This window comes from Bacteroides cellulosilyticus DSM 14838 (genome assembly GCF_000158035.1).
In the GTDB taxonomy this organism is placed as follows: domain Bacteria; phylum Bacteroidota; class Bacteroidia; order Bacteroidales; family Bacteroidaceae; genus Bacteroides; species Bacteroides cellulosilyticus.
Genome location: NZ_EQ973495.1, coordinates 346,192 through 400,294, shown reverse-complemented (window position 1 = coordinate 400,294; position 54,103 = coordinate 346,192). Strand labels below are relative to the sequence as shown.

Here is a 54,103-nt window from a genome sequence, read left to right as displayed (position 1 = left end):
GGTGATGTAATATTGTTGAATGAGAATGAATATCCTGTTGGTGACAAGGGAGAGACGATTAAGGTAGAGTTACGTAGCAATTGTGAGTATGGTATAACTATGCCGGATGTGAGTTGGATTAAAGAGGCCACAATGAGTCGGGGAATGTCCAGTCACACCATTTATTATACAATCAGTCCCAATGATGCGAATGAGAGTCGCCGCGCCAAAATTATTTTCTATAATAAAGATAATACTGCGATTGCTGACACACTGACTGTGATACAAGCACAGAAAGATGCAGTAGTGATTGATAATAAGAATATCGAACTGAAGACTTCTAATGATACAATTATGGGTATAGACGTAAATGCCAATGTCGATGTAGAAATACATCCGGCGGATACCTGCCAGTGGATTACAGAAAGTACCGCGGCTCGTGGATTGCAACTTCGCAAAATCTATCTGAAAGCTGCCAAGAATGACGGGTTTGCTCCCCGTCGAGGAAGGGTGTTGATAAAGAGTAAGAATGGCCAGGAATGTGATACCTTGAAAATCTGGCAAGCAGGAAAACCTACAGCCGTGAAGTTAGAACAGACAAGCTTGGATATACCTATGGCAGGTGGAACCTATCGTATCAAAGTAGATGCTAATGTACCGGTGAAGATGACGGAGTGGAATCTCTTGTGGCCGGAAGATAAGAAGGAGGATCCTATTTATGGTATGCATGAAGAAACTATTTTCAAGAAGGCTTTGTTTATGTATGAAAACAAACCTCAGATTCCTTATCAGGCAACTTTGTCTAACGATGGACAATATCTGGAAATAAAGGTGGAGCCAGCAGTTAGTGCGGAAGCAAGTTCCGCTACGATTACTATTTATGGAGCGCATGAGAACAAGGAAGCGAAGCTGACAATCAAGCAAGAAACTGATCCGACAAAGGTAGTACGTTTGTGCCTGACCCAATACGGTGAACAAGAATTTGTGAGATTTTTTGAGGGATTCTATCTGGTTTTGCAACAAATGTATACGCAAGAAGAACTCTATTCCCGACAGTCGGAAAAGGAAGAAGGCTATGAGTGGCGTTTTGATTTTATAAATCATACTTTGAATGCAAATAACGGAGAAGTAAGATCTGCATGGAGCTCTTTTTATAATTCTGTAAATATGATTCTATTTATAAAGGATCAGATACCACGTTCATCCGAGGAAGAGTTGGCTTCTTCGGATAGTACGACTGTAATGAAATTGCTGGACATGCAACGTTTTATCTTGTTTTATGAGAAGGTTAATTTGTGGGGAAAAGCAGTGTGCTTGTCTGAGTTCCCATCAGATATAATAACAAGTATGCCCGCTATTTCACAAGCTGAAGTGCTAAAGCTTTTTGTAGAGCCATTACTGTTCTTACGTGAACGCCTGCCGGGAGAGATAAGTGGACAATCGGCGATAAATGATTGTTTCTTTCCTTCCCGTGACTTTCCCGCTTTGTTATTGGCCCGTATATATATGGAACAGGGAAAATTTGCTGAGGCTAAATCTATGTTGACTGGAATTGTAAACAGTGGTAGATATCAATTAGGAGATTTAATCTATCAATTCCCTGTTTCCGATATGTATAGCGATATTCAGCTTATTTGCTTCAGTTATACGGAGGTAGTGCTTAATCTGGCTGAATGTGAATCTCGTTTAGGGAATTCTGCGCAGGCTGAGAATTATTTGAATCAGGTGATGACAGCCAATATAGGATCTCCGGCTTATTCTTCAAATGTATCGCTGTCTTCTTCAGCTTTTACCACTCGTACTTCTGATGAGTTCATTAATCGTTTGGCTAATGTATGGCAATCAGAATTAAGAGGGACAGGTACTTATTTTGCTTTCCTAAAGCGTAATAATATTGCAGTGAGTACTTTGAATATACCGATTTGGAGACAGGTGTTTCCTGTTCCCATGCGCGAGATTCTTGTGAATCCAAGTATGTCGCAAAACGAAGGATATTAGAAGTGTAATATATTATTTCGCGCCACTTTATCCGGTTATAAAACAGATGAAGTGGCGCGAAAGATAATAGGTAACTTGTTATAACTTTTAGTGTTAAAAGTTCAGCCACATCTTGAAAGAGGATACTTTTTCTTCGCTGACAGTAATCTTATCCTTATGAATCGGTTTTACGTGAAGTATTATTCTTCCATTAAAATAAGGTGCAGCATGCACAATGGCATCAATACAAACTATTACCTGGCGATTGGCGCGGAAAAAACGTCTGGGATCCAATTGCTCTTCAAGTCGGGTGAGAGACAGGTCTATAATATGCTCCTGTCCGCTTTTTGTGACGGCAAAGGTGATTTTATTTTCTGAATAGAAATAGGCAATGTCACTGACTTGCAAAGCCCAGAATTTATCCACTCCGGCAATAAGAAAGCGGGTGCGGTAGCTTTTTTCCTGTTTTTGCAGGCTCTGAATTAAATCTCCTATGTAATTTTCTTGTTTATAGTCTTTTCCTTTCAGAGTTTCATACTTTACGATAGCATCCAGCAAACGTTTCTCATCTACCGGTTTAAGTATATAGTCTATGCTGTTCACGGTGAAGGCGCGAATGGCATATTGATCATAGGCTGTTGTGAAAATGATCAATGAAGAAGGTTGTGCGGCAGATAGGAAGTCAAATGAATTACCGTCCGATAACTGAATATCCAGAAACAGAATATCCGGATGAGAATGTGTCCTGAACCAAACAATGGCTTCTTCCACACTTCCGGGTAGTACGGTAACCTCCCAGTCGGGACGCAGACGTGTGATGATGGAAGATAGGAGACGGGCAGCGGGTACTTCGTCTTCTATAATGGCAGCAGTTAGTTTACTCATAGATTAAGGGAACTTTTACGGTGAATATCTGATTTTCATTATTGATAATAATGTCAGTACCTATCATTAGCTTGCAACGGTTCGATAAATTCTGTAGCCCTACACCTGAAGTGGTATCGCTCTTTTTGGCATGTATCGGATTACTGACAACCAGAAAGTGGTCGACAATTTGTATCGTGATATCCATCGGTTTATTGCTGTTAATTGAATTGTGTTTAATAACATTCTCCACTAATAGTTGCAGGGTTAGCGGGGGAAGCTGATACTCCATAGCTTCGGTTGGTATTGTGATGTTGCAAGCGATGCAGTTGCCTAATCTGACTTCGTGCAGGAAAAGGTAGGATTGAATGAATTCTAATTCTTCGCCTAATGTGATCAGGGTTTTATCTTGCGATTGAAGTACATAGCGATATACATCAGAGAGATTCCGGGTGAAGCGTACGGCATTTGACGGATTATATTCTATCTCAGCTATCAGCGTGTTCAGACTATTAAAAAGAAAGTGGGGGTTCAGCTGATTTTGAAGGGCAGTATATCGGGCCGCATTATTCTCTTTCTGTAGTTGCGCTGCTTTTTGTTGCAGACGGAGGGCATTCTTTATGGAGCGGTTGGCAAGCAATAATCCCAGGATTACAAGCTCCACCAACCACACTACTAATAGAATACGTATTCCCCCTATCTGGAAAGTGAATGGATTTTCCGCTCTGCCCATCAGTTTGGCAGCCACCAACAGACCGTAGTTCAACAGCAGAAACAATAGCATAACACCTATATATACCGCTATGAATTTCCACTTCCAACGTAAATTGTTGGAGTATAGACGGTTCATCCACGAACTTATGCGGAGGGTACAATATCCCAATATATTGAAAGTGGCAACAACAAAAACAAATGCACCGGGAGTGTGGATGGTATTCGTAACCTGCGGAGTAAGGTTGGTATAATTGGCCAGCAACAGGAATGAGAAAATTCCCAATCCTGAAAAGAGTAGGCTGTATAAAAGAGTGTTCCACTTCATAAAGGCAAAGTTACGAATTTCCACTTATCATTTATATTGGTTTAATGCTTTTATTAATGCCGAATACTGTCCTTGTGCGGAAGCTTTGGCTTGTACATGATTTATTTCAGCATTTTGCCGGTAAGTCTGTGCCTCTATTACTTCTACAATGGATATTTCGCCTTCATTATAGCGTTCCATAGCCTGACGTTCATTCTCATGGGCTTTTTCCAGCGATTGCTGACTTAGTTGTACCTGATCCAGTGCCTGTGACAAAGAGAGGCGTGCCGTCTGTATTTCCAGGTTGACTTTATCCTGAATCTGATTCAGATTATCTTTTGCTATACCGATCTTTTGGTTGGAAGCCCGCTTCTCATTTCGTCGTTTTCCCCATTCGAACAGAGGGACACTGACTTTGGCATATACAGCATAGTTAGGGTCCAGGTCGGCACGCAGGTCATAGCCCGGAGAAGAATAACTTCCGTCTACTCCTACGTATAGTTGAGGCTTGTATTTTGAGTCATTCAACTTTAATGAACTTTCCGCCATTTTAATCTGGTCATGCGCTATCTTGATTTCAGGGCGTGGGATCGCAAGTGTCAGTCGTGAACTGTCCGAAGTGTCCACTTGTGGAATGATCGTATCTATAGGTGTAGGCTCTTCCAGAGGTAATCCGATGAGGGAATTGAAGGCCATAAGTCCGGTATCGAAGTTCTTTTGTGCTTGGAGTAACTGAAATTCGGCATCGTTTAATTTTACCTCGGCCATTAGCAAATCCTGGGGATTGACGAGTGAGACCTCCACCCGTTCACGGATTGTTTGAGTCAGCGCAGCTATCGAATTCCGGTAATCTGCGACGATACTCACAATTTCCTGGCGGGCGACGGTATTCCAGTATTGAATATCCGTCTGAAAACAGACTTCGGATAAAAGTTGTTCTTTCTGGTGCGAAGCAAGAGCGTGTTGATGCTGTGCCATGCGGATACTTTCAAGTAAGCGTCCACCTGTATATATAGGTTGTAATAGGGTAAGGGAAGCACCATATTTGGTATCACGTCCTTGTATCTGTAGCGGGTTATCCATACCGGGGAGGTTCAGATTAATCTCTAAGGGATTTCCGGTATACTGAAAGTTTGCATCACCGGAGAGTTTGGGTTTCAGGTCTGCACGGGCGGATTTCTCCAGTTCAATGCTGGCAGCCAGATTTTTCTCCGCCGCTTTCAGGTCGTGGCTATATTCAAGAGCCATCGACCTATACTTCTCCAGCATCGCACTCTGCTGGCCAAAAGCGAACGGATCACACAACGATAGAATAAAAAGGATATATATTTTCTTCATAATCTATTTCTCTTTTACTTTATAAAACAATGAATAGAGTGCCGGAGTGACGAACAGAGTCAGTAGCGTTGCGAATGTCAATCCGAAGATAATAGTAGCCGCCATACCACCGAAGGCCACATCGAACAATAGGGGAACCATACCCAGAATAGTGGTGGTGGCAGCCATCAGTACAGGTCGGGTACGCGACACGGTAGATTCGATAATGGCAGTATAGACCGGTACTTCCGCCCGGCGTTGTACCTGTATCTCATCCAGCAGTACAATTACATTTTTGATAATCATTCCCAGTAATCCCAGCCAACCGGCAATAGGAAAGAAACCGAATTCGAAACCGGTCATCAGCATACCTACGGCGACACCGATAAGAGATAACGGCAATACACATAGGATGATTAGCGGGTCACGGAAGTTACCGAACAGGGCTACAAGTATGACTATTAATGCCAGAAATGCCAATGGGAAGAATTTTGCTATGGCTTGCATGGCTTCGCGCTGATCCTTATATTGGGCATCCCAGAAGAAGGTGTATCCTTCAGGAAGTTGAATGGATTCTATCTCCTGGCGGATTTCACCATGCACTTCTGCCATAGTGTGTCCGGCTTTTACCCCACACATGGCAGCCATGGACAGTTGTCGGTTATAAGTACGCATCTGTGGCCATTCCCAGCTTACTTCAATATCTTCGGTGACTTGTGATAATGGGGCGGAATTCTGCCCGTTCCATACAGAAAAGTCTCCCAGTCCCTGTGCATCTGTGATATCGGTACCTGCAGATTTCAATTGTACAGGGACCTTTTTCTCATTATCACGATAGACTCCCACTGTAAGTCCGTCATTGATGGATTTAACTGACTCCATCATTGCAGACTTTGTTATTCCCAGCGCACTGGCTTTTACCGGATCATAAACCGGTCGGATAATGGGTGTCATGTTACCCCATTCGTTGCGGGCATCCGCTACTTTCGGGTTGCGGCGCATAATCTCGATAGCCATACCTGCCAGTGAATCGAGTACGGCAGGATCGGGACCCAGGAAGCGTGCTTCGATAACAGCTTCCGTTAGCGGACTCAGCTCGAATTTATTCACTTTGATGAGTGGACCCGGGAAAAGCGTACGGATAGAGTCTTGCAGTCTGGTGCGCAACGCTTTGGTTTCTTTGGAGGAACGTGCCTTTACCAATAACTGAGCATAGTTGGGTTGCGGGCCGAAAGATACATTAGACAGATAATATCTGGGTGGTGTACGTCCTACATAAGTTGAAATCATTTCTGTTTCTTCCTGACTGCGGATATAGTCAGCCATTTCTGAGGCCGTGCGGTCGGTTTCAGCGATGTCGGTTCCTTCGGGTAGCCATACATCCAATGTAAAGTAGGGTTTCTCCAGAGCAGGTACAAAGACTTTCGGGATAAACTTGAAACTCCAGGCGGAAACGACAAGCAATATAACCATCAACCCCACTGTGGCATAACGATGGCGAATGACGAAACGTAATGTGCTCCGGAAGCGGTCGTAAGCCTTGCCGGAAAAGAGGGTTCCACTCAATTCCGAGGGGCGCGGGCGGCGTACAAATTCTTGGATGAAGAACGGGGTTTGTGTCAGTGCAAATACCCAGCTGAACATGAGCGATACACCGATGACAATAACCAGAGAGGATAATAATTCTCCGGTGATATGTGGTGAATAGTAGATAGGCAGGAATGTCAGTATCGCTATGACCGTGGCAGCCAACAAGGGGAGGGCAGTCCCGGAACATGCTTTCATGATGGATACCCGTTTCCGCATTCCCCGTTGCATATTTACCAGTGCAGAGTCGGATACTACAATGGCATTATCTACCAACATTCCCATGGCAATAATAATGGCTGCCAGTGACATGCGTTGCAAAGCAATTCCTCCTGCCAGCATCACAATCAGAGTAGCAAATATGGAGAATACAAGTCCGCTACCTATCAGCAAACCATTTTTGAAACCGATGAAGAAAAGCAGGATAGCCACTACGGTAATTACGGAAACTATCAGATTGATGATAAAGCCTTGGTTGGCTATGGCAGACTCATGCCCCTGATCGTAGATAGAGACGAGGCCGAAACCTTCCGGCATATCAGATTTTAGTTCTTCGATGCGTGCTTCGATAGCTTCAGCCATATCTACCACATTACCGGTAGGTACGGTGGAAATGGCAATACCCACAGCCGGTTTTCCGTCTATGCGCATCAAGTTGCTGGCAGGTGTTTGGTAATTTTCGTTGATGTCGGCAATATCTCCCAGTCGGAAGTGTTCCCCACTACGTGAAACGATGGTGAGTTGCCGTATCTCATCCAAAGAATAGAAGTTACCGGTGGATTCGATTCGGATGCGTCCTGTACCTGCTGTGATTCCACCTGCATCCACTACCTTGTTTTGGGCATTGAATGCATTGGCTATGTCCGCTGTCGTAATGCCGCTGCGAGACATAACGGCGGGACTGACCACTACCTCAATTGTAGGTGTTTGCGTTCCATAGATTTCGATACGTGCGACATCCTTTACCTTTAACAATTCATTTTTGATAAGTTTGGCCTGATCTTCCAGTTCCCGGTAACTGCGTCCTTCGCTTGTTAGTCCGTAGAAGACGCCCAACACATCACCGAAGTCATCATTCACAACCGAAGGTCCGGTCCCTGCGGGAAGTTTGCTCTGCGCATCACCTACCTTACGGCGTAGTTTATCCCAAAGTTGCTGCATCTCATCTGCCCGTGTCTCTTTCTTTACATATACAGTGATTTTGGAAAGCCCGGCACGGTTCTCGGTTTTCAGGTAATAAAGTTCGCCCAATGACTGGATGGCTTCTTCCAATACATCTGTCACCTGGCTTTGTACTTCCGAAGGAGATGCGCCGGGGTAAGAAGTCAGCACCAATGCTTGTTTAATGGTGAAAGGGGCATCCTCCAGCTTTCCCATTTTGACGTACGAGAATAGTCCGCCGGCAAGTACCAGTACCAGCAGTAGAATAGTGACAGAGCGGCGTTGCAGAAAATATTTGATTAGTTTCATGATACTTGCTGTTTCATTGGATTTTTACTTTCATTCCGTCTGATAAGAAACGCAGACTGCTTGTAGCCACTATTTCACTGGGTTGCAGTCCGGCAGTGATGCCTGCATTGCCGTGCGGCAGCAGTTTGCTGACACTAACTTTACGTTGGCTGACTATCCCGCTTTCAGGATGTACCGTCCATACATAACTTCCCACTGTGGGGCGATTGCACAAGGCTGTTTGCGGAATACAAACCAAATGTTCGCCGGTGGCGGTACTATCTGATAATTCCGAAGCACTTTCTTCGAAACGTATCTTTCCGGACATACCTGCCAGTAACCGGGCTTCTTTATTGGGCAACAATGCCGTTACCAGATAAGAGAGATTGTTTTGTGTGGTTCCTTTGGATACTTCTGCAATCTGTGCTTCCAGCTCCGTGTCGGGCTGCACATCCAGCGTCAATAGCACGTTCTGCCTTGGTTGAACACGATAGGCTATATCTTGCGTTACATAAGCTTCTATTTTCAGTTGGTCTATATCGATAAATGTCAATACGGGCTGGCTGGCCTTGACATCCTGGAATTTCTCTACGTAGACTTCCCCTACATATCCGTTGAAGGGGGCTACAAGGCGGGTATCTTCCAGTTCATTGACGGCAGTGTCGAAAGCAGCTTTGGCGGAAGTATATTCCGCACGTGCTTTCTCATAAGTACTGGCAGAAAGGTTGTTTTTCTGATAAAGCGCACTGATACGTTCATACTCTGCCTTTGACTGGCGATAGACGGCTTCAGCACGTTCACGCCGGATGCGGTAGTCTCGTGGATCGATTTCTGCAATAATATCTCCGCGGCGGTAATAGTTTCCGGCATAGACATCCAGCCGGTCGATGGGGCCGCTGACGCGGAAGGACAGTTCTGTGGTGCGGAACGGTTGGGTGATAATGGGGAATTCTTTGGCTGTTTCGTTGCTGTAGGTACTCGCTGTAGCAGTCTTTACAATGATAGTTTCTTCTTGTGAAGACGAATTACCACCACAGGCCCCCAACATTAGTCCGAGGCTGAGAATACTGATAAGTTTTACATTTCGGTTCATACTTTTTTTGTTTAATCCGGGGGCGAAAATAATTTGTTCCAGACAGATATACCGGGACTTTTTTACTGAAACCGGAAAAGTAGAAGATGAAGCCGGAAAAAGTTTTATTAAACAACAGCTCCCCTTTATTTGTTATTATTCCCATAAGCAATTAAAATCGGAGAAATATATGACGACATTAGGAGGGTGGATGAATAAAACCCTTATAGGGTGGGGAGTAGACCCTAAATTTGCGAATACATTTGATGAAACTATCATCGCCATATTAATCATTGCCGTAGCTGTAGGGCTGGACTATCTGTTTCAGGCAATATTGGTAGGGGGAATGAAGCATTATACCAATCGTTCACCCCATCGCTGGAATACTTTGCTGATGAAGCGGAAAGTGGTTCCTCATCTGATACATACCTTACCGGGAATTCTGATTTACTTCCTGTTGCCTCATACTTTTGTACACGGAGTAGAACTGTTGGAGTTGTCGCAGAAAGTTTGTGCCGTGTATATAGTGGCTGCTTTAGCTTTTGCGCTGAATGGGCTACTGCTCGTTTTTCTGGATTTTCATAATCAGAAGGACAACAGTAAGAATCATCCGATGAAAGGCTTTGTTCAGGTATTGCAGGTATTGTTATTCTTTGTGGCGGCTATCATTGCCGTATCTATTCTTATAGATAAGTCTCCCGCAACCCTCTTTGCCGGGCTGGGTGCTTCGGCGGCAGTATTAATGTTGGTATTCAAGGATAGTATTCTGGGCTTTGTGGCCGGAGTACAACTTTCTGCCAACGAGATGTTGCGTATCGGCGACTGGATTGCCTTACCCAATGGCTCCGCCAACGGTATTGTGAAAGAGATAACCCTCAACACCGTAAAGATACAGAACTGGGATAATACGATTTCTACCATTCCGCCTTATACCTTGGTGAACGGCTCTTTCCAGAACTGGCGCGGTATGCAGGAGAGTGGTGGCCGGCGTGTGGATAAGAATATCTATCTGGACATGACGACCCTGAAGTTTTGCACTCCCGAAATGTTGGATACCATCCGTAAGGAAGTTCCTTTGATGGCAGACTATCAGCCGGCAGAAGGCGAGGTACCTACCAATGCACAACTCTACCGTATTTACATCGAACGTTATCTTTGCAGCCTTCCTGTCGTGAACCAGGATTTGGACTTGATTATCAGCCAGAAGGAAATGACCACTTATGGAGTTCCCATTCAAGTTTACTTCTTTTCCCGAAACAAGGTATGGAAGGAATACGAACGTATTCAGTCCGATATATTCGATCATTTGCTGGTGATGGTACAGAAGTTTGATTTGAAATTGTATCAGTATTCGGATTAATAAATGAGCCGGAAATCCGCCCATACTGGGAGGTGATCGCTGTAACCACCTTGATACTTCATTCCGTAGTAAGTGCGGAATGGCTGTACACCGCCATACTTTTTATCTTCCGTCAATAGGAACGAAGAATGAAATACATCAGCCTTATCCTCGCCGGTGCAGAAATCCGCATCCGGTTGAAGAAGAGTGCCGGACACGATGATATGATCCAGTAATCCCCATTCACCCTGATATTTGTAACTGCCGAAGTGCTTTCGAATTGCGCTCTTGCGGGCAAGTAAGTGATAGAGTTTTTGTGGTTGCAGGCTGTCACCGTTCTGGGGTGGTGCTTCTGCTGAGAGTATTTTGTTGACGGATGCATTATCGGGATAATCATTGAAGTCTCCCATGATAAGAATTTGCGGATGATACCGATAGGAGCAGATACTGTCTACTGCGGCTTTCAGCTGTTCGGCAGCAAATAGACGATAGGGTTCACTCTCCTTAACACCTCCTGAACGGGATGGAAGATGTACAACAAAGATGTCCAGGGTATCGCTGTTCAGCAACATTCCGCAGACGTGCAGTATATCCCGTGTAGGGCGAAATTTCTTTTTGCCGGATCTGTGAGGTATGGGAATACCCTGATGGGAAATCAACTTGAATTGATCTCTTTGATAAAGCAGTGCCACATCAATTCCGCGCTGGTCGGGTGAGTTGGTCATTACATAGCGGTATCCGGCTTCCCGAAGAACCGAACGTTGGGTCAAGTCGCGCAATACGCTGTCGTTTTCTACTTCGCAAAGGGCTACGAGTGCAGGAGGAGTCCAACCGCCTACGGCCGTAATGACGCGGGCTATGGCATCCAGTTTCTTTTTATATTTCGTATAATTCCAGTGGCGCATCGCATCGGGCAGAAACTCGTAATCATTCTTTAGCGTATCGTGGCGGCAATCGAATAAGTTTTCAACATTATAGCTGACAACGCGAAAAGAGAGAGTATCTTTCTTCGTTTGTCCGTAGAGGGTAAAAAAAGGGAAGAACAGCAAGAAGAGGAGATGCCATTTTAAGGTATAGCAATTATTATTCATCTTTTGAAGCCGATTTTTCATAGCATCCCGCATCCGGTGCTGTATCCTGTAGTCGGGAGTTCCCATTTCTGTCTGTCGGATAAGCGATAGCATCTTCTTGCTTTCCTAAATTGATAGCTTTAGACTTTTCATTGAGGCTAAAGCTGTATTCTTGCGTACGGCTATCCATCAGCAAGAAGTTATCGTCTTTCTCCCAAATCACATTGACTATCTTGTCATTCTCTTCTTTCACTGAGTTGATGAGGCAGTGTGAGAAGTAATAATTAAAAGCTATATCCTCATTCTTGGAGCGTCCTCCGTTGATTTCATCCGTACCCGAACCTGCAATGATACAGTTGCGGAAGATAGCTGATGAAAGCGGATAGGCCATGTCATCCTGTTCATTCCGGACTTGCAATGCCGTTCCTTTCCGTACGTTCCAACTGAAATAATTAGCCAGCGTACAGTGAGTGAATGTATAATCTCCCCCTAACAAACTGACGCAATTCTCTCCCGCATTACTGATTTCGCTGTTTCCTACCACCACCTGGCACGATGTCAACTCCAGTCCATTACCTGATACCTGCCGTATGATGGAAGACTCCAATGTTAGTTTCCTGCGGTCTGTCATCGAAGAGTCACAGCGAATACCGAAACTTCCTCCATGAATGTCTGCATAAACAAGATGATTCTCGTAACTGGTCTTGTAGAATCGTATGCCGCCCCATTGTCCCGGTAATCGGTCGTAAGGAAGATAAGGGAACATACGGTCGGTGCGATCTCCCCGGAAAACGACCGGGGCGGATAGGCTGCCTGCCACTGATAAGCGTCCGTGTACCTGCATTCCAGCCTTGCCGTGGAAATACAGGCGGGTACCTGCCGTCAGCGTTAAGTGCGCATCCGGGGCTACACTGATACTGTCATAAATCAATATCGGCCGTTGGGAGGCTATCAATGTATCTTTCTCGATCACTTTCCCCCGGAAAATAAAAGCATCCTGTGCATATGCCCGTAGCTTAACTTCTTGCCGGATGCCATTCAGTTGAAAGAGAATAGAGTCTTTTATCAACCTGATGTCGGCATTGTCTTGCTGAGGCAGAGTCGCTTCTACAAAAATGTATAGGCTGTCTTCTCCTGCAATTTCTATGTCGGAGAATTGATCTGCCCTAATACCATCCACATTGATACGGAAACCCGATTTGCCGGCATCGGCAAGAATAATGGAAGATATCAGCAATGCCTTCTTATGTGGATTGTAAACTTTCAGTTGGCGGGTGGAAGTGGGAATACCGGTGAGTACGGTGTCCATACGCAGCGTGTCCTGTGAGAACCAAAGTGTATGCTTTGGATCGGACGAATAATCATCCATGTCGTCGCAGGCGGCAAGGGACAACAGGAAAAGTATCGGGAATATATATATAAGGTATAGTGCTTTCGATTTCATACCGTACGTTCTGTAGGTTTTACTAAATAACGGTATTTCTGTCGCTTTATTATATCTTTCGCTTTTATCTTACTACCTTGATGAGACGATGGTATATTGAAAGGAATTACATCTCTATAGGCTATTATGCAAAAGATGCCATCTTTTGCAGCGAAAGGTGGCATCTTATGTTACGAAAGATGGCATCTTTTACATCAAAAGATGCCATCTTTTACATACTCCCCTTTAACCATCCGTATAAGAGGAATAAGGGATGTGAGTTATTTCTTTACGGGAACATTAGCCAGGATATCCAGCAGGTGTTTCCAGAACTTATCTACCGTAGGAATCAGCATTCGCTCATCGGGAGAGTGCACACCCTGCAAAGTAGGACCAAAGGAAATCATATCCAGTGCCGGGTACTTATCGAGGAACAGACCGCATTCCAGTCCGGCATGGATAGCTTTCACCTTGGCATCTACACCGAATAAGCGTTTGTATGACTCGACAGCGATTTCCAGTATTTCAGAATGTGGATTAGGTTTCCAACCCGGATAGCCGTCACCGAAGGTAACTTTGGCACCGCCCATATCGAATACGGTACGTACCATATTGGCTGTATCTTGCTTGGATGAGGCGGTAGAACTGCGTTGGCTGGTTTCGATGCGGATAATGTTGCCCGGCTTCATCTTGATGGATGCAAGGTTTGTAGACGTTTCTACCAGTCCGGGTATGTCCTGGCTCATAGCATACACCCCGTGAGGACAAGCGTAGAGGCTTTGCAGCAGACGCTTCGTAGTATCTTTGTCGATGGCTTTCGTACGGGTATTTTCCGATTCTAAGATGAGTTGCAGCCCCGGATCGACTACGGCATACTCAGCTTGTACTTCAGCCGCAAAAATATTCAGATCGGCACGCAAGTCATGCTTGTAGTCTTCCGGTATAGCGATAACTGCGTGTGCTTCGCGTGCAATGGCGTTGCGCAGATTACCACCGTCTATTTCACACAAGTACATATCATACTTCTGGAAAGTCTGACTCAGGAAACGGTTCAATATCTTATTGGCATTGCCGAGCCCCAAATGGATATCTCCACCGGAGTGTCCGCCTTTCAATCCTTTCACCTGCACCTTGCAGCAGAAGTATCCGGCAGGTACGTCTACCTCTTTATATGTAAACTCTGCAACGGAGTCTATACCTCCTGCGCAGCCGATAAAGAGTTCTCCTTCATCTTCCGAGTCGAGGTTCAACAGAATATCACCGTTCATGAAACCTTCTTTTAGGGCGAAGGCACCTGTCAGTCCGGTTTCTTCGTCTACCGTAAACAGACATTCCAGAGGTCCGTGCTGAATGCTGTCGTCTGCAAGGATAGCCAGTTCTGTAGCTACACCGATACCGTTGTCAGCTCCCAGCGTTGTACCTTTGGCTTTCAGCCATTCCCCTTCAATTACGGTTTCTATCGGGTCGGTGAGGAAGTCGTGCTGCACATCGTTGTTCTTTTCGCACACCATGTCGATGTGAGATTGCAGCACTACGGTCTTACGGTTCTCCATACCCGGTGTAGCGGGCTTTTTGATGAGGACGTTGCCGGCTTCGTCAACCAGTGTTTCCAACTTATGTTTTTCACCGAATGCTTTCAGATAAGCAATCATTTTCTCTTCCTTCTTCGAAGGACGCGGCACTTGGCAGATTTCATCGAAATAATGAAAAACGCCTGCCGGTTTCAGTTCATTCTTTTCCATATTAATTCCTTTATGAATGTTCGTATTTAACCTCTTATTGCTAAATATGGTTAAATCAATTGGCTATTTTATTACCGTTTCTCTTTTTTTATGGTAAAAAAAGTGGGTTAGTCCATACAAAGCCCTATATTTGCACCCACAAAAATAGAGCAAATTGAATGCAAAAGAAAATTTTATTTTCATTTTGCTGAAATGCAGTCTATTTTCGTATTACAAAAATAGTAGAAATGCTCGATACAGTATTGATAAGTTTGTTAATAGTTGCTATTTGCATTGCATTATTAGGTGTAAAAGTCTTTTTTGTGAAAGGCGGAAAGTTCCCGAACGGGCACGTCAGCGGTAATAAAGCAATGCGGGAGAGAGGTATTGGGTGTGCCCAGTCGCAGGACCGGGAAGCACAGAAGAAACCCCGTTTCTCCATTGACGAATTGGAAAAAGCCTTAAATGATAGTATGAATTAATAATTTTAAAACTATATTTTTTACAAGTTATGAAGAGATTGAACTACCTCGTAAACGGTTTGGCTGCCCTTGCACTTATCGTTTTATTTTCTCAGTGTACAGGTAAAGCTGATAATCAAACGGCAACTACGTCAGGACAAGCTTCAGGTGAACTTACTGGAATGAAGATTGCTTATGTTGAAATAGACACGCTTCTGGCACAATATAATTTCTGCATCGACCTGAATGAAGGTATGGTAAAGAAGAGTGAAAATGTTCGTTTGACAATAAACCAGAAAGCTCGGGAATTAGAAAAACAGAAACAGGATTTCCAGACTAAAGTACAGAACAATGCATATCTTTCTCAGGAAAGAGCACAGCAGGAATACAACCGTATTGCTAAACTGGAACAAGACTTGCAGGCTTTGGGTAATAAATTGCAATCAGAGCTGATGAGCGAAAACGAAAAGAACAGCTTGCAATTGCGTGATTCTATCAATGCTTTCTTGAAAGAGTATAATAAGACAAAGGGATACAGCATGATTATCAGTAATACCGGTTTTGATAACCTGTTGTATGCTGACAGCATTTATAATATTACAAAAGAAATCGTAGACGGATTGAATGCAAGATATTCTTCTCCGGCTAAGAAATAAATAATTTCGATTTAGAATAGGGTCGTCCCCTTACGTTGTATCACAATGTAAGGGGACGATTTTTTGTATATCTGCACTTCTGGTTTATAAAAACGTACCATTCTTTTGAATTATCTTCTCAAACTACTTCCGGAGGGGAGGAGGCTATTTCCGTTCATATTTTAATCATCTATATTTGCTCTGTGATTTTTAATTCTAATCGGAAAACATGATGAAAAAACTTTGTGTTCTTTTGCTTTTAACAGTGTCACTCTTTGCTAATGCCAAAGAGTATACATTTTCACCGAAAGATGTTCCAGCAATGAAACAGTTGCTGGGTAGTGGAAATTTGCAGCCGGGGGATGCCGTCGTACTGAAAGACGGAACGTATCATAATCTGAAAGAAATAAATTTTACCGGTAAGGGTGTTTCCGGTAAACCGATTGTCTGGCGGGCTGAGAATCCCGGAAAGGCTGTTATTTCCGGTAAGTTAAGGCTGAAGATATATGGAGAGTATTTGCAACTGGAAGACTTGCTCTTTTATAAGGCATGGGCCATAGGGCATGATATGATTGATTTTCAAGGAGAAAAAGGTGTGTATGCTTCTTTTTGTCGGATGACTCGTTGTGTGATTGATGAGTGCAACGATCCTCAGAAAGGTGAACGACCGAATGAAGGAGATGAATATTGGGTTGGATTACGGGGAACCAATAACCGGATAGACCATTGTTACTTTGCTAATAAAAGAGTAGGCGGACTGGTGTTGCAGGTGTGGCTGAGTGCTGATAACCACTTGAATAATCATTTGATAGATCATAATTTCTTTGGTGAACGTCAGCCTTACGGTGGCAATGGAGCAGAAATTATTCGTATCGGGCATTCCTGGTCTTCTCAATTGGAATCACGTACGATTGTCGAGGATAATGTCTTTTTCAGATGTAGCGGAGAAAATGAGATTATTTCTGTGAAATCTTGTCATAATGTATTGCGCAGGAACTTGTTTTATGAATCCGCCGGTGGATTGGTTTGTCGTCATGGGCATTATAATGTGATAGAGTCGAATACATTTATAGGACATAATCTGCGTGGAACCGCCGGTATTCGTATTATTAACCAGGGACATACGGTTTACGATAATTATATTAAAGATGTAAGGTCATTCGGATTGTTGGTACGTGTAGGAGTTTATGAACGTCCTACGGCAGAAACGGATGTGAAACTAGAGCCGTTAACTTCATACCATCGGGTGGAGAATGTGGATATCGCTTATAATACCTTTCTGAATAGTTCATTGGAGTTGGGATCAGGCCGTGGAGAAAAGATGCCCCGCAATGTTCGTTTTGCCCATAATCTCTTTGCAGGACAAACTCCTGATTTGAAAATAGTAAGGGCGGATGAAGTACTTCCCGGTTTCTTGTTTCTGGATAATGAGTGGGCATTTTCTGATAAAAAATCACTTTCGAGTGTCTCTTATGAACAGGTGAGAGAAGGTTTTAAGCCGGTTGATATGCCTGACGGTTTGAACCAAGAGGAAAAAGAACGGATAGATGCCTGTATCTTTACTGTCGGTCCGACATGGCATAAGGCGTTGAAAGAAAATGTTAACCATATCGATACGAATCGCTGATTTATGAGAAATACACTATTGGATATGAGGTCTATATTATCAAAAACTTTTCTTTTGTCTCTGTTGCTGGGAGTGGCAGGAGCAAGCATTCAGGCAGGGGAATTGTATCCCTGGCAGCTGACTCGTGACTCTTTATTATTATTCGAAGGCTCTACTTATCGCTATACTGTAGATACTCCTGAGAATGAGGGCTTAAGTTCTACCTTGCCGTCAGTTGAAGCTCTGAAAGAGCAATTGGCTCATTCCGGTTCGGGCATTTATCGTCTTTTTGCTTCTGCCGGACAGGAGAAAACAGAAGGTTTTCCGGCTCATGGAGATTATTTGCAATCAACTTCTAAAAAGCGTTTGCTGGTAGGGGTATGTAAAGGGGCATTGCCGCCTGTGATAAAGTTGGACCGTACTGCATTCACGATAAAGACTGCGGGAAGTCTGACACTTGATTTTTATGCCGGACAACGCAGTCCGATGACTACTGTCACTATCCGTGTGCCGGAAGGGATTGATGTAACATTGGACAATACAACGGTAAATGTAATAGGTCGTGGAGAAGTGATTCTTCGTGATTTGCACAAACAATCTATCGGAAGAACCGGAACTAACTATTCTTATAAAAAGGTTGGAGATGTGGAAATTCGTAAAGATGGGAAGAAAGGTACCCTGTTAATCTTTAAAGATTTGGATTTTCGTCCCTCTAACGGCCCTGATATCCGTCTTTGTTTTCGCGGAGTAGTAATACCGGAAAAAGGTAATTATACATTTGAGGCTGATTATATAACCTCTCAGCCGGAAGTTCTGCATAGTCCGGTTGCTACTGCAACTTTTGAAGGAGTGACGACTGTCTCCGATTTTACCCGTACTCCCTTACAGGCATTTACATATAAAAAGAATTGGGATTTATCTTTCACTTCTTTCTACTGGACAGCTCCTCGTAATGCGGAGTCTGTGACTTTGTTATTGTCTGAGGATAAGGGAAGAACCTGGAAACCTGTAAGAACAGCGATATTGCCGGACGATGATTTCGCTGCTGCCGGTCGGCTGAATCCTAATCAACTGTATGCTTTTAAACTGCTTGTAAAAGGAGGTGATAATCAGGGAGAATCAAATATTGCTTGGTTCTATTCCGGTTTGCAGGATATTAAGACTGCAGGAGTAAAAGGAGATGGAATAGCAGACGATACGGAAACCATAAACCAAGCTATTAAGGAGATGAATGAGTTGGGCGGGGGTATTCTACGATTTACGGCAGGTACCTATAATGTACGGACAGTTCATCTATTAAGCAATGTCTGGCTACATCTGGATGCAGATGCTACCATTCAGGGGCTTCCGGGTGGCGATGCGCCGGAAACAACTTGGTTTAGTGACCGGGCTTACCGTTCGGGACTTTCTCCTACCGATCCTCGCCCTTATGCTGATCCGGAGAACTATCTGACGAAGCAGGATGTGGGACATACATTTTTCCGTAATGCAATGTTCTTTGGAGAACGCATTGATAATGTGAAAATTGTGGGTACGGGCCGTATCACGGGCAATGGTAATCTGGTTACTTCTGATAAAGTAATGAATAATGCTCCCGAGAAACGCTGTGACAAAATGTTTTCTTTGAAACTTTGTACCAATATTGAGATTGGAGGTTGGAACATAGATAAAGATATGTGGTATGATCCGCAAAAGGATGAACCTTACTATATAGATGCGGATGGGCAGAAGAATTATGACGTCAGCAATATGCTGCATATAGATCAGGGAGGCCATTTTGTTTTGCTGGCTACAGGTACCGATGGCATCCATGTGCACGATACTTACTTTGCCAAACATAATACCCGGAATGCTCGTGATATCTACGACTTTATGGCGTGCAATGACGTAACGGTGACGAACATTTATTCGCGTGTCAGTTCGGATGATATTGTGAAACCAGGTTCGGATTGTTCATTAGGTTTTACCCGTCCGGCACGTAACTATATGGTACGCAATATAGTTGGAGATACCAATTGTAACCTGTTCCAGATAGGTTCGGAAACAGCGGATGATATTCAGGATTTATATGTGGATAATATTTATGTACTGGGTGCTAATAAAGCAGGTTTCTCCATATCTACCAATGATGGTGGACATATAAAAAATGTTTATTTGAATAGTGGAAAGACAGGAGCGATACATTCCCGCTCGGTGATGCATCGTACGCGTGCTCCGTTCTTCATATCTATATCCAATAGAGGCCGTGTGCTGGGTGCCAATGTCGCTCCTTTTACTTTCACGGAAAATGGAAATGTACGTAAGGAATTGTTGGTAACTAACTCTGATATCGGGCAGGTGGAGAATATTGTGATTTGTGGAGTAGACATTGATGAGGTTTATGGTGGAAGTTCTTTCCGGGGAGAGCGCTGGAAGGCATACGATGGTTCTCAAAGTACGGCAACTCCAATCATCGCAGGTTTCAAACTGCCGGATACGGAAGTTGTAGAAGGAGGACTGACATTCCGTTTGCCGAATGGTCAGCATACGGGGTATATTAATAATGTACAGTTCCATGATGTAAATTTACTTGTGAAAGGTGGTCATCCGGTGGAAGATGCAGAAGCGTATCCGCCTGAAATCGGGGTAGGACGTTATAATGTAGGTGATTTGAAAATACAACCCTCTTTTGGTTTCTGGGCGCGTCATGTGAAAGACTTCCTGTTAGATAACTGCAGTATTAATGCTGAGCAGAAAGATGGGCGTTATGCAGTAGTACTGGACGATGTGATCGGTGGCGAGATTAAAAATCTGAAAGTGAAGGAAGGCATTACGGATAAAGAAAACGTAAAAGTACTTCGTAGTAAAGATATTGATATACAGAAATAAAGATGAAGCGTATCTATTTATATTTTAAAGAAAAGATCGAGAAAGAGGAATTTTCCTCCAGGGGGATGCGAATCTTCCTCTTCTGGGGACTCGGTCTTTTTTCTACTATCTGGTTTCTGGTACGGGTTATTCCGAAGCCTTCCCGTGCCAACTATCCATGTATGCAGACAGCGGCGCCGCTGATGTCTGCATTTGTCATGTACTTACTCTCGTTCACGGGAGTTTGGGTGAGTCTGCGTAAGTTGCGTGAAGCATTTCATAACCGGAAAATGGCAATAGGAGTCTTTGCATTTGCAGGTCTTTGTTTTTTCGGAACTTTGATGTTGGTAGAAAACAGTACTGAACTGTTAGCTCAAACTGTTCTTCCGGTGAGAGAACCCCGTATGGCATGGGGAAAGAATAATCCGGTAGGAGAGGCGAAAGGTATTTATCCGGGACGGGTGGTATGGACTCATGCACCGGGTGCCGCTACATGGGAGAAAGGAGACGGTTTTTGGTTTGAAGATCGCTGGAATAATCAGGCAGATGCCGACTGGCTTCTAAACCAGTCTCTCTTGTCTTTGACCGGAGAAAAGAAAGAAAAGGTGGCTTGGAAATCTCTTTTTCTTTATTTCAATCAGCAGCATGGTAGAGGAAAACGTGGATATAAGAAAGGAGAAAGGATTGCTATCAAGATTAATCAGAATAATACTTTCTCCCATGAAGATTGTGAACAGTTGAATGCTTCTCCGCATCTGACGCTTGCCTTGCTTCGTAGTTTGGTGAATGACGGTGGAGTGCCTCAGGAGCAAATCACAGTATTTGATGCCAGTCGTTTTATTACGAAAGCTCTTTATGATAAATGTCATGCCGAATTCCCCGGTGTTGTATATCTGGATAATGAAGGAGGAAACGGGCGTACCCAATCGACTTATACAGCAGATGCAATTCCGTATTCAGCTGATAATGGCCGTTTAGCGAGAGGATTGGCAAACTGTGCAATTGAGGCTGATTATCTGATAAATATGGCATTGCTGAAAGGACATGGCGGGCAGGGGGTAACACTCTGTGCGAAAAACTGGTATGGAGTGACGGACATCAACCGGGACTTCCGTAAAAATCAGCATAACAATTTCAATCAGGACCGCGGTGGAAAACCGCGCTATATGACCTTTACCGATTATATCGCACATAAGGATCTGGGACAAAAGACAATGCTCTTTCTGATAGATGGCTTGTACGGTTCGGAAAAGGTGAATGGGACGCCTTCAGGTAAATGGAAGATGTCACCGTTTAATGGAGACTGGCCTTGCTCATTGCTGGCTTCCCAGGATCCGGTAGCCATTGATGCGGTGGGTATTGATTTCTTGAGTGCAGAGTTTCCGCGTATGGCCGATGTGGATTATTGCGATATGTATCTGGTGGAAGCTGCTCTGGCAGACCGCCCGTTGTCCACTACTTTCTATGATCCGGAAAGAGATGGCACAGGAGTAGGCAGCCTTGGAGTCTTGGAACATTGGAACAATCCGGAAGAAAAGAAATATAGCCGTAATATGGGGAAAGACATTGGAATAGAGTTAGTCTATTTACATAAATAAGATACTGTCTGCTTGGTTGAGACGATTTTTCAAGTATTTGATGGAATACTGATAATCGTCTCTTTTTTATCTGCCTATTTTTGTAACCATGAAAGATGATCCTTTATATCTAATGAAATGAATACAAAAATAAAAAAATGGTTCTTTAAGACTTGTCCGAAGAGTGGACGGATTGTTGGAATCAACAAGAAAAATGTTGTTTTGAAGATTTGCTTTCCTCTGTTCGGGTTAGCAGCTTTGATTTGGTTTCTGATACGTGTTGTACCCAAACCTTCCAGAATAGAATATCCCTGTCAGCAAATCGCTGCTCCTATCGCTTTTTCTTTTGTAGCTTTTATCAGTAGCACATTGGTTGGATTTGGTACATGGAAACGTTTCAAACTTTTGTGGCATTCCCGTCGGTTCTATATGGGGGTGTCCGTATTGGCGGTCGGTATATTATTATCGGGTACATTATATATAATGTCAGTGGATAATTCTCTGATGGGGCAGGTCATTCGTAAGCAGATAGATAATGGTACTGATATGGGACGTTTTGTGCCTATTGATGCCCCCAACACTCCGATGGGAGTAGCCAGAGGAATTCATCCGGGGCGGGTGGCATGGGCACATGATCCGAAGGCGGCTGCCTGGGATGGAAAAAGAGGACTTTATTCGGATCCGGATAATAATAGCCAGACACGGGTTGATGATATGATGGAGGGAGTGATTATTGCGCTGACCCGCCAGAATACGATTGATAAGGCATGGGATGAACTGTTCAGGACTTTTAATTATAAGAAAGGTAAAGGTGCAATAAAGTATAAGAAAGGTGAGAAGATTGCTATCAAAATCAATCTGAATGACAATGGTGGAACTAATATCATTGATGCTACTCCACAGTCAGTGTATTCTTTGTTGCATCAATTGGTAGATATCATGAAGGTTCCTCAGAACTGTATTACGGTATATGATGCACAGCGTCGAGGCATTTCGGCTGTTTACGATTATGTACAGCCGGTTTATCCAAATGTCAATTATCAGAATTGGGGAGGATTTGTTCCCGATGTAATTCGTTATTCCAGTGAGATTACCGATGCAGGTGCCAGAAGCTTGGCACGTGCGGCTTACGAGGCCGACTATATGATTAACATGGCATTGATGAAAAGACACTCTGAACCGACCGATAAATGGCGGGACAGTGCCGGACAGACAGCTATAACTGCTACCGGTAAGAATCAGTTCGGTTCCATAGGCAATGTGCCGCCCTTGCATCTTTCTATTCGTGACTGGTCTTCTTTCCGTGGTATGGGCACTTATAATAGCATTGTCGATCTGATGGCTCACGAGCGTATAGGTGGAAATACCTTGGTGTATCTGGTGGATGCTATGTACGTAAATCCCAAGCATAATGGGAAAGCGGTACGTTTCCGGCTTCCTCCGTTCAATAATGGCTGGACTTCCAGTTTTCTGGCTTCCAATGATCAGGTTGCTATCGAATCAGTGGTACTTGATTTCATTTATTCGGAACTTCCTTTATGTGCCAATGCCGACAATTTTCTTCATGAGGCGGCAAATATAGGGAATCCTCCTTCGGGGATAGCTTATATTGGAAAAGAGCAAGGTAGTTTGGGCGTACATGAGCATTGGAATAATCCGACGCATCGGATGTACAGCCGTAATTTGGGTACAGGTAAAGGAATCGAATTATACAGAGTTCCGTTGAATGAAAAACGTCCGGCAATAGAATACTTCTACGCAGATGAGAATGCTTTGCATTATAAAACCTCTCATGCAGAGGAAGTGCGATTGAATGGTAAACGTTTGGAAGATGCAGAAGGTATTATTCCTTTGTCAATTTCTAAGACGACTGAGTTTGATCTGAAAACTTTGGCAAATGGAAAAGTAACGTCTTCACAACGTGTAGTGGTACGTCGTTTGGAGAATATAGAGATATGCCAGGCTAAAGATATGGAAAGACAGGGATCTGCATCCCTAAATGAGGATGGTTCGGTAGAATTCAAAGGTGAAAAAGGCAGTTCTGAAGGAAGTGTGAGTTGGAAAGTAAATATTCCACATAAAGGTGAATATTATTTGATAGTATCTTATGCGGGTGGCAATCCGGTTCCCTCTTACTTATATATTAATGGGGAGAAAATCAGTGAGAATATCGGTTATTTGGCTACATTTGGTGAGAAACGCAGAGAGTTTGTGTTCCCTGTAGCGTTGGCAAAAGGTACCAATGAGTTGCGTTTAGAACACCCCGGGCGGCGAAGTAATAGGATATATACAGTGAATATTGCAAAGGAAATTAAATAGTTAACTTACATATACTAATCATGAAAACGAAAAAGAACTTATTACTGTTGTTGATGTTGCTTGTTCTGCCATTTACGTTGCAGGCTGAAACATTTAATGTAAAGAAGTACGGTGCGCGGGGAAATGGCAAAAAGATGGACTCGCCTGCCATCCAGAAAGCAATTGATGCTTGTCATAAAGCGGGTGGTGGAACGGTACTTGTGCCTGCCGGAACCTATTTGTCGGCTACTATCGTGCTAAAAGATAATGTGACTTTGCATTTGGAGAAAGATGCCCTTATTCTAGGTACTACCGATTATAAAGCTTATGATAACCTTGATCCTTTTACGGAAGGCCTGGGTATCGATGTCGGTTGGGCATTGCTGGTAGCGGTGGATGCTAAAAATGTGGCATTGGAGGGCGAAGGTGCTATCGATGGGCAAGGTTCGGCTTTGAAAGAACGGCATATAAAAGTAGATACCCGTCCGGAAGGACAGCGTTGGGGATTGCGTCCTTTCTTGCTTCGCTGGGTGCGTTGCGAAGGTGTACGCGTGGAAGGAGTTACTTTAAAATATGCAGGTGCCTGGACTTCCCATTATTTCCAATGTCGGAATGTGAATATCCATAATGTGACGATACGTAGCTTTGGAGTAGCTCACAACGATGGAATTAATATTGATGGTTGCCAACATGTACGCATTAGTAATTGTGATATTGTCAGTGGTGACGATGCTCTATGCTTCAAGACTACTGCCAGTAAAATGGGATGTGATGACATCATTGTTACGGACATGAAGTTGAAAAGTAATCAGGCAGGTATCAAGATGGGAACAGAATCTATGGCAGGATTTGAGAACATCAAGATCAGCAATTGTCATATTTACGACACTAAGAATGGAGGTATTAAGTTATTCTCCGTAGATGGAGCCCATTTACGTAATGTGGAAATCTCTGATATCACAATGGACGAAGTACGTACGCCGATGCTATTTCGTTTGGGTGCCCGTCTGAGTGTATTCCGTAAACAGGAAGACACCCAGCAGCCTATCGGTGTCTTTGAAAATGTGATAATCCGTAATGTAAAAGCGGTGGCTGCCGATAAGGCTCAACTGACACCTCCTTCCGGTATTCTGATTACGGGTATTCCGGGACATTATATTACAAACCTGACTTTGGAAAATATTCATATTCGTTTATTGGGTACAGGAACTCCTGAGGATGCCTTGTCTCAGGTACCTGAAGCTATAGATAAATACCCGGAGGTAAAGACTTTCGGTCCTAAGATTCCGGCATACGGAGTATGGGCACGCCACGTGAAAGGGTTGAAACTGAAGAATATTACGTTTGAGTTGAAGAACCCCGATGCCCGTCCGGAGATTATTTGTGAAGATGGGGATATACAAATATATAAATGATGAATATGCGAAGGACTATTAGTGCAATATTAGTTGGAATTTGTGCATTGGTTTCTGTCAATGCTCAGACACAGACACTGTTTCCTGTTACCAGTCCGGATGGTTCTGTTTCTTTATCATTGAAACTGAAGGAAAAGTCGCTTTATTATGAGGTAGAAAAAAACGGAGTAAATGTATTGGATGAGGCACCCATACGTTTTACTATCGATGGTTCAGAACTCTGTAATTCTGTGGATATATTATCATCGGATAGTTATAAGACAGATAATACATATCCTATTCGGGGAAGCCATTCTCTTGCTGTAGACAAGAGTAATGGACGGACTTTCAAATTGCAGAATACGATTTTAAAGATAAATTTTACTATAGAGGCGAGAGTTTATAATGATGGTGTTGCTTTTCGGATAATACTTCCCGGGAAGCAAGGGGAGATGAGAGTTCCCGATGAGCACACTATATTTACATTGCCAAAGGGAAGTATTGTGTGGTATCATGATATGTACTGTCATTATGAAGGTATTCACCAGAAGAAAGAAATCTCTGAGATAATGCAGGGAGAATGGGCGGCTCCTCCCGTAACGGTGCAATTACCTGGAAAGACCGGATATCTTTGCATTACGGAATCTGCTTTAATGAATTATGCAGGGATGTCTTTGCAGGCAAATGGCAAGAATGGTTTTGAAACAAAATTAGGGCATGCACAACCAGCCGGATATCCTTTTGCTCATGATTATAGTTTGGCGGAGGCACAGCGATTGTCACAACCGGCTACTCTTGCCGGTACGATTACCACTCCTTGGCGTACCATTATAATAGCCGGTGATTTGAATGAGCTGGTAAATTCGGATTTGATTACCAATTTAGCCCCTGTGCCTGATAAACGGTTATTTCCTAAAGGAATACAGACAGACTGGATAAAACCGGGACGTTCCGTGTGGTGCTGGTTGGATGGTGGAGTACGAACTGTGGAAGGAATGAAAGAATTTTCTAAAGCTGCAGGAGAATTGGGATTTGAATATAATACGGTAGATGCTTTCTGGTATCGTTGGACGGATGAGCAGCTAAAAGATTTGGTAGATTATTCTTCTCAGTTCGGAGTGAAGATTTGGCTATGGCGTCATGGTCGGGATATGCGTGATCCTCAGAAACGGAAAGAATTGTTTGAACGTTGCCATCGTTTGGGGGTTGTTGGTCTGAAGTTGGATGCTTTCTCACACGAATCCAAAGAGTTCATTGACTTATATCAGGCTTGTTTGAAGGAAGCAGCAGAGTATAAATTGATGCTTAATATTCATGGAAGCAATAAACCGGCAGGAGAGGTACGTACATGGCCGAATGAAATGAGTCGCGAAGGTATTCGTGGTTTAGAATATGGTAAAAACCAGTATGAATGGAGTACACATAACACTACGTTACCTTTTACGCGTTTGATAGCAGGAGCAGGAGATTATACGCCTGTTGTTTTTGGAGAGCGCCGCCTGGAAACCTCGTGGGTACATCAGATTGCTACTGCCCTTGTATTTAATTCTTCTGTCATATTCTTCGGTTCGCACCCGAAAACAATGCTGGATAATCCGGCGGTAAAATTACTGAAGCAGATACCCGCAACTTGGGATGAAACAGTAGTGTTACCGTCTAGTCGAATAGGTGAAGTTGCTGCGTTTGCACGTAGAAGTGGCAAGACTTGGTTTCTGGCAGTTCTGAATGGACAAAATGAGCATTCCTTACAATTCCCTTTGTCGTTTTTGGGTGATGGCTGGTATGAAGGGATGGTGTTGAATGATCGCCCTGCTGATGCGGCTTCTATTAAGATAGAACGTGTGTTCTGCCGGAATACGGATACTCTTACAGGGCGTATGCGTGTAGGCGGCGGATATATTGTGATGTTTACCCCTAAAGAATAATTAGTGATTATACAAAAAGATGAATACCATGAAAAAACTATTGAATACAGCATTATTGCTGTTTGCAGTATTAATGACTTCTTGTACGGCTCCTAATGCCTGGGAATTAGTATCAAAAGACAGCAACGTCCGGTTTGCTTTGGAGAATAAACAAGAAAATGGAAGTACAATGCTTAGTTACTCTGTCTTTTATAAAGATGGAGTGGCGATGGAGAAATCTCTTTTAGGGCTGGTTATGGATAATTGTGAGTATGGAAAAGACGCACAATTTGTTTCCGCTTCTGCTGTGAAAGATATCTCTAATGCTTATCAGCTAAAATCCGGTAAGAAGATGAATACTACGGATGAGTGTCGTGAACAGACTTTTACTTTCCGTACTAAAGAGAATAGGCAGTTTAATTTGATCGTAAGGGTATATAATGACGGGGTGGCTTTCCGCTATGAACTACCCGGAGAAGATGGACAAATGCACACTATCCAGGCCGAACATACAGAGTTTGCCGTACCCGTAAATGGAAAAGCGTGGATACATCCGTATGACTGGAACGATCGTCACAAACCAAGCTATGAACAATATTGCCGGAGCGAAATAGATATCCGTTCGGAATGTGGACATGGACGTGGTTGGGCATTCCCTATGCTATTCAACACCAGCGGAGTCTGGATGATGATAACGGAAGCCCATCTGGATGGTTCATATCCTGCTACTCATATTGATAATGCCGGAACCGATAAAGCATATAAAATCCGTTTCCCAGAGGCGGATGAACCAATTGTACCGGATGCAGTAGAACCGGTATCGGAATTACCGTGGTTCACTCCCTGGCGTGCTATTATCATAGGAGATGATCTAAATACTATATTCCAGACACAAATGATTTCACACCTGAATCCCGCGTCTGTAGTGAATGATGAATCCTGGATAAAGGCAGGACGCGCATCTTGGAGTTGGTGGTCTAATGGCGGTACTCCCCGTGATTATAAAGCACAGCTGAAGTATGTGGATCTTAGTGCTGAAATGGGTTGGGAATACATGTTGATTGATGCCGGCTGGCAAAACATGGGCAACGGTGGCACTATGGAAGATGTCGTGAAATACGCACAGCAAAAGGGAGTGGGGGTCTGGTTATGGTACCATTCCGGTGCAGGACGTGAAAAAGATTCTGTATCGACACATCGTCTGATGAGTGATCCTGAATTACGTCGTGCAGAAATGAAACGCATCAGTGAAGTAGGAGTGAAAGGAATCAAGGTCGATTTCTTTGATACAGACAAACAACGTATTATTCAACTTTATCCGGCTTTACTGAAAGATGCGGCAGACAGTCATTTGCTGGTAGATCTTCATGGTGCCACTTTACCCCGTGGCTTTGAACGTACGTATCCGAATATGCTGACCACGGAAGCTATCCGGGGTGCAGAAACTCTGGGACGTCAGGAACGTTGCGACCAGGCGGCAAAACACAATGCTACTGTACCTTTCACACGCAATGTGGTCGGTTCTATGGATTATACTCCGGTGACTTTTTCTGATAAAGTACGTCAGGGGATACCTGCTATACGTAAGACAACTATGGGGCATCAGCTGGCTCTGGCAGTAGTCTTTGAATCCGGTTTTCAATGTTTTGCTGATAAGGCGGAATCTTATCTTTCTTTGCCGGAACAACCCAAACAATTCCTGAAAGAAGTACCCGCTGCCTGGGATGAGAGCATTCTGTTGGCTGGTTATCCGGCTGATTATGCTGTTGTGGCACGTCGTTCCGGTGATGTATGGTATATCGGCGGTATCAGTGGTAAGGAAGAGGGGCGTGAAATAGAATTTACTTTGCCCGCCGGATGTGAAGGTAAATCATTCACTATGATTATAGATGGAAAAGATAAGGATAGTTTTGATTATATGCCTGTAGAAAATATAAATGGGACGGTAAAAGTGAAAGTTCTTCCGAACGGTGGCTTTGCCGGTATGATTCGATGATAATAACACTATTATAACAAAATGGAAAGAATGAAGAAAATTTTGATTGCAGGGGCGATGACCCTGTTGATGCTATGTCCTGCCAAAGCACAGATTGCGTGGCAGCAGGTGGAGCCCGGCGTCTGGAAAGGCGTGGTAGGCACTCCTGAAGAATATTCATTATTGGGTGTGGCCGGTGTTACGCCGCAAAAGGAAGGTTTTGCCCGCTTGCCGGAGGTGACATTGCCTGAATTGGCGAATGAAATTGTGGGTTCCATACAAGATGGTAAAACAAGTCTCCGCATTCCTTTGCAACGCAAGGAACAGTTGTACGGCTTTGGGCTGAACTTTCAGACGGTACATCAGCGTGGCAAGATCCTGAACCTGCATGTAGACCATTATGGTGGACGTGATAACGGGCGTACACATGCTCCTGTCCCCTTTTATATTTCCAGTTCCGGTTATGGAGTACTGATTAATTCGGCACGTTATCTGACAGTATATGCAGGTAGCGGCGCACGTAAGGACAGTCCGAATGCTCCGGTGGCTAAAGACCGTAATATGGATAAGACCTGGACATCGGCGCCTTATTCGGATGCCGTTTCGATCTTGGTTCCTGCTCCGGGTGCAGAAATTTATCTGTTCGCCGGGCCTACCCCTATGGATGTTGTCCGTCGCTATAACCTGCTCTGTGGAGGAGGTACATTGCCTCCGCGTTGGGGGCTGGGCTTTACGCAACGTACAAAGAAGCTCTATACAGCTGAAGACGTGAAGAACGAAGCGGATGAGTTTGAACAACGTGGTTTCCCGTTGGACTTCATCGGACTGGAACCGGGTTGGCAAAGCAAAGCGTATCCTTGTACCTTTGAGTGGGATGCTATCCGCTATCCTGATCCCGCCGGCTTTGTGAAAGATATGTTGGCTAAAGGAGTACGCATCAACTTATGGACAAACCCATACGTATCTCCCGATTCAAAGATATATAAGGAAATGTATCCGGTAAGCGGTTCACACACCGTATGGTGTGGTATCGTGCCCGACTTGGCAGGCGAGAAAGCCCGCAAAATCTGGATGGATAAGCTGGAACAGGAACACGTGAATATTGGTGTCAGCGGTTATAAAGTGGACGAAGTAGACGGATACGACCGTTATGTCTGGCCGGATGTGGCTACTTTCCCCAGTGGAATTGCCGCTGAGCAGATGCGCCAGACTTATGGTTTGTGGGTACAACGCACTACTGCGGAATTGTACAAGAAGCGTAATCAACGTACCTTTGGATTGGTTCGTGCATCGAATGCCGGTGCAACTTCTTTCCCCTATGTGATTTATAATGACTATTACAGCCATCCGGACTTTATTACTGCTTTGATTAATTCAGGCTTTAGTGGTGTATTGTGGACTCCGGAAGTACGTAGTTCCAGTTCATCGGAAGACTGGTTGCGTCGTTTCCAATCTGTAGTATTCTCGCCGATGGCAATGATTAATGCCTGGGCAAGCGGTACGAAACCCTGGACTTTCCCCGAAGTAGAGAATCAGATAAAAGAGTATGCTATGCTGCGTATGCAGATGATGCCTTACTGGTATAGTGAATTTGCACGCTATCATTTTGATGGTATTCCTCCGTTCCGCGCCATGAATCTGGAACCGGGTTTCAACCCTGAACAAGGAACTACAGCGAAACTGTCGGATGCCAATCTGGAAGATAATCCTTATTTGGAAGCAGTTTCCAAAGAAATTAAGGATCAGTATATGGCTGGTGAATATCTGTTGGTGGCCCCCATGTTCAAAGGCCAGAAAGAGCGTACGGTGGTTTTGCCTAAAGGAGACTGGTACGATTTCTATACAGGTAAATATGTGGGCAATGGCGAGAAGATTACTGTTACACCGGGTTTGGACCGTATTCCGGTATATGTAAAGGATGGGGCTATCCTGCCATTTATGGAGGCCCGCCTGCATGCACCGAAAGCAGGAGAGAAGGTGAATCTGGAAATCCGTCATTATGGAAAAGCAGATGGTGCTTACCGACTGTATGATGATGACGGTGAAACATTCGATTATGAGAAAGGCGCCTATTCCTGGCGTGATATCACTGTGACACGCGATAAGAAAGGCAAGCTGAAAGGCACTATATCCAAAGCTGAAAAGGGAAAACCGAACAGTATTGCCAATGTTACCTGGAAGTTTATGACAGAAGAATGATAAGATTATGAAGAATATATTGACGACCTGTTTATTTCTCTGCCTTCTCCTCACGGTGCATGCGGCGGACAATCCAAATGTGAAGAAGCTCTTCACCGTTACATCCGGCGAACTGAAACTGACCTTTTTGGTAGGTACGGACGATCGCCTTTACCAATTGGGCTTTGGAGATGCTGCCCGTGAAGTAGAGCCTCCTGCTAAGATGCCCTCGCGTGAATGGGAATTTCTTCCTCCTTATGGAAACGGTGTCCTGACTGAACCGGCTATCCAGGCAACTCACGTAGATGGAAATACATCTACGGAGCTTCACTACGCCGGACATCGTACGGAAGCGCTGGCACCGGGTATTGAACAAACCGTTATTTCACTGAAAGACCCTGCCTATCCTTTCACCGTAGATATCTATATCAAATGCTATGCAGACAATAGCATGATGGAAATCTGGAATACCGTTACGCATAATGAGAAAGGTAAAGTCATTCTGCATCGTTTTGCTTCTGCTGCCCCGGTGGTAAAGGCGAAAGAATACTGGCTCACTCAATTCTCCGGTAACTATAAACGCGAAGCAACCCTCAATGAAGAACGCCTTTCGGAAGGAGTCAAGATTCTGGATTCCAAATTAGGCATCCGTGCACATCAGATGCGTATTCCTTCTTTTATCCTCTCCCTGAACGGACCGGCTAAAGAGAATGAAGGTGAAGTATTGGCTGCTTCTTTGCGTTGGAGCGGCAGTTTCCAGTTTGCTTTCGATGTAGACTGGAACAAGAACCTGCGTTTGCTGACTGGTATGAATCCTTTGGGTTCACAGTACAATCTGGAGCGTGGCGGCACATTTACTACACCCGCCATTCTCTACACGTATAGTAAGCAGGGTAAGGGAGAAGCCAGTCGTCGTTTCCATCGTTGGGCTATGGCAAATGCCATCCGCGATGCAGAGAAAGACCGCCCTGTATTGTTGAACAACTGGGAAGCTACCCACTGCGATTTTGATGAAGACCGCTTGAAACAACTCTTTGATGGTGCCCGCCAGGTGGGAGCTGAACTTTTCTTATTGGATGATGGCTGGTTCGGTAACGGACCTTACTCCCGTGATGATGACAAGCACGGTCTGGGAGATTGGAACCCTTCTACCAAGAAGTTACCCAAAGGTCTGTCATATATTGCCAAAGAAGCATTGAAGCGTAAAGTTGGCTTCGGTATCTGGCTGGAACCCGAGATGGTGAATCCTCAGAGTGAACTTTATCAGAAACATCCCGATTGGATCATAACTCAATCCAAACGTGAACCGATATTGGGTCGCCATCAGGAGATACTGGACCTCACCCGCCCCGAAGTACAGGCTTTTGAATGGGATATTATCGACAAAACCTTGCGGCCTAACCCGGATATCACTTATGTGAAGTGGGACTGTAACCGTTACATCACCCAACCCGGATCTTCTTATTTGCAGCCTGCCGATCAAAGTCATCTCTGGATAGACTATAATTGGGCGCTTTACCGTCTGATGGATCGCTTTGCCAAAGGCTTCCCCAATGTGATGGCCATGCTTTGTGCCGGTGGATCGGGACGTGTGGACTATGGCGCAATGCCCTATTTCCATTCCTTCTGGCCCAGTGACAACACAGACCCGTTGGGGCGTATCAAGATACAATGGGGCTTCTCGCATTTCTTCCCTGCAAATACGATCTCTGCTCATGTCACTCGTATGGGTAAGCGTCATTTGAAGATGGCAATCGATGTGGCATTGAGCGGTGCATTCGGAATAGACCTAGCATTGGATAAGGCTACGGCTGAAGAGCGTGCGCAGATTGCCGATGCTGTGAAATTGTACAAAGAGCGTATCCGTCCGTTGGTGATGCATGGTGAGCTTTATCGCCTGGTTTCTCCTTATGAGTCCCCATTGGCTTCTTTGAGTTATGTTTCAACAGATAAACAAAAGGCAGTCGTTTACTTCTACCAGACTAAAGATGGCAATGAACCCCGGGTAATGCTGGGTGGCCTGGATGCCCAGAAAAAATACCGTGTGGAGGAAGTAAGTCTGGCAAAGGGAGTGACTTCTCGTTTCCCTGCCAATGGTAAGGTATTTACGGGAGCAGAACTGATGGAAAAAGGTCTGGAGAATCCATTGAATACCCAGTTTGAAAGTGCAGTATTGATATTAGTAGCTAACAATTAAATACAATAACCTTATGAACTTGAGAAGAACCTTATTACTTTTCTCTTTCATCTTTGCCAGTTCGCTGGCCATTGCACAACCGAAGGATCGTTGGACTATTCAGGATGATGGAGCCATTCGCTGGAATATCAATGATAATATTCCACATGACGATCATTTGGAAATGAGTGGGCAACAACTTTCCGTTGTCCTTCGTTACGGTGTGGATGCACAAAAGCGTTTCCACCTGAACCGAAGTCTTGTTTTCCCTATGCTTCGCATGCATCCCAATAAGACACAGAACAATCTGAAGCAACGTTTCGATGTGAATATTCCCGCTTTGGTGACAGTGGACGATCAAACCCTGCTGAATGAAGAAGTACGTGATGTTACCTTCAATGGCATTATGCGTGTGGAAAGTAGTTTCGGTTATATTTACCGGCGTAAGGAACTGAAAGATGCCGTGCAATTGACGCGTGTACTCTATCCCTCCACCAATGCCGCGCGCTATTGTGAGGAATATACTTTCAAGAATAGCAGTCCGAATCAGATAACGCTGCGAGTGCCTGAGTGGAACGTAACATATACTACTCCTGAGGAAGCCGGTGTATATGGTGCTTATTGCATCGAAGCCGCCCTTTCCAAAAGTGGTGTCTTTGTTTTGAAACCGGGAGAGACGCTTGAGTTCTATGCAGTCTTTTCCGGAAGGAAACTGGCGGATGCCTCGTCCGGACGAAACGATGCCGGCCTTTCACACATCAATATTCTTAGTGAACGTGCCGCGCGTGAAGCGCTTATCAGTCAGTGGTGGAGCAATTTGGTTTTGGACACACCCGATCCCGTGCTCAATCGCATGTTTGCTTTCGCCAAACTGCGTGGCGCTGAAAGTATCTACCGCACGAAAGGCGGATTGATGCATGGTCCCGGTGGTGAAGCCTATTATGCGGCTGTCTGGGCTAACGACCAGGCAGAGTATATCAACCCCTTCTTCCCTTTTCTGGGTTATGAGATTGGTAATGAGTCCGCATTGAATTCTTTCCGCCACTTTGCCCGCTATATGAATCCGGAGTATAAACCTATTCCGAGTTCCATCATCTCCGAAGGTGTCAGTTTCTGGCATGGTGCCAAAGATAGGGGGGACGGTGCAATGATTGCTTACGGTGCTGCACGTTATGCGTTGGCCCGTGGAGATAAGGCGGAAGCGCGTGAATTGTGGCCTCTGATTGAGTGGTGTCTGGAGTATTGCAACCGTAAACTAACTCCTGCCGGCGTGGTTGCATCGAATTCAGATGAATTGGAGAACCGCTTCCCGGCTGGTGATGCAAACCTCTGTACCTCTACGCTTTACTACGATGCTTTGCGTTCAGCCGTTATGCTGGGGCGTGAATTGGGAGTATCGGCAAAGCAGTTGAACATGTATCGTAATCAAGCAAATGCTTTAGAGAAAGCCATAGAAAAACATTTTGGTTATGAGATAGAAGGTTTCCACAGTTACCGCTATTATGAAGGTAATGATATCCTGCGTTCCTGGATTTGTATGCCTCTTGTTATGGGTATCTACACTCGCGCACAAGGCACTATCGATGCTCTCTTTTCGCCTCGCCTCTGGACGGATGACGGATTATTGACGCAAGCCGGTACTGAAACCTTCTGGGACCGTAGTACCCTCTATGCTCTGCGTGGCACCATTGCTGCCGGAGAAGTGGAGAAAGGTATGAACTTCCTCAAGAAGTATTCACATCGCCGTTTGTTGGGCGATCATGTGCCTTATGCCATTGAAGCGTGGCCCGAAGGAGATCAGCGTCATCTTTCTGCTGAAAGCGGATTGTATTGCCGTATCTATACCGAAGGTCTGTTCGGCATTCGCCCCACAGGATTACGCAGTTTCGAGATGACTCCCCGTTTGCCACAGGAGTGGGAGTATATGAATCTGAATCGTGTACGTGCTTTCAATTCGGAGTTTGATATTCGGGTATCCCGTGCAGGAAAGAAGTTGCATGTAGAAGTATTGAAAGGCGGCAAGTCAGTGCTGAAGAAGAGCGTGACGGAAGGGGCAACGATAAAGGTGAATTTATAATCTATTTGTATAAATTTATAGTCAATTTCTCTTTTCGAAAACGCGATTTTTAACTACTTGGTTATCAAGAACGTTAAGGTAGCACATAATGAGTATACGAGTGAATAGGGTTCGGTATACGACTGAACCCTATTCAGTGTACGACTGAAATAGGATAAGATTACGACTGATCTGTACTATAAAATTATTCTGTAACTATTTAGTGACGCCGGACTAACCTTTCTTTTCTCCTTATATTGTTTATTTCACCTTAATATTCTATGTTATTTCCGGGCTTTTCTTATTTTTGTGTGCAAAACATATCTATACTGATGAAAACGAAAATATTGATGATCTTTCTAATTTGCTCATTTCCGGTCTTGTGTTTATGGGCTGAGCATTCTAAATATTCATTCTACTATAGTCAGAAACTGAATGAAGGAATTTCCCAACTCTCCGTGATGACCATTTGCCAGGATACCCGGGGATACCTTTGGCTGGGGACACGTAATGGACTGAATCGTTATAATGGAAGTGAATATACTGTTTTTCGTCACCACCCGGGAGATTCTCTGAGTTTGGCAGACAATGAAGTCAATGAAATACGCGAAGATCATAGCAAGAATTTATGGATAGGTACCAGTCGCGGACTAAGCCGGATGTGTCTTCGCACCGAACGTATCCGCAACTATTTTAATGTAGATGGACTCTCCAGTGCAAGTATTCTTTCTCTTTTAGTTGATAGTTCCGGCAAAGTATGGGTGGGTACCCGCAGTGGGCTTTGTTGTTATATTCCCGAACAAGACAACTTTAAAAGGGTGGAATTTGTAGAGAACTTCAATAGTTCCGTCACTGCCTTGATGGAGGATAAGGCAGGCAATTTCTGGATAGGTACGGCAGTGAATGGTGTTTACCAGTGTAACAAACAGATGCAGGTGATTAATCACTATGACCGTCGTGCCGGCTTACCTGACAATAGTATTTCCACTCTTTATGAAGATTCTTATCATCGCATCTGGGTAGGTTGTCAATTTGGCGGACTGAACCGTATTGATGTCCGTAATCATAAAATAACTTCTTATGTATCTGCCAACAGTGGTCTGAAAAATAATTATGTCCGTTGCCTTGCCGAATGGGATGGAGAGATGCTGATTGGTACTTTTGATGGTATTTATGCTTATGCACCGCTGAAGGATCAGATTCGTAAAGTGAGCAGTTATGACGAACCCGGGCGTGGCTTGGGGCACTTTTCCATTTATGCTTTTTGCCGTGATCATACCGGTACGTTGTGGATTGGTACTTTTGCCGGTGGTGTCACTTGGTTGAGCTCGCTTACCGACCGCTTCATTCATCATACTCCGGGGAAGACGGTGAATCAGCAAACGGGAATCTATGGTACGGCTTGTGTTGATAAACAGAAAAACTTATGGATAGCTACTGAGGGGTATGGATTACTGCGATATGAAATTTCGACAGGGGAAGGGCAGTTTTATCTGATTGATAAGGATAGCTATTCCGTGCATAATTCGAATGTTATCAAGACGGTATATGCTGAGGATGACTGTATCTGGTGCGGTACGGTATTGGGTGAGGTCTATCGTTTTGATCTTGCTACCCGGCGTTTTTCTTTATTCTATAAATATCCCATAGAACTTGCTATTTATGGTATTGTGCGTGATGCAGACGGTAATTTATGGGTAGGAACTTCAAAAGGCGGATATGCACTGACTTGCTTTACTCCTACCGGTGAGCGGAAGACAGAGTTTACCGGACCGAAAGGGGAGAAATTGCATTTTTCCTCGGTCCGTTGCATGGAGGAAGAGAGTCCCGGTGTGCTACTGATAGGTATGCGTTCTGCCGGACTGTACCGTTTTAATACCCGTACAGGTGAAATGACCGTATTTCGTACATCGCGCCCGGAACAGGAAATGCAAATTCCAAGTAACTATATATCTTCTATATTATCAACCAGATCCGGGGATGTATGGGTATCTACCTATGGAGGCGGTATTTTCCAACTGGACAAACAGGGAGGTGTGCTTCGCCGGGTAACAGAGAAAGAAGGGCTGATGGGAGGGGATATTTGTAAATTGCTGGAAGGAGCGGACGGAAATCTATGGATGAGCTCGTTGCAGGGAATTTCCTCTTATTCTCCGTCCACCGGGGAGATTAAAAACTTTCCATTCAATAATGGTATTCATTTGCGTGAATTTACATATCGGGGTGGGGTAGCCATGCCGGACGGTACATTGTGCTTTACCGGTAATGATGGCTTTATCACTTTTTACACACCGGAGATGCCGATGAATCGTTTTGTACCGCCAATCGTATTGGAAGACCTGTTGGTGAATAATCGTGTGGTGCGTGCAGATGATGGAACTGGAATCTTAAGTGGATTGCTTAATGAAGCGGAGGTTATCAATCTGCAGTATAATCAGAATAATCTGTCAATAGACTATAAAGCGTTGAATTTCATCAATTCGGAGATGAACCGGTATGCCTATAAGTTGGAAGGATATGATAAAGACTGGAATCATGTGGGAGAACGCAGCACGGCTTACTATACCAATCTGCGTCCCGGCACCTATCTTTTTCATGTCAAGGCTTGTAATAACGATGGGGTATGGAATGAGGAAGGGAAGACTTTGAAGATTGTGATTACACCGCCTTTATGGGCTACTTGGTATGCTTTCCTGATTTATGGACTATTGCTGATAGGAGTGTTTTACGCAATATTCCATTATTTCAATGCCCGTCGCCGCTTGAGGGAAAGGTTGCGAATGGAGCAGAAAGAGAAACTGCAACAGGAAGAGTTTCATCAGGCAAAGATGCATCTGTTTACGAATTTTGCCCATGAGTTACGTACTCCCTTGACGCTAATCATCACTCCCTTTGAAGAGTTGGTGAAGCGAATGGATATGACTTTGGAACTGCGGGATAAACTGATGGTCATTTATAAGAATGCCCAGCGGCTCCTTTTATTGGTCAATCAACTGATGGACTTGCAGAAAAACCAGAGTGGTACGATGGAATTGCAAGTCACGGAGAATAATGTATATGAATTTGTCACGGAGATCTATTGTGCGTTTAATCAAATAGCGCAAACCAATGAAATCACTTTTACACTGGATTGCCGGGACCGGGAGTTTCAGGCTTGGTATGATAAAGTGCTGCTTGAGAAGGTCGTATTCAATTTATTATCCAATGCATTCAAGTATACTCCTTCCGGTAAAGACATACGTATGTTGGTGAAATGTATTCCGGCGGGAGAGTTGGAAGAATTGTATCGAAAAGATGTTGCCCCTTCTGCCCTGTATATGATGTTGCAGGTTGTGGATGCCGGTTGTGGAATCCCACCGCAGGAACGGGATAAGGTGTTCACACCTTTCTACCGGGTACCTGAAACGGCAGGGGTAAATGTACCGGGTACAGGTATCGGGCTTAGTCTGGTGTATTCCATTGTGAAGCTGCATAAGGGAGTGATCCGTATTGAAGACCGGGAAGATGGGACGGAAGGAGCGCGGTTCATTGTTTTGCTGCCCGTTTCCCGTGAAGCTTTCACTGAGGAAGAGACGGATTCCATGCCTGTGGAAACAATTGGCGATACGGCATTTGCACAGCCGGTGGAGAAACCGCAAACATCTCCTATTGGAGAAATCGCACCTAAAAAGCCGGTGGTTCTCTTGGTGGAAGATGACAAGGACGTACGGGATTATCTGCATAAGTCCTTGGAAAATGACTATGAAATCATTGAAGCGGCAAACGGTGTAAAAGGATATGATAAGGCAGTACAATTCTTCCCTGATTTAGTGCTGAGTGATATTATGATGCCTAAGCGGAATGGGCTTGAACTCTGCTCCATGATTAAGAATGATATTCGTATCGGACATATCCCGGTAATACTGATGACTGCACGCTCCATGGTGATGCATATCAGGGAAGGTTTTGAGGCAGGGGCGGATGATTACGTGATTAAGCCTTTCAGTATGGATGTGCTTCGGATACGTATTCAGAGCCTGTTGCAGTCGAGAGAGCAATTAAAGAAACTGTATGGCAAACGCTTCTCGCCCGAAGTGGTAGGTGTAAGTACTACCTCGGCGGATGAACGCTTCTCACAGAAACTGTATGAGATTATAGAGAAGAATATATCTGACCAGAATCTGGGTATAGAGATGCTTTGTGACCAGATCGGTATTAGTCGCGCCAATCTCTATCGCAAAATCAAAGCTATATCCGAGCTTTCGCCCACGGAACTGATACGTAATAAGCGCTTGGAGGTGGCCTTGCGTTATCTGAAGGAAACGAATATGAGTGTTTCGGAAGTGGCAACTTTGTTGGGATTCAACAGTCATTCCTATTTCTCTAATTCGTTTAAAGCATTCTATGGGTTCACACCTACCGAGTTCGTACAGATGAACAGTGCGAACAAAGAGAAGATGTAAGACGAAAAATAAAATTTAAGGCGGAAAGGAGTTTCCGACTTTTTTGTCTCAAACGGTTCTCACTACCGTCTCAAAATGCTTACTACATTTGTTTTGAGACATTATTGCAAGTCAATGATACACGATTTATAACCCTCAGACCGGTGATGCCCTATCTTTGTGATGTGAAAAACAAGCTTAATTCAATCACTATGAAGTATAAAAGTCGTAGCATCGCAAAGGTTATAGTACCTGTATTTTTAGTGGTATCTCTATTTGCATTTACTACTCATACCACGGAACAGCCGGAAGGAACTCCATTGTTTATAACGGGTATCACTCCTTATAAATCCGGAATGATCGTATCTCAGAAAGGCGTTCAGAAGGTTTCTATTTATTCATCAGATTATAAAGAACGCTTGCAAGAGTGGGAACTGGATGAAGTCCCTACCGGAGTTGCTACAGATGGAGAACAGATTTATGCAACGGTGGCAGGTGAACATAAGAATGGTGTTTATTTCCTGTCTGCTTCCAATCCTTCGGAAAAAGTCTTTGTGGAAACAGCATCCGGTGCCTGCGCTCCGTTGGTAAATGCGGGTAACGGCAAGTTATATATTTGCAACCAGTTTGCCGGCACAGTATCAGAATTGGATAAGAATGGAAAGAATGTGGTAAGAACGGTGAAGGTATTGCGTGAACCGAAATCAACTGTCTTTGATAAAGAAGGAAAACACTTGTTTGTTACTAATTTCCTGCCTATGCAGCGGGCGGATGTGGATACTGTAGCAGCTTGCGTATCTGTGATTGATATGAACAGTTTCCGGAAGATAAAGGATATTCAACTGGCCAACGGAAGTAATGCCTTGCGTGGAATGTCGCTTTCTCCGGACGGGCGTTATTTGCTGGTTACTCATAATCTGGGCCGTTTCCAGGTTCCGACATCCCAATTGCAACAAGGCTGGATGAATACCAGTGCTATCAGTATTGTAAATCTGACTACTCTGAACTTTGAGGGTGCCGTGTTGCTGGATGAACCGGAACGGGGTGCGGCAGGTATATGGGACGTGAAGTGTACGGATGATAAGATTGTGGTCAGTCACTCCGGTACCCATGAGGTCAGTGTGATAGATTATCCTGCATTTATTCAGAAATTTGAGCAGTATCCTCAAAAGGATGCTTTGGCGTATGATTTACGCTTTTTATATGGTATGCGTAAACGTGTAGCATTGGTAGGCAATGGACCGCGTTGCATGATGCTGAAGGACGGAACGGCTGTTGTTCCTACTTATTTCTCTGATACATTGAATATCGTGGACTTGAATACGGCAAATGTTCAGTCGGTTGCCATGGTGAAGAATCGTACGGAAAACAGAATACAGCGTGGTGAGAAATACTTTAATGATGCGGCACATTGTTTCCAGAACTGGCAGTCGTGTAACGGATGCCATCCGGGCGATGCACGTATGGATGCCATGAACTGGGATTTGATGAATGATGGCATTGGTAATTCGAAAAACTGCAAGAGTATGCTATTTTCCCATGTCACTCCACCGTGTATGATTTCCGGTATTCGTGCTAAAGCGGAGGTTGCCGTTCGTGCAGGATATAAGCTCATTCAGTTCAGTGATTTACCGGAAGAATTTGCAGAGTGTGTGGATGAGTATCTGATGTCATTGAAACCGGTTCCCAGTCCGTATCTGGTAAATGGCGAACTTTCAGAGAAGGCTAAACGGGGACGTAAGGTTTATGAAAAGTTTAATTGTGACGAATGTCATTCCGGTCCCTATTATACGGATATGAAGATGCACCGTATCGGCGAAGATATCGAATTTGAGAATGGTTGGGATACTCCGACACTGCGTGAAGTCTGGCGTACGGCTCCTTATCTGTTTGACGGACGTGCTGCCACTATGGAAGAAGTGTTCACGGTACATAAGCATGGCATTGAAAAGAAAATATCAGCTAAAGAAGCGGAAGAACTTGCCGAATATGTGAATTCACTTTAATAGAATAAGAAGACCATGATTACACACGAAAATATAGAGATTATTCATTATTTCCTGCAAGTTGATAAAGCTCTCTTTAAGGTGATGTTGGCGCAACTTCTGGCGGAATATAAAGCTATTCATACTCCTGTACGTATAGTGATATTCGATGCGCCGGCGGATAATGAAGAATATGTAGCCCGTTTTGCTTGCATCAGGGAAGCGGTGAAAGAGCTTTTCAAAGAGAAACAACCTTCCGTAAGCTATGTGGCACAACCTCCTCAGCGTATGGGATTGGTGATGGAAGTGCATGAAGTGCAGCTGACAGAGCAAGATCACATTGAATATCGGATACTGGGAGATTTGCCTTATATCACTATCGAAAGAGAAGGTTGTAAACGCCTGTTCCTGAGTGGTGTGACAGGAGATGTACTGCATCAGAGTATTCGTGAGCAATCTCATGAAGTATTCTCCAGGATAGCCAGGGTATTGGAAACGGAAGGTATGCCGGTTTCTTCGATCATACGTCAATGGAACTATATTGAAAAGATAACAGCTTGCGATGCAACCGGCCACCAGCATTATCAGGATTTCAATGATGCACGTTCGCTATTCTATAATGGTGTGGAGTGGACTACCGGTTATCCGGCTGCTACCGGTATCGGAACTCAGTGGGGCGGCATTATGATTGATGTGGATGCCTTACTCTGCAAAGATGGAAGTGTCCGGGTCCTTGGGGTGGATAATCCTTTGCAGATTGCCGCTCATGCTTATTCACAGAATGTATTATTGGGAGAAAAAGATATGGCTCTTCCTCAAAAGACTACCCCGAAGTTCGAACGTGCCAAGGCTGTATGGAAAGAGGATCATGGTTTCGTATATGTATCGGGCACAGCCGCTATTCGTGGTGAGCAGAGTCTGGAAGGCGTTGGTATTGAACAGCAAACACTGACTACCTTGGAGAATATAGAATATTTGGTATCCCATGATAACCTCAATCGTTCCGGTATTCCTGCTACGGAGAATGCTACCCTTATCACCTTCCGCGTGTATGTGAAACGTTGGGAAGATATGGAAAAAGCAAGGCAAGTAGTGACAGAGCGATACCCCGATTTACCTGCCATCTATACTTTAACCGATGTATGCCGTTCAGAACTATTGATAGAGATAGAAGGAATGGGAGTGCTTTGCTGAGGCTGATTATTAACCATTAAAACAGATAAATACATGAGATTAAAAAAAGTATTAACCCTGGCATTAATTGCCGCCTGCGGTATGGGACTCGCTTCTTGTACGGCAGAATCTAAAAAAACAGAACAAGTTATGACACAGGAAAAGGCAACGTATCAGAAGAAGTACACGAATGCTGACTTCTACAAAGACGGAAAGTTTGACCAGGAAGCTGCTAAAGAAGCATTCCTTGATATGTTTAAATTTTATGGCGTGCCTTACACTCCGCTGATGGAGAAAGATATCTGGTTTACAGATTTCGGTTTGGGCGACTTTGAGAATGTAGGTATGGGAGGCATCTTCTGGGTAAACGATCCGGAATATGGCTACTTTGCACATGCTATTTACTTGTTGCCGGGACAGATGATTCCGGAACATGCCCATGTAAAAACGGCATTCCCTGCGAAACATGAGTCGTGGATGGTAAATCACGGTTGGGTTTATAACTTCTCCGAAGTAGGAGATGAAACACCGAATGCTCCTGCGGTTCCGGCATCTCACGGTCCTATCAAGAGCAAGAATTTCGTGAAACAGAATGTGGGTGATGTTCTCCGTCTGAAAGAACTGGGTACTTTCCACTTTATGATGGCCGGTCCTGAGGGAGCCATTGTAGATGAGTGGGCATGTTATCATGATAATGATGGTCTGCGTTTTACTAATGGACAGGCTGCTTTGTAAATCATTCAATAATTAAGAATACCATGAGAAAGATTAATCATTTTGGAGTACCGACCACCACACCGCAACCGGGTGAGGTATATGCGGAAGGATTGAAGGTATGGCTGACTAACTTTAATGAAAGCCCCAATAAGATAGAATATTTGCGTTTTGAAGAAGGTAGTTGGATGCCTGAGCTGATTCAGAAAGTAGCACATATCGCTTACGAAGTAGATGATCTGGCGTCTGAACTGAAAGGTGCAAAAGTATTGGTTGAACCGATGCCGGGCGGAGAGAATCTGACAATTGCTTTCATTGAAGAAGAAGGTATTGCTTTGGAGTTAATGCAGTTTGATAAATAATCAATTAGTAGAAAGAAACTATGATGAATAAATTCATAAATGATCCGGATAATCTGACAGCTGAATTGCTGGAAGGATATGTAATGGCTTATAGTAATCAGGTAGCCATCGGCGGAGAAAATATTATTGTGCGTGCACATGCGAAAGCTGAAGATAAAGTAGCTGTGATCACTTTGGGTGGTTCCGGTCATGAACCTGCATTAAGCGGCTTCGTGGGCGACGGAATGTTGGACTGCTCTGTAGTCGGTGATATTTTTGCTGCTCCGGGTGCACAACGTTTGTTCCAGGCTTTACAGATGTTCAAACGTGAGGCCGGTATCTTGCTTGTGGTGTTGAACCACTCCGGTGATATCATGAGTGCAAACATGGCATGCCAGTTGGCTGAACGTACAGGCATTAAGGTAAAGACTATCCTGACACACGATGATATCAGTGCCGGACTGGATGCACCGGATGAAGATCGTCGCGGTCTGGCAGGTTGTGTTCCTCTGATTAAGATCGTTGGAGCTGCTGCTGAAGAAGGTAAGTCACTGGACGAGATTATTGAAATAGGTGAACGCTTCAATGCACGTTTGGCTACGTTGGCAGTGGCTATGAAGTCCTGTACCCATCCGCAAAACGGCATGACCATCTCCGATCTTCCGGACGGTGAAATTGAAATCGGTATGGGGCAGCATGGAGAAGGCGGTGGCGGTCGCAAGCAATTGGTTTCTGCCAATGAAACAGCCGAAGAAATGATCGGTTTGCTGATGAAGAAGCTGCAGCCGAAAGCCGGTAACAAGGCTTTATTAATCATTAACGGTGTAGGGGCAACTACGCACATGGAGATGAATATCGTTTATCGTAAAGCGCATCAGGTGTTGGAAAATGCCGGCATCGAAGTGGCTGCTGCCCGTATCGGTGAGTTGCTGACCGTTCAGGAACAGGCAGGTTTCCAGATGATTCTTGGTTTGCTGGATGACGATCATATCGATTATCTGAACAATAAAATGTCTAATGCTCCTTATTGGACGACTATCGGTAAATAAGAGATGGATAAACTGACTATAGATGATTTCAAGAAGATGCTTCGTAATGCGCTGGTGTGCATTACGGAGCGCTCCGACGAATTCTCAAAACTGGATGCGGTATTGGGAGATGGCGACCATGGAACAGCTATCGTTCAATCCATGTCTGCCCTTGTTGCTACGGCTGATAAGGGCACTGAATTTAAGTCGATGCTGAATGACATGAGTTTTAACCTGATGCTTGAGATCAGCGGTTCGACCAGCACATTACTGGGTGGATTCTTCCTGGGAATGAGCGACCATGCGGAAGGTGCCGAACTGGATGTGGCGGGTGTAAAGGCTATGTTTGCAGGTGGGCTTGAAGGTGTGAGGAAACAAACAAAAGCAAAACAGGGGGATAAAACAATGATGGATGCCCTGATACCAGCGGTGGAAGCCATTCAGGCTTGTGATTCCGCTGATGTGAAGGCTATCCTGACAGCGGGTGCCGAAGCTGCTGTGAAAGGTGCTGAAGCTACTAAAGATATGAAGGCAAACTTCGGACGTGCCCGTAATTACGGTGAGCGCTCTATCGGTTATGCGGATTCAGGGGCTTCATCCTGGTCGTGCATGTTTGATGCGTTTGCAAAAGCTTTATAGTAAATAACTAATGAAAAGATAAGAAATGGCTGATTTAGATGATTTAAGAGAAGGCTGCAATTTCGGTTTGGGGGTAGCTTCTACTAATAATAGTTTTCATGTGAAGGGAGCGGAACATCTTCCGTGGGGGATGAAGGATCGTTTATCACGTATCTTCAATCCGAAGACAGGCAGAACCGTGATGCTGGCATTTGACCATGGTTTCATTATGGGACCGACATCCGGTTTGGAACGTATCGATTTGAACATCGTTCCGTTGATAGAATATGCGGACTGCCTGATGTGTACACGCGGCATTCTTCGTACGGTGATACCGCCCAGCACCAATAAACCTATTTGTCTTCGTTCGGATGCCGGCACTTCTATTCTTACAGAATTGAATGACAACGTCTTGATTGACATTGAAGATGCGATACGTATGAATGTATCGGCCATGGCAATCATGTTGTCTATCGGTGATGCAGCTCACGAAGCAAAAACGGTTGCCAACCTGTACAAGGCAGTGGATAAAGGTACCCGTTACGGAATACCGGTGATGGGAGTGACGGCTGTAGGTAAAGATATGGCACGTGATGCCCGTTATTTCGGTTTAGCTTCCCGTATCGCTGCCGAGAATGGGGCGAATATCGTGAAGACCTATTATTGTGATGGTTTTGAAAAAGTGGTGGCAGCATGTCCTGTTCCTGTAGTGATTGCAGGCGGAAAGAAACTTCCTGAATTGGAAGCGTTGGAATTGTGCTATAAGGCAATCAGCGAAGGTGCTTCCGGTGTGGATATGGGACGTAATGTGTTCCAGTCGGAAGCTCCCGCTGCTATGATACAGGCCGTTCATGCGGTAGTACATGAAAATCTGAAACCGGAACAAGCACTCGAACTGTTCAATGAACTGAAGAATAAGTAACACTGATTACAAGAAGAATGATGAGGGTTTATATAATTATTGGGATCATTCTTTCCATGGGATTTCGGGCGGCAGCACAAGATAAACTCTTGGTTGCCGGTTCCGGAAATCCGAATATCCTGCTGTTGGATAAACAAACGGGAAAAGTGGAATGGCAGCATGCTCTGGAGAAAGGGGAAGAATGTAATGCAGTTGCTTTGACTAAAAAGGGAGAAATCTTGTATTCGTATAAGCGGGGAGCAAAACTCGTGACATGGGACCATCAGGTGGTCTGGGATTATAAAACACCGGATAAGACGGAATTACAATCAGCCACCTTGTTGCAGAACGGTGGCGTACTATTGGGAATATGTGGTATTCCTGCCCAATTCATAGAATTGGATAAGAAAGGCAAAGAAGTAAACAAAGTAACATTGAATCTGGAAGTGGAAAGACCCCACAGTCAGTTTAGACAAGTATTCCAGCTCCGGAACAGCAATTATCTGATACCGGTAATGGCGAAACAGAAAGTGCTGGAAGTAAGCCGTAAAGGGAAGATCATTGCTGAACATCAGATTGAAGGCAAGGCATTCTCATCTCTTGAACTTCCTAACGGAAATCTGCTGTTGCCTTGTGGAGACAACCATTATTACATCGTAATCGACCGCAAGACAGGCAAAGAATTGAAACGGGTGAATGCACTGGATATTGAAGGAGTTGCTTTATTGTTTGTAGGGCAAATCCTGCAATTGAAGAATGGGAATCTATTGATTTGTAACTGGTACGGACATACGAAAGATACCACGGTGGATGAACCGCAATTGATAGAGATAGATAAAAACGGTAAAGTGGTGTGGAGCTTGCATGATAAGAAGAATGTCGGCAAGATATCCGCTGCCTGCTATATAGACAATTTCCGCTTACCGGACTTAAAATAGGAGATTAACTTTAGAACAAAGTATTATGAATAAGAAATTATTAGTAATGTCTGTATGCATTGCCTTGTCGCTTCCCACTATGGCACAGCGAAGGGCGAGTGCGAAGGTGAAAGCGCCTGCTACGTGGGCGGAAAGCATTGCTGCGGCTAAGAATCAGGCCCATGCGGAAATGCAAAAGACCTGTTTGCCGATTGCATCGAAGGTGATTAAGGCAAAAGAGGCGGCAGTGCCTTTCTCGGCGGATATAACCGGACTGGATGAAATGGTGCTTTATACCTGGGGTACTGTAGATGGTACAGGAGATGATCAGGCTGTATGGGCAAATGCTAAATTAGTGGCGGCAGATGGCTCCTCTGTTTGGTTGAACGACCTGAAAAGTACTTTCAAGAAAACAGGTAGCGGCAGTCTGCGTTTTAATGAGAATGCCAAGGGACAGGATGTAGTCATGAAAGGCAAAACCTATAAACGCACGATCATGGCGAATGCCAATGCGCAAATCGTGGTTCCTCTGGATAAGAAATATACCCGCTTTGAGGCAGAGATCGGATTGGAGAACCGCTCTTCTGCGGGTACGGTGATTTTCCGTCTCCAAGGGATTACCGGTGCGGAAGCTGCTTCGGATATCGTTGCTAAATATCCGACTGAGGCAACTTTGTTTCTGCCATTCGGCGGAAGCGATATGAAAGCACTGGTTACGACCCATGATGCCAGTATCGAAAAGCATATAGCGACGGAAGTTATTAATTTGCTGAATGATAAATCCTATTTTACAGCACAAGTTGCCCAGATTGCTTCTAAACCTACTTTGGACGATCAGGTTATCGGCTATTTGAATCTGGCACAGGAGGCTATGAAAGTATATCAGTTGCAGGAGTCCTTGAGTTGGCTGAATATGCGTGCCATTGAAGAAGCTTATAATGATATGGCAAAAGATGCCGGTTATGATAAAAATGCGAATCAGGCCAAGCTTGCTGAACTGAAGCTACTGACCGGAAAAGGATTCTCCGGCATTTATAAGAATGAGGCTTCTGCCCTGGAAGCTGCCAACAAAGCTTTGCAACTGAAGCGTGATATCTTGCTGGCAAATACAGCGTTGGATATGGATAAGATCATTGTCGGTCGTTACAAGATAGGTACTTCTGCCCGTCAGGTGAATCCGCGTGCTCTGGGTACTCAGAATAACAACTGGTCTAACCAGACTTCCGCTCCACGCGGTGGTTTTAATGCTGAGATTGCAGAGTTATCCAACTTACGTGGAGATGTTAAGACTCGTACTATCTTTAAACCTACCAACGGTTCTTCTGTTCCTGATTTGAAACTACATTGGGATGCTGAACGCCTGATGTTCTCTATGGTAGATACCGACCGCCGCTGGCAAGTATTTGAAGTGAAACTGGATGGTACTGGTTTGAAGAAGCTCATAGAAACCCCGGAAAAAGATCTGGAATTCTTTGATGCCACTTATTTGCCTTCCGGTAAACTTATCGCTGTATCCAATATCGGTTATAATGGTGTACCTTGCGTGAATGGTAATGATGAGGTCGGTAATATGTGCCTGTATGATCCGAAAGATGGTTCTTTGCGTCGTCTGACTTTTGACCAGGATGCTAACTGGGCGCCAACGGTTATGAATAATGGCCGTATCATGTACACACGTTGGGAATATACGGATTTGACTCACTATTTCTCCCGCTTTGTAATGCACATGAATCCGGACGGAACGGAACAGAAGTCTTTGTACGGTAGTGGTTCTTACTTCCCGAACAGTACGTTCGATGCCAAACCGTTGCCCGGTGGTTCATCACAGTTTATCGGTGTGATTTCCGGTCATCATGGTGTGACACGTTCCGGCCGTTTGATGTTGTTTGATCCTTCAAAGAGCCGTAAATCAGAGAAAGGTATGTTACAGGAATTGCCTTTCCGCGACCGTAAGATAGAACCGATTGTAAAAGACCGTTTGGTGGATGGCGTATGGCCTCAGTTTATCAAGCCTTATCCATTGACGGATAAATATTTCCTGGTTACTGCTAAGCTGAATGAAAGTGCCCTGTGGGGAGTCTATCTGATTGACATATACGATAACCTCACGTTGATTGCCGAATTTGAAGGGGAAGGTCTTATTTGCCCGACTCCGGTTGTGCAGCGTCCGGTACCTCCGGTGATTCCTGAAAAGATTAATCTGGCCAGTAAAGAGGCTACCGTATTCATTCAGGATATATACGAGGGTGAAGGCCTGGAAGGTGTGCCCCGTGGTACAGTAAAAGCATTCCGTGTGCTTGCTTATGAATATGCTTATAACAGAACTCCGTCCGACCATTGGGCGCAAGGTGTTCAGAGTGGTTGGGATATCAAGCGTTTGTTGGGTACCGTTCCTGTAGAAGAAGACGGTTCTGCGATATTTAAGATTCCTGCCAATACCCCGATCTCATTGCAGCCGTTGGATTCGGAAGGACGTGCCATTCAGTGGATGCGTAGCTGGCTGACCGGTATGCCGGGAGAAACTGTTTCTTGTGTAGGTTGCCACGAAGACCAGAATCAATTACCTATACCGAAACGTGTGAAAGCTTCGGCTATGGCGCCCCATGAAATTACGAAGCCGGAAGGTGGAGTACGTTCTTTCACTTTTGATTTGGAAGTACAGCCTGTGCTGGATCGTGCTTGTATTGCCTGCCATGATGGTTCCAATAAACTGGCTGACTTTACAGGTGAAAAGATAGATAAGTTCTCCGGTTTCGGAGTCAGCTATCTGAATCTGCATCCTTATGTGTATCGTCAAGGTCCGGAAGCGGAGATTGAAGTGCTCGATCCGTATGAATATCATGCTTCCGTGAGTCCGTTGATCAAGATATTGAAGACGGGACATCATGGAGTGGAACTGACTGACAAAGAATGGCAAGCTCTGTACAACTGGATTGACTTCAATGCTCCTTATCATGGCAAGTTTAAAGCCAATGAATTTAAGGGAGTGGAACAAATCAGTCGCCGTACGGAATTGACGGAGAAATATGCCCGTTCCGGTGTAGACTGGCAGGCTGAGATCCGTTCGTATGCCAAATACCTGGAAGGACAAGAGAAACCGGCTCCAGTGAAACCGGCAAAGAAGGAGTATAAAGACAAGGATGTAAAAGTCAAAGGCTGGCCGTTTGATAAAGCCGCTGCCCAGACTATGCTTGCCAATGAGGGAGAAACGAAGATGAGCATTGAATTGGCTCCGGGCGTAAAGATGAATTTTGTCCGTGTTCCTGCCGGTTCGTTTGTGATGGGTAGCAACAGAGGTCATTCCGATTACTCTCCTGCTCATAAGCAAGTTGTGAAGAAAGGATTCTGGATGGGTGAGATCGAAGTCAGCAATGAACAGTTCCGCACAATCTTCCCGGAACATGACAGCCGCTTCATCCGCCAATTATGGAAAGACCATGTACACCAAGGCTATCCTGCCAATAACCCTGAACAGCCTGCTATCCGTGTGAGCTGGGAAGAGGCAATGGCATTCTGCAAGAAACTGAGTGAAAAGACCGGTAAGACTGTTACTCTTCCTACCGAGGTTCAGTGGGAGTGGGCCTGCCGTGCAGGTAGCGACGGTGAGTTCTGGTATGGTTCTTTAAACACAGACTTTGGTAAGTTTGAGAATCTGGCTGACAAGCACCTGAATCAGATGGCGGTGAAGGGAGTGAATCCGATGCCGATGCGTGAGAATGATCCCTGGTATAAGTACTATACTTATCAACCCAAGGAGAATGGCGTGGATGACGGCAATATGCTGATGGTGAAAGGCGGTGAATACCAGGCTAACGCGTGGGGACTCTATGATATGCAGGGTAATGTTGCCGAATGGACATCCTCTGATTATCTGCCTTATCCTTACAATGAAAAGACGCAAGGTACGGGTACGGAGAAAGTGGTTAGAGGCGGATCATGGAATGATCATCCGAAAGCGTCCACCACATACTACCGTAGATCGTATTTGCCTTGGCAGAAAGTATATAATGTAGGCTTCCGTGTGATTATCGAAGATTAATTTAGTGGTTAGGGTTTAGTGATTAGTGATTAACACTATGCGGTATGATAGCGCAGCCTATTAATCACTAATCACTAAACCCTAATCACTAAATATTAAGTGGAGAATGGAAATATGAAAACTATAGGTTTAGTGGCCGGTCCGTGTAGTGCGGAAAGTCGTACACAGATGTTAGAAACAGCAAGAGGATTGAAAGAAATGGGCGTTGGCATTCTGCGTGCCGGTTTGTGGAAGCCCCGTTCGCGCTGTGGTACATTTGAGGGAGTTGGCGAAGAAGGACTGGACTGGATGCGAGAGATACAACAGGAACTGGGACTTCGGGTTATGACTGAGGTGGCACTTCCCTGCCACGTGGAAGCTGTACGGAAAGCTGGTCTGGATATGATCTGGATTGGTGCGCGTACTACGGTCAACCCTTTTATGATGCACGAACTGGCAGAAGCCCTGCGCGGGTGCGATATGCCGGTATGGGTGAAGAATCCTGTATGTCCCGACGTAGACTTATGGATTGGTGCGGTAGAACGCCTTCAACAGGCCGGACTGAAAGACATCCGCATTATTCATCGTGGCTTCTGCACGGTAGATAGTTCTCCTTACCGCAATGCCCCCCTTTGGGAGTTGGCGGGACGTTTTCATACTCATTTTCCTGAATTGCCTTTCTACTGTGATCCGAGCCATATCGGAGGAAAATGTGAATTATTGGCGGCTATTTGCGAGAAAGCCATATCTTTGCACGCCGACGGTCTGTTTATCGAGTCGCATTGCTGTCCGCAGAAAGCTCTTTCTGATGCTGCCCAGCAACTGACGCCACCGGCACTGGCGGAATTGTTGGCTACGTTGAATGTTTCAATAGAATGACAGATAGATCATAAAACAATTGAAAGGATATATCCGCACATGAAAAAAGTAAGCTCCTCCCTGAAAGCAATGTTCACTTCGTGGAAGATAACATTGATATTGCTGGTGCATTATGTGATCCTGCTGGCTGCCGCAACTTTTGTCGAGAAGGCGCAAGGGACGGCGATGGCAAGGGAAATAATCTATAACAATCCGCTTTTCTATCTTCTGCAATTTCTTTTGATTCTCAATTTCTGTGCTACTGCCTGGCAAGCCCGTCTGTGGAGCCAGCGCAAATATGGAGTCTTACTGTTGCATATCTCCTTTATTGTAATCTTGCTGGGAGCATTGGTGACCAATATGTTTGGTTTTGAGGGCATTGTGCATATCAGGGAAGGAGAAACCGTGTCCCAAATGCGTACAATGGAAGATCAACGTTCGTTGCCTTTTTCCATCCGCCTGGATGATTTTAAGTTAGTTCGTTATCCCGGTTCTCACAGCCCTTCTTCTTTTGAGAGTTTCCTTACCATTCATACGGAAGAGGGAGAACGGAGCGAACACATCTACATGAATAAGGTGATTTATGAGCAGGGATACCGGCTCTACCAGTCCTCCTATGATGCCGATGAACAGGGCACCATCTTGACCGTCAATAATGATACGGCAGGAACAGGTATTACGTATGCCGGATATCTGTTGCTGCTTGCCGGTATGCTGCTGACCCTGGCAGATAAAAAGTCCCGTTTCCGCCAACTGGCAAAACAATTGAAACGGGTGACTCCTCTTTTGTTACTGGCTTTTCTTCCCACCCTTTCCTTTGCGCAAAAGGCAGAAACGGAACATCTGCTGAAGAACACCATCCCTGCCGAACAGGCTGAGCAATGGGGACGAATGCAGATACAATGTCCTACAGGCCGTATTGAACCTGTAGATACTTATACGGACAAACTCTTGCGCAAGATCTACCGTAGCGATACTTTCGAAGGACTTAGTTCCGAACAAGTCATTATCGGTTTTCTTATGAATCCGTCTTACTGGGGAAATATTCCTTTTATCCGCCAGACTAATAAAGAATTGCCGCAAGCCTATTCTCTGCCCGAAGGTAAATACATCCGTTTCTTTGATGTATTCAGTGAAGATGGCAGCTATCTGATTTCCGATGCCGTAGACAAGGCATATTCCCGTCCGGCAGCCGAACGTTCGCGG

The 54,103-nt window shown here is 44.6% G+C and carries 34 protein-coding genes; 26 read left to right on the top strand and 8 right to left on the bottom strand.

Features of this window, described 5'->3' with window-relative positions; genetic code table 11:
* Positions 1-1,977, top strand: a 1,977-nt coding sequence (locus tag BACCELL_RS23825) for a BACON domain-containing protein (RefSeq protein ID WP_007214698.1), incomplete at its 5' end; no start/stop codon positions are given.
* A gap of 93 nt (positions 1,978-2,070) precedes the next feature.
* Here BACCELL_RS23825 and BACCELL_RS23820 read toward each other — a convergent pair.
* The 5 genes from BACCELL_RS23820 to BACCELL_RS23800 are packed head-to-tail and all read right to left on the bottom strand — an operon-like array spanning position 2,071 to position 9,284.
* Positions 2,071-2,841, bottom strand: a complete 771-nt coding sequence (locus BACCELL_RS23820; protein ID WP_007214697.1) for a LytR/AlgR family response regulator transcription factor — start codon at positions 2,839-2,841, stop codon at positions 2,071-2,073.
* Positions 2,834-3,859: a sensor histidine kinase gene (locus tag BACCELL_RS23815; protein WP_007214696.1), complete on the bottom strand. Its 1,026-nt coding sequence runs from the start codon at positions 3,857-3,859 to the stop codon at positions 2,834-2,836. The genes BACCELL_RS23820 and BACCELL_RS23815 overlap by 8 nt, the downstream gene beginning before the upstream one ends.
* A 27-nt stretch (positions 3,860-3,886) precedes the next feature.
* Positions 3,887-5,176 (bottom strand): TolC family protein, encoded by a 1,290-nt coding sequence (locus BACCELL_RS23810; protein ID WP_007214695.1) that lies wholly within the window; start codon positions 5,174-5,176, stop codon positions 3,887-3,889.
* 3 nt (positions 5,177-5,179) lie between these two features.
* On the bottom strand, positions 5,180-8,212 hold the full coding sequence (locus tag BACCELL_RS23805; RefSeq protein ID WP_007214694.1) for an efflux RND transporter permease subunit: 3,033 nt from the start codon (positions 8,210-8,212) through the stop codon (positions 5,180-5,182).
* A 13-nt stretch (positions 8,213-8,225) separates the two neighbouring features.
* Entirely contained in the window at positions 8,226-9,284 is a 1,059-nt protein-coding gene (locus BACCELL_RS23800) for an efflux RND transporter periplasmic adaptor subunit (protein ID WP_007214693.1), read from the bottom strand.
* Between the two features lie 169 nt (positions 9,285-9,453).
* Between BACCELL_RS23800 and BACCELL_RS23795 the strand changes: the two genes are divergently transcribed.
* Complete coding sequence (locus BACCELL_RS23795) at positions 9,454-10,623, top strand: mechanosensitive ion channel family protein (RefSeq protein WP_044154399.1); 1,170 nt, start codon at positions 9,454-9,456, stop codon at positions 10,621-10,623.
* On the opposite strand, the gene BACCELL_RS23790 is transcribed toward BACCELL_RS23795, so the two are convergent.
* From BACCELL_RS23790 to BACCELL_RS23780, 3 genes are all read right to left on the bottom strand, one after another.
* Positions 10,620-11,693, bottom strand: a complete 1,074-nt coding sequence (locus tag BACCELL_RS23790; RefSeq protein WP_044154347.1) for an endonuclease/exonuclease/phosphatase family protein — start codon at positions 11,691-11,693, stop codon at positions 10,620-10,622. The two genes, BACCELL_RS23795 and BACCELL_RS23790, sit on opposite strands and share 4 nt — an antisense overlap.
* Complete coding sequence (locus BACCELL_RS23785; protein WP_007214690.1) at positions 11,686-13,116, bottom strand: choice-of-anchor Q domain-containing protein; 1,431 nt, start codon at positions 13,114-13,116, stop codon at positions 11,686-11,688. The genes BACCELL_RS23790 and BACCELL_RS23785 overlap by 8 nt, the downstream gene beginning before the upstream one ends.
* 260 nt (positions 13,117-13,376) lie before the next feature.
* Positions 13,377-14,837 (bottom strand): aminoacyl-histidine dipeptidase, encoded by a 1,461-nt coding sequence (locus tag BACCELL_RS23780; RefSeq protein WP_007214688.1) that lies wholly within the window; start codon positions 14,835-14,837, stop codon positions 13,377-13,379.
* Between the two features lie 227 nt (positions 14,838-15,064).
* Here BACCELL_RS23780 and BACCELL_RS23775 point away from each other — a divergent pair, with 227 nt between their 5' ends.
* The 24 genes from BACCELL_RS23775 to BACCELL_RS23660 all read left to right on the top strand — a co-directional run.
* Positions 15,065-15,298 carry a hypothetical protein gene (locus tag BACCELL_RS23775; RefSeq protein WP_007214686.1) on the top strand — a complete coding sequence of 78 codons (234 nt, stop codon included), beginning with the start codon at positions 15,065-15,067 and terminating at the stop codon, positions 15,296-15,298.
* Between the two features lie 29 nt (positions 15,299-15,327).
* Positions 15,328-15,933, top strand: coding sequence for an OmpH family outer membrane protein (locus tag BACCELL_RS23770; protein WP_007214685.1), 606 nt, complete (start codon positions 15,328-15,330; stop codon positions 15,931-15,933).
* Between the two features lie 208 nt (positions 15,934-16,141).
* Positions 16,142-17,539, top strand: a complete 1,398-nt coding sequence (locus BACCELL_RS23765; RefSeq protein ID WP_007214684.1) for a polysaccharide lyase 6 family protein — start codon at positions 16,142-16,144, stop codon at positions 17,537-17,539.
* Between the two features lie 3 nt (positions 17,540-17,542).
* Positions 17,543-20,386 carry a hypothetical protein gene (locus BACCELL_RS23760; protein WP_007214683.1) on the top strand — a complete coding sequence of 948 codons (2,844 nt, stop codon included), beginning with the start codon at positions 17,543-17,545 and terminating at the stop codon, positions 20,384-20,386.
* Between the two features lie 2 nt (positions 20,387-20,388).
* Positions 20,389-21,963, top strand: a complete 1,575-nt coding sequence (locus BACCELL_RS23755; protein WP_007214682.1) for a DUF362 domain-containing protein — start codon at positions 20,389-20,391, stop codon at positions 21,961-21,963.
* 117 nt (positions 21,964-22,080) lie between these two features.
* Entirely contained in the window at positions 22,081-24,261 is a 2,181-nt protein-coding gene (locus BACCELL_RS23750) for a DUF362 domain-containing protein (protein WP_007214681.1), read from the top strand.
* A gap of 20 nt (positions 24,262-24,281) precedes the next feature.
* Positions 24,282-25,655: a glycoside hydrolase family 28 protein gene (locus BACCELL_RS23745; protein WP_007214680.1), complete on the top strand. Its 1,374-nt coding sequence runs from the start codon at positions 24,282-24,284 to the stop codon at positions 25,653-25,655.
* Positions 25,656-25,660: 5 nt separating this feature from the next.
* On the top strand, positions 25,661-27,559 hold the full coding sequence (locus tag BACCELL_RS23740) for a glycoside hydrolase family 97 protein (RefSeq protein WP_052309582.1): 1,899 nt from the start codon (positions 25,661-25,663) through the stop codon (positions 27,557-27,559).
* Positions 27,560-27,587: 28 nt separating this feature from the next.
* A complete protein-coding gene (locus tag BACCELL_RS23735; protein WP_044154395.1) occupies positions 27,588-29,534 on the top strand; it encodes a glycoside hydrolase family 97 protein in 1,947 nt (648 codons plus the stop codon).
* Between the two features lie 30 nt (positions 29,535-29,564).
* Positions 29,565-31,712: a glycoside hydrolase family 31 protein gene (locus BACCELL_RS23730; RefSeq protein ID WP_044154344.1), complete on the top strand. Its 2,148-nt coding sequence runs from the start codon at positions 29,565-29,567 to the stop codon at positions 31,710-31,712.
* Positions 31,713-31,719: 7 nt separating this feature from the next.
* Positions 31,720-33,888 carry an alpha-galactosidase gene (locus tag BACCELL_RS23725; protein ID WP_007214676.1) on the top strand — a complete coding sequence of 723 codons (2,169 nt, stop codon included), beginning with the start codon at positions 31,720-31,722 and terminating at the stop codon, positions 33,886-33,888.
* 13 nt (positions 33,889-33,901) lie between these two features.
* Complete coding sequence (locus tag BACCELL_RS23720; RefSeq protein WP_007214675.1) at positions 33,902-35,944, top strand: glucosidase family protein; 2,043 nt, start codon at positions 33,902-33,904, stop codon at positions 35,942-35,944.
* 311 nt (positions 35,945-36,255) lie between these two features.
* Positions 36,256-40,365, top strand: coding sequence for a hybrid sensor histidine kinase/response regulator transcription factor (locus tag BACCELL_RS23715; protein WP_007214674.1), 4,110 nt, complete (start codon positions 36,256-36,258; stop codon positions 40,363-40,365).
* Between the two features lie 146 nt (positions 40,366-40,511).
* Positions 40,512-42,350 (top strand): YncE family protein, encoded by a 1,839-nt coding sequence (locus tag BACCELL_RS23710; protein WP_007214673.1) that lies wholly within the window; start codon positions 40,512-40,514, stop codon positions 42,348-42,350.
* A 15-nt stretch (positions 42,351-42,365) separates the two neighbouring features.
* A complete protein-coding gene (locus BACCELL_RS23705; protein WP_007214672.1) occupies positions 42,366-43,523 on the top strand; it encodes a chorismate transformation FkbO/Hyg5 family protein in 1,158 nt (385 codons plus the stop codon).
* A 33-nt stretch (positions 43,524-43,556) separates the two neighbouring features.
* Entirely contained in the window at positions 43,557-44,237 is a 681-nt protein-coding gene (locus tag BACCELL_RS23700) for a cupin domain-containing protein (RefSeq protein WP_007214671.1), read from the top strand.
* A gap of 23 nt (positions 44,238-44,260) precedes the next feature.
* On the top strand, positions 44,261-44,578 hold the full coding sequence (locus BACCELL_RS23695; RefSeq protein ID WP_007214670.1) for a VOC family protein: 318 nt from the start codon (positions 44,261-44,263) through the stop codon (positions 44,576-44,578).
* Positions 44,579-44,598: 20 nt separating this feature from the next.
* Entirely contained in the window at positions 44,599-45,606 is a 1,008-nt protein-coding gene (locus BACCELL_RS23690) for a dihydroxyacetone kinase subunit DhaK (protein ID WP_007214669.1), read from the top strand.
* Between the two features lie 3 nt (positions 45,607-45,609).
* Positions 45,610-46,224 carry a DAK2 domain-containing protein gene (locus tag BACCELL_RS23685; protein ID WP_007214668.1) on the top strand — a complete coding sequence of 205 codons (615 nt, stop codon included), beginning with the start codon at positions 45,610-45,612 and terminating at the stop codon, positions 46,222-46,224.
* A gap of 25 nt (positions 46,225-46,249) precedes the next feature.
* The gene (lsrF, locus tag BACCELL_RS23680) at positions 46,250-47,125 is read left to right on the top strand and encodes a 3-hydroxy-5-phosphonooxypentane-2,4-dione thiolase (protein ID WP_007214667.1); all 876 of its coding nucleotides are present in this window, start codon (positions 46,250-46,252) and stop codon (positions 47,123-47,125) included.
* A gap of 20 nt (positions 47,126-47,145) precedes the next feature.
* The gene (locus BACCELL_RS23675; protein ID WP_118434602.1) at positions 47,146-48,042 is read left to right on the top strand and encodes a beta-propeller domain-containing protein; all 897 of its coding nucleotides are present in this window, start codon (positions 47,146-47,148) and stop codon (positions 48,040-48,042) included.
* A gap of 25 nt (positions 48,043-48,067) precedes the next feature.
* Complete coding sequence (locus tag BACCELL_RS23670; RefSeq protein ID WP_007214665.1) at positions 48,068-52,060, top strand: SUMF1/EgtB/PvdO family nonheme iron enzyme; 3,993 nt, start codon at positions 48,068-48,070, stop codon at positions 52,058-52,060.
* Between the two features lie 114 nt (positions 52,061-52,174).
* Positions 52,175-52,918, top strand: coding sequence for a phospho-2-dehydro-3-deoxyheptonate aldolase (locus BACCELL_RS23665; protein WP_007214664.1), 744 nt, complete (start codon positions 52,175-52,177; stop codon positions 52,916-52,918).
* Positions 52,919-52,957: 39 nt separating this feature from the next.
* Positions 52,958-54,103, top strand: a 1,146-nt coding sequence (locus BACCELL_RS23660; protein ID WP_007214663.1) for a cytochrome c biogenesis ResB family protein, incomplete at its 3' end; no start/stop codon positions are given.

Bases quoted from the DNA above. Each gene is read 5' to 3' on its own strand.
- BACCELL_RS23820 (WP_007214697.1), bottom strand. From the start codon at position 2,841: ATGAGTAAACTAACTGCTGCCATTATAGAAGACGAAGTACCCGCTGCC.
- BACCELL_RS23815 (WP_007214696.1), bottom strand. From the start codon at position 3,859: ATGAAGTGGAACACTCTTTTATACAGCCTACTCTTTTCAGGATTGGGA.
- BACCELL_RS23810 (WP_007214695.1), bottom strand. From the start codon at position 5,176: ATGAAGAAAATATATATCCTTTTTATTCTATCGTTGTGTGATCCGTTC.
- BACCELL_RS23805 (WP_007214694.1), bottom strand. From the start codon at position 8,212: ATGAAACTAATCAAATATTTTCTGCAACGCCGCTCTGTCACTATTCTA.
- BACCELL_RS23800 (WP_007214693.1), bottom strand. From the start codon at position 9,284: ATGAACCGAAATGTAAAACTTATCAGTATTCTCAGCCTCGGACTAATG.
- BACCELL_RS23795 (WP_044154399.1), top strand. From the start codon at position 9,454: ATGACGACATTAGGAGGGTGGATGAATAAAACCCTTATAGGGTGGGGA.
- BACCELL_RS23790 (WP_044154347.1), bottom strand. From the start codon at position 11,693: ATGAATAATAATTGCTATACCTTAAAATGGCATCTCCTCTTCTTGCTG.
- BACCELL_RS23785 (WP_007214690.1), bottom strand. From the start codon at position 13,116: ATGAAATCGAAAGCACTATACCTTATATATATATTCCCGATACTTTTC.
- BACCELL_RS23780 (WP_007214688.1), bottom strand. From the start codon at position 14,837: ATGGAAAAGAATGAACTGAAACCGGCAGGCGTTTTTCATTATTTCGAT.
- BACCELL_RS23775 (WP_007214686.1), top strand. From the start codon at position 15,065: ATGCTCGATACAGTATTGATAAGTTTGTTAATAGTTGCTATTTGCATT.
- BACCELL_RS23770 (WP_007214685.1), top strand. From the start codon at position 15,328: ATGAAGAGATTGAACTACCTCGTAAACGGTTTGGCTGCCCTTGCACTT.
- BACCELL_RS23765 (WP_007214684.1), top strand. From the start codon at position 16,142: ATGATGAAAAAACTTTGTGTTCTTTTGCTTTTAACAGTGTCACTCTTT.
- BACCELL_RS23760 (WP_007214683.1), top strand. From the start codon at position 17,543: ATGAGAAATACACTATTGGATATGAGGTCTATATTATCAAAAACTTTT.
- BACCELL_RS23755 (WP_007214682.1), top strand. From the start codon at position 20,389: ATGAAGCGTATCTATTTATATTTTAAAGAAAAGATCGAGAAAGAGGAA.
- BACCELL_RS23750 (WP_007214681.1), top strand. From the start codon at position 22,081: ATGAATACAAAAATAAAAAAATGGTTCTTTAAGACTTGTCCGAAGAGT.
- BACCELL_RS23745 (WP_007214680.1), top strand. From the start codon at position 24,282: ATGAAAACGAAAAAGAACTTATTACTGTTGTTGATGTTGCTTGTTCTG.
- BACCELL_RS23740 (WP_052309582.1), top strand. From the start codon at position 25,661: ATGCGAAGGACTATTAGTGCAATATTAGTTGGAATTTGTGCATTGGTT.
- BACCELL_RS23735 (WP_044154395.1), top strand. From the start codon at position 27,588: ATGAAAAAACTATTGAATACAGCATTATTGCTGTTTGCAGTATTAATG.
- BACCELL_RS23730 (WP_044154344.1), top strand. From the start codon at position 29,565: ATGAAGAAAATTTTGATTGCAGGGGCGATGACCCTGTTGATGCTATGT.
- BACCELL_RS23725 (WP_007214676.1), top strand. From the start codon at position 31,720: ATGAAGAATATATTGACGACCTGTTTATTTCTCTGCCTTCTCCTCACG.
- BACCELL_RS23720 (WP_007214675.1), top strand. From the start codon at position 33,902: ATGAACTTGAGAAGAACCTTATTACTTTTCTCTTTCATCTTTGCCAGT.
- BACCELL_RS23715 (WP_007214674.1), top strand. From the start codon at position 36,256: ATGAAAACGAAAATATTGATGATCTTTCTAATTTGCTCATTTCCGGTC.
- BACCELL_RS23710 (WP_007214673.1), top strand. From the start codon at position 40,512: ATGCCCTATCTTTGTGATGTGAAAAACAAGCTTAATTCAATCACTATG.
- BACCELL_RS23705 (WP_007214672.1), top strand. From the start codon at position 42,366: ATGATTACACACGAAAATATAGAGATTATTCATTATTTCCTGCAAGTT.
- BACCELL_RS23700 (WP_007214671.1), top strand. From the start codon at position 43,557: ATGAGATTAAAAAAAGTATTAACCCTGGCATTAATTGCCGCCTGCGGT.
- BACCELL_RS23695 (WP_007214670.1), top strand. From the start codon at position 44,261: ATGAGAAAGATTAATCATTTTGGAGTACCGACCACCACACCGCAACCG.
- BACCELL_RS23690 (WP_007214669.1), top strand. From the start codon at position 44,599: ATGATGAATAAATTCATAAATGATCCGGATAATCTGACAGCTGAATTG.
- BACCELL_RS23685 (WP_007214668.1), top strand. From the start codon at position 45,610: ATGGATAAACTGACTATAGATGATTTCAAGAAGATGCTTCGTAATGCG.
- lsrF (WP_007214667.1), top strand. From the start codon at position 46,250: ATGGCTGATTTAGATGATTTAAGAGAAGGCTGCAATTTCGGTTTGGGG.
- BACCELL_RS23675 (WP_118434602.1), top strand. From the start codon at position 47,146: ATGAGGGTTTATATAATTATTGGGATCATTCTTTCCATGGGATTTCGG.
- BACCELL_RS23670 (WP_007214665.1), top strand. From the start codon at position 48,068: ATGAATAAGAAATTATTAGTAATGTCTGTATGCATTGCCTTGTCGCTT.
- BACCELL_RS23665 (WP_007214664.1), top strand. From the start codon at position 52,175: ATGAAAACTATAGGTTTAGTGGCCGGTCCGTGTAGTGCGGAAAGTCGT.